The sequence below is a fragment of the Streptococcus sp. oral taxon 058 str. F0407 genome (assembly GCF_000235485.1).
Lineage (GTDB): Bacteria > Bacillota > Bacilli > Lactobacillales > Streptococcaceae > Streptococcus.
Genome location: NZ_JH378887.1, coordinates 312,886 through 368,802, shown reverse-complemented (window position 1 = coordinate 368,802; position 55,917 = coordinate 312,886). Strand labels below are relative to the sequence as shown.

Genomic DNA, 55,917 nt, shown 5'->3' with positions numbered 1-55,917 from the left:
GGAGGATGAAGCTGCAATTCATAGGTCTCTCCCTTTTGATAAAGGGTCAACAAGTCTACAGCAGATAAGATTTTAAAGGACTGGAGGAGCGTATTCATCCCGAAGTTCAAATGATTAAGAATGTTAGCAAAAAGGTGTTCCTTTTGCCCGCCATCCCAAAAGGTAATGGCATATAGATAGAGGCTCAGCGCCTCCTGACCGATAATCGGGAGGTAGCACTGCACCAGAGATGAGGTATCTTGCGACACCCGATTATTCTTTAGAAAAGAAAAACGGTCATTTGGCTTCATCTATTTTTCCTTTTTCTTTTTAGAGGACTGGGTGATCTGCTGGAGCAGACTCTCCAACTCACTCACATCCTTAAAGCTACGGTAAACACTGGCAAAACGAACATAGGTAATCTCATCAAGCTCCGCCAATTCCTCCATGACTAAAGCTCCAATATATTCACTTTGGATCTCATTCTCACTGCGACTACGGAGTTTTTGCTCGATGCGATTGACCACCATGTTGATTTCATCACTCGAAACAGGGCGTTTCTGGGCTGAGCGAATAATCCCATTAAAGATTTTATCTCTCGAAAACTGCTCTCGTGTGCCATCTTTCTTGACGACAACCAGCGTTCTTTCTTCTACTCGTTCATAGGTCGTAAAACGATGCTGACACTCATCGCACTCACGTCTTCGACGGATGGTATTTCCTTCTTCGGCTTGTCGACTATCAACAACACTAGACTTAGTAGCCCCACATTTTGGACAACGCATGCTTTTCCCTCCTTGTCGTTTTCTTTTCATTATACCATTTTTTGAGCAATTCCCAAAACAATTCTTATTTTTACTTGACAAGTTTTTTGTTTTATTGTATTATTTAATTAGAACAATAAAGGTAAAGAAAGGAGACTATGATGTCCTGGATTTTTGATAATACAAAACCCATCTATTTGCAGATTATGGAAAAAATCAAACTAGAGATTGTTTCCCATAAACTGGAACCCAACCAACAGCTCCCAACCGTGAGAGAACTGGCAATTGAGGCTGGGGTCAATCCCAATACTATACAACGTGCCCTGTCTGATCTTGAGCGTGAAGGCTTGGTCTACAGCAAGCGGACAACTGGTCGTTTTGTCACCGAGGATTTGGACCTCATCCTTCAGTCCCGCAAACAACTTTCCGAGGAGCAACTGCAACAATTCGTCTCTTGCATGCTTCAATTTGGCTACAAAAAAGAAGAACTGCCAAACGTGCTTAGCGAATACATCAAAGGAGTGTAAAATTATGACATTACTAGCATTTGAAAATGTATCCAAATCCTATGGGGCTACAGCAGCGCTTAACAATGTTTCCCTTGAGATTCCCGCTGGAAAAATCGTCGGGCTTCTCGGCCCAAACGGATCTGGAAAAACAACCTTGATCAAACTAATCAACGGACTTCTCCAACCAGACCAAGGACGTGTCCTCATTAACAGCATGGAGCCAAGTCCTGCTACCAAGGCCATTGTCTCTTATCTACCAGACACGACTTATCTGAATGAACAGATGAAAATCAAAGAAGCACTGACCTACTTTAAAACTTTCTACCAAGATTTCAATCTTGAGCGGGCTCAGCATCTTTTAGCAGATCTTGGCATTGATGAAAACAGTCGCCTCAAGAAATTATCGAAAGGGAACAAGGAAAAGGTTCAATTAATCCTCGTTATGAGCCGTGAAGCTCGTCTCTACGTGCTCGACGAACCGATTGGTGGTGTGGATCCAGCTGCCCGTGACTATATCTTAAACACCATCATCAACAACTACTCACCAACTTCAACTGTCTTGATTTCTACCCACTTGATTTCAGACATTGAGCCAATCTTGGATGAAATCATCTTCCTCAATAACGGAAAAGTTGTCCGCCAAGGAAATGTAGATGATATTCGTTACGAGTCAGGTGAGTCGATTGACCAACTCTTCCGCCAGGAATTTAAAGCCTAAGCAAAGGAGATTATTATGTTTTGGAATTTAGTTCGCTATGAATTTAAAAATGTTAACAAATGGTATCTAGCTCTCTATGGTGCTGTGCTTGCAATTTCGGTTTTGATTGGTGCATCCATTTCTGGTATTAGTCAGACCTACACTAGTTACGGTAATGACCCCTACTATCTGTTAGGCTTTCTGATCCTAGTTTTTGGGGGACTCAGCGTTACTCTCTGGATCGCAACTATCTTTCTAATCATCCGACGCTTCAAGGGAAGTGTCTACGATCGCCAGGGCTATCTGACATTGACGCTCCCCGTCTCTGAACACCAAATCATCACCGCCAAATTACTAGGTGCTCTCATTTGGTCAATCATAAGCTATATTGTATTTATCTTGAGTATCATTATTATCTTCTCACTCACCCCTGTAGTGAAAGATTTGCCACTCCTCTATCGATTTATCTCTCCTTATCTCGGTTACGGTTGGCTCTACGCCCTCTCTCTTCTGGTGGGTTCAATTACTTGGATTTTATCGATTTACCTTTGTATCTCAATTGGTCAACTATTTAACGAATATCGTGTCGCTATGGGAATTTTAGCCTATATCGTGCTTAACATCGTGATTGGCTATATTTCTATCTTCTTCCGAATGGATTATGATTTTAACCTCCTAATCAGCGTTGATCTCCTCAAAGATTTCATTCTAGCAATTATCTACTACCTCGGAACCTACTATATTTTGAAAAACAAAGTTAACTTGCAATAAAAAATGCCCAGCTAAAAAGCTGGGTTTTGATTTAACTCAATATCAAACTGGCTACAATAGGACTGACAAAGACATAGAGAATACCAGTGACACCGATAGCCAAACCGCCCATGGCTCCTGCTACAGAACCGTATCGAAAGGCGGTCCCAGTTCCAACAGCATGTCCTGTCCCTCCAAGAGAAAGTCCAACAGCCACTGGATCATCAATTTTCAACCACTTCAAAAGGGTTGGTCCGATAACACTAGTCAAGATCCCAGTCGCCACTACGACGACCAAGGTCACAGTCGTCAAACCTTGCAATTTTTCTGTAATCCCCACTGCCATGGCGGTTGTTACTGACTTAGGAAAGAGAGAAATGGCTAGGAAAAAGTCCATGCCAAAGATTTTTGCCACTATGGCGGTGAAGCTAGTATTGACAACTACTGCTAGCAGACTACCAAAGAGAATACTCCGCGCATGGTGCTTCATCAGATGAAAACTCTTATAAAGCGGAATCCCTAGAGCTACGGTCGATGGGACGATCAAGTTGTTCAGATAAACTCCACCTTGATAGTAATCTTGGTAAGAAATACCCGTCACCTTTAGAAAGATGATAATGAAAATAGCTGACAAAAGCAAGGGCGTTGTCAAAGGATGTGGGAAACGTCTGTAAATCAACATTCCCGCTAGATAAGCTAGGATAGATAATGCAATCCCAAATAGAGGATTGGATACAAATTCGCTCATTTGGCATCTCCTTTCTCATAATCTCCCTCAAACCGTCTCTTGATAAACTGAACCACTAGGGCGATGAGGATAATATTGATGACAGCTGCAAAAAAGACAATCAAAACGATAGGTAAGAGGTAGGGAGCAATCACATCAAACTTTTCCATGATTCCCACCGCTGGCGGCAAAAAGAGAATGGTCATATTGGCCAGCAAGAAATTCCCAACCATATTGACATGCCTCGTTCTCAGCCACTTGAACTGTAGGGCTATAAAAAGAATAATCAAACCGATAATACTGCCTGGGATGGGCAGATGAAAGAAACTAGAGATTCCCTCACCGATCAATGAAATCACAAAAAGAATCATTAATTGAACATATAATTTCATCCTAAACTCCTTGAAATAGAATTCTTGCATACCAGTTTACTCTTTTTTCAGGAAATTTCAAGGAAATACCGAAATTTTTCTTTCTTGCAAGGATTAGCTAAAAGTAGTATAATCATTGCATGCGCAATCATCTTGTGTTACAAAGATAATCAGTAATGACTTTGTGATTTTTTACTTTGAAAAGAAAGGAGAAAGCAATGGCCTATTTGGAAAAGTGGTTTGACTACAACCGCCGTCAAAAGGAAATGGAAGCCTTGTTAGAAGAAACTATCGCCCAGCAGAGTGAACAAAGGTTGACCTTGAAAGAGTTTTACCTGCTCTACTATCTGGATCTAGCTGATGAAAAATCCTTACGGCAGATTGATTTACCAGATAAACTCCATCTCAGCCCAAGCGCTGTTTCTCGAATGGTGGCTCGCTTGGAAGAGAAAAACTGCGGTTTGCTTAGTCGCCGATGTTGCGATCAGGATAGACGGGCTAGTTTTATCTGCCTGACTGACGAGGGACAAACAACCCTGGCTTATCTACAAAAGGCTGTCGAAGAAAGATTGGAGACGAGTCTTGATTTCATTTCATAATCAGATTTTCAAAAAAGTTGCGTGCGCAATCATTTTTCTTGACATTCCTCTTTTCAAGGAGTAAAATAAAATCAAGATCGAATAAAGGAGTTTTATATGATCGAAATTACCTATCTAGACGCCAGCAAGCAAGAAAGAACCATGACTTTCGAGTCTTATGAAGACTTTGAACGTTCCCAACAAGCCTGCCTTATCGGTGTCGCGGATTACTACACTGTCCAAAAATTAACCTACAATGGTCATGATTTGGACTACCATGGGACTTATGGAGATGTTTTCTTCTATCTCATGAAACAAGATTTAAGCCAATATAATTAAAAAGGAGAAATACAATGGCAAAAGCAATTACAGATGCAACATTTGAACAAGAAACAAAAGACGGTTTGGTCTTGGTAGACTTCTGGGCAACTTGGTGTGGCCCATGTCGTATGCAAGGTCCAATCTTGGACAAATTGTCTGAAGAACTTTCAGAAGATGTCTTGAAAATCGTTAAAATGGACGTAGATGAAAATCCAAACACAGCTCGTGCCTTTGGAATCATGTCTATCCCAACCCTTCTCTTCAAAAAAGACGGCCAAGTGGTGAAACAAGTTGCTGGAGTACACACAGCAGAACAAATCAAGGCCATCGTTGCTGAATTGAGTTAATCACGAAACACTCCCATTCAAAAAGGGAGTGCTTTTTGTTTGCATAAAAAAAGCCCTGTTTCTCAAATTGAGACCAGAACTCTTTTTCGTTTCTTATTCTTCTGTGCCAAGGCAGTTTTTCGCAACAAGAGCTGCAAGAACACCACCAACGATTGGAGCAAGGATGAAAATCCATACTTGTTGAAGGGCTGCACCACCAACCAAGACAGCTGGGGCCAAGCTACGGGCTGGGTTAACTGAAAGTCCAGTGATGTTCAATCCCACAAGGATCATCGCCATCAAAGACAAACCGATCACCAAACCAGCAATCGCGCCATTTCCTTTGCTTGCTGATGTTACAGTCATGATAACAAAGACAAACAAGAAAGTTGCGATGACTTCAAACAAGAAACCACCAAAGACAGTTACACCGTTTGCCAAGGCATTTTCACCAAGACTTGCAGTTGACATTCCTGAGTTAGACAAGAGGAAGAATACTGCAGCTGATGCAAGGAAAGCTCCAACTACTTGTCCAAGGATATAGTTTACAAGCTCAGAAGATGACAAACGTTTGTTAACAAACATAGCAATCGAAACAGCTGGGTTCAAGTGGGCACCTGAAACAGTTCCAACTGAGAAAGCTGCAACTACGATTGCCAAACCAAATGCAAAAGCAATTCCAAGGTGTCCAAGACCTTCAACACCATTTCCAAAAACAACAGCTCCTGTTCCGATGAATACAAGCATAAATGTACCGATTAATTCAGCAACAAATTTTTTCATGATAAGTCTCCTTTTTTTCAAAACTATGTACCAGTCTATCAAAAGAAGGAAAGGGTTTCAAGAAAATTGATTGGAAAATTTTTGAAAACCATGAAACGACTCGCTTGTCCTTAGTACTGAAAAGATTGAATGGCTTCTTTCAACTCATCTTGTAAACTATTTCTCTGGTCAAGTTGGACATAGACTTCCAGCAAACAGGATCTGAAGTTGGAAAATTTATGGAAATCATTTGCTTCTTTCAAGGGAAATTCGACTGTTTGCAGCCAAGCAGTGAGTAGGGACGATTCGATTTTCCCTCGTAAGATTGGTTCATAGAACGCTCTGGCTAACCGCCAATCTTCATCATTTGTAAAACGAATCTCAACACGTTTAAAGATTTTCCCAATGATTTCAAATGCTTCGGCTATATCCGACTTTGGAAAGCTAGGATGGCAGATAACTTCCGTCAAGAGATCACCACCATGCGCAAAAGCGTGAATCCAACCATACTGACTTGAAAAACCTGTCGTATCCTTTTCTTTTTTTAGGTAATACAAACCTTGAGATAGCATAGCATTTCTTATATCAGCTTTTAATCCTTTATAGAAAAGAGAGTGCTTGTTACCATCTGCAGACAAAAGATTGGCATAAATAAGCGCCCTAAAAGAACGTTTAAGAGCCGAAACTCCTCTACTATCAATCTCTTTGTATAGACCTTCACCAGAGGAGACCTCTTCTGAGATAAACCGAAACTGCTCAAGGGAAAACAACTCTTCTTGAAGTCCCCTGGCTAAACTCGTAAAAACAAGTTCATCTCGAATTTCTGGCGAGGGATCTCCCAAATGTTCAAGCAACCACTGAATTTCATCTCGGCTATAGCTTGGTTTTTCTTCTGTCACTTTTCTTTGTAATTCTTGATACATCCCTAGTACCTCTGCATTTCTAGTAGCTTATCAAAAAGTCATCCGTAGATGACTTTTTTTCTTATTCTGTTTTCGATGGACGTTTTCCTGCAGCAATTGCATCGGCCTCTATCATCTCAACAACATTAGCTTTATTAGTTTTTGGAGGCATTCTATCCTTACTGTACCAATAAACTTTCGCATTCCCATGGTTTGCAACATAGACAATTCTATCTTGCTGTTGGGCTTTGGTTTCCGCTTCACGCGCAATTCTTTTCTCTTCTTCTTTTTGAGAAATTAATGACTCAACTGCACCTATTCTATCAAGCAACTCTGTCTTTTTATCATTATTTTCAATTTGATTAACTGTTTCTTTAACAGATTTCACTTGACTCGCATCTTGGCTTTCCTCCAATTGTTTGACTAAGGTTTCGCCTTTTTCTTGCAACTCCTTTGTAGCTTTTTCTTTAGCAATTCTCTCTTCTTCTTCTGCTTTTTCTTTAGCTTTTTTCTCTTCTTCGATTCGTTTTGCTTCCTCTATACTAGATGAAGCATCGGTTGTTGAATCTACTTTAGCAGTAGATGCCACAGTCTGCTTAGTTTCTGATTGAGAAGATGAAATTTTCTTTGTGACTGTCGGAGTTTGGAGAGATGCTATAACAAGACTGACAACGAAAAGTCCTATCATTAGATTTCTTTTTCGAATATCTGGTGCTTTCTTTACAAAATACCAAATACCAACTCCACTCAAAACAAGATAGAGAGTAGGGAGAGCAATCAATAAAATAAAGCCCAACAAGACTAGACCTATTTTGATAAAACGCATTCTTTGAGGATCTTGCTCTAGCCATTTTTTGATTCTATTCATATCGTTCTCCTAAAATCTATCTATTCCCTTACTCTACCAACTCAGCACTGTATGCGATAATCTGGTCAACTGTATCAGACAAGAATTGGATAGTATCACGGAGTGGTTTATCTGTTGAGATATCGGCTCCGATAATCATGGCTGACTCAAGTGGTGTTTTGCTGCCACCTGATTTAAGGAGATTGAGCCAATCTTCAGCTCCAGTTTCTGAATGTTTCAGATGAAGGTAACCAGCAGTCGAGATGACAAGTCCGGCTGAGTAGGTATAGCTATACAAGCCCATGTAATAGTGAGCTTGGCGCATCCAAGTCAAGGCTGCATCATCGTCAATTTCAATGGCATCTCCCCAGAAGTCCGTCAAAACTTCCTTCATAATGCTGTTGAGCTTGCTTGCTCCAAAGGTTTCTCCTTCTTCAATCAATGTATAAACCTTGCGCTGGAAGGCTGCTTCCAAGAGGTGGGTAATAAAGTTATGGAAGTAGGTGTCTGTCAAACGGTGCGCAAGAGCAAAGCGTTTTTGACGCGGGTCGTCAGACTGGTGTTCCAAATAATCACTTAAAAGCAATTCATTGAAGGTTGATGGTGCTTCGACATAGTAGGTAGACATATGAGCGTTGAAGTAACTTTGGTGGTTATCTGAAAAGATAAATTGACCAGAATGCCCAATCTCATGAATCAAGGTATAGACATCGCTCAAACGGCCAGTCCAACTCATGAGAACATAAGGATGCACACGATATGGATCCGTTGCGTAACCACCTGAATCCTTGCCACTATTAGCAGCAAAGTCTACCCAGCGCTCTTCTTGGTAACGGGCAATTTCTTGAGTGTATTCTTGACCCAATGGTGCGACTGACTTCATAACCAAGTCATAGGCATCATCAATGCTCACTTCAGGATTAAGGGCGCTATCCAAGTCCAATTTCCAGTCTGCGAAGGTCATCTTTTCAAGACCATTGACCTTGGCAACATGCTTGAGGTATCTCTGAGCGACTGGCGCAAATTCCTGCATAATGAGGTCAATCTGACGATCAAACATGGCACGGTCTACTTCCTGCTCAGCTAGAAGATAGTCAAAAACTGAGGCATAGCCTTTCATATCTGCCAGTAGTTTTTCAGACTTGACTTGAGCTAGATAGGCTGCTGCAGCTGTATTTTGGTGCTTACGGAGGCCTTCTGAGAAGGAACGGAAGGATTTTTCACGAACCTCAGCGTCCTCGTGGTTTTGGTAGAAATTCTCATAGGTAACAAAGCTGTTTTTGTAGGTCTTGCCATGGGCTTCAAAGTCAGCCATTTCAAAGTCCCCAGCTCGCATCTTAGTGTAGATATCCTGTGGACTGTAGAAAACTTCACCGAGATTGGTCAAGGCCTTCTCCACATCCGCCCCAAGATAGTGGGCTTTTTTGATTTTTGCCTGACGAATGGCTGCTACCAAGTGGGGCAGTTCACCCAAACGATCCAAGACTTCCTCATCTGCTGCCACCAAGGCATCGTCAAAGAAGGTCAGGGCTACGCTAGCATCTGTTTCAAAGTCCATTCCAGCTTGGGCGATATTAGCAAAATCCTCATTGCTATAGTCTGTCGTCTGAGGCATAAAGGCATAATTGCCGATATGGCTCATCTGGATATAAATCTGCTCCAGCTCCGCAAAAGCCTTCTCGAAATCCTCAAAAGTGTGAAGATTACCCTTGTAGTCACGGCTAAATTGGTTGATGTCTTCGTGAGTCTTTTCGATGGCTCGCAAGAAATCCTCACGGTCTTGGTATAGGGCAGTTAAATCCCAAAGTTCCTTTTCGGGAAATTCTGAACGGTGTTTTTGTTCCATTTTCTTCCTCTTATTTCTCTAATTCTAATAAAACACTAAGGGCTGATAAGGCGTAAAGTGGCGCTGTTTCTGCTCGCAAAATGCGAGGTCCAAGACCTGCCAAAACAGCTCCTTTGGCTTCAAAACTTTCGATTTCTGCAGGTGAAAGACCACCTTCTGGACCAAAGATAAAGAGCAATTTAGCTCCTTTCTTGAGTTCAGTAACTGCTTGTAGGAGCGCAGCGGCTTCACCTTCCTTGGCTGACTCTTCATAGGCCACTACGATCGAGTCGAACTGGTCCAATTGTGCTAGAAATTCTGCTTTCTTCTCAAAAAGAGTGATACTTGGGACCAAATTACGCTTGCTTTGTTCTGCTGCTCCAAGGGCAATTTTTTCAAGTTTTTCAGCTTTTTTGCCCAATTTCTTGCCATCCCATTTGGCGACTGACCAGTCGGCAGGAAATGCCCAAATCTGGCTGGCACCTAGTTCTGTCACCTTTTGAGTGATGAACTCCAGCTTGTCTCCCTTGGGAAAGCCTGATGCGATAGTCACTTGGACGGGCAGTTCCACATTGTCTGCCAATTCCTCAATTAGTTCCAACTGACGAGCCTCCACATCTTGCACGCGCGCCAAATGCTTGATCCCGTCATCAAAGACCAAAACAACCTCATCGCCTTCTTTCAGGCGCATAACCTGAAACATGTGCTTGCTGGTTTCCTTGTCCTCAACGGTGACAGGAGAGACTGCACTGCCCTTGACAAAATACTGCTGCATGCTAGCCTCCTATCACACCTGAAATATCCTTGGTCTTCTTGAAAACACAGGCATTCCATTCCCCTTGAACCATGTGAGTTTCGAGGAAAAATCCAGCTGACTCAGCTGACTCGCGCACCATATCCCACTTGTCCTTGATAATGCCACTCATGATGAGGTAGCCTTCATCCTTGACCAAGCGATAAGCATCATCGGTCAGATGAATGAGAATATCCGCCAAGATATTAGCCACGATGACATCTGCCTCAATCTCCACACCCTTGAGCAAGTCTCCTGGCGCTACATGGATATTCTCCATGCCTGGATTGAGCTCAATATTTTCATGAGCAACCCGAACCGCCACATCATCAAGGTCATAGGCGAAAATTTCCTTGGCACCTAGAAGTGAGCTGGCGATAGAAAGGACACCTGAACCTGTCCCCACATCTAGCACTGTCTCGCCACCACGAAGAACCTGCTCCAAGGCAAAAAGGCTCATCTTGGTTGTTGGGTGGGTTCCTGTCCCGAAGGCCATACCAGGATCTAGCTTGATAATCTTTTCTCCCACTGTCGCCTCATAGTCTGTCCATGAGGGAACGATGGTCAAGTCATGAGTGATACGAGCGGGTTCATAGTATTTCTTCCAGTTGTCTGCCCAGTCTTCCTCAGCCAAGGCAGTCGTCCCCATCTTAACCTCTCCCAAATCCATAAAATCCGTCAAGTCTGCCAAGCGAGCCTGCAAGTCTGCCTCAACCACTGCTACATCAACCGTTTCAGGATAGTAGGCTGTCACCACGATATCTTCTTGCTGCTCGACCTCTGGAAAAATCTCGCCGAAGTGGTCGACATTTCCCACATAGTCCATACTGTCTTCGATCGCAACACCTTGCGCTCCCAGCTCAATCAAGAGATTGGAAACCAACTCCTCTCCCTCACGCTTAACTGTAACTTTTAACTCTTGCCATGTTTCCATTATTAAGATACCAAGCCCGTAAAAACACAAAGTCAAAATAGGAAACTCTCTGAAGACGTTTGTGTCTAAGAGAAGTTTATCTTTTTGGCACCGTGTTTAGGGCGGGTTCAGTTTAGAAATGTAACTGAACCATCCTTTCTATTTCTCTATCAATTTTTTCATGTAGACCATATCCATGCCTTCTTTTTCAGGCTCGATATGAGTTTGACGATAGCCGTTTTTCTCGTAAAAAGCAACCATGCCTGCATCCTGTAACACCGTACACAAATCCCATTGTGTGATGGTTGGAAATTCTTTTTCCAGTAAGCTTAAACCTTTAGATCCATACCCTTTTCCTTGATACTGGGGCAAAATCGCTGCTGTTCCCAGCCAAGCTTCTGTCAGTTCCTCGTTAGTATGAACGCGAAGAAAACCTAAAATCTCTTCCGCTTCTTTAACAAAATAGTAATAACTATTGGGACGCTCAACCAATTTCCACTTGATTCGTTCGCGATCCTCCAGATAAGGATCATACTCATCCTGGTATTTCTCATAGACTGCCTTAAAACTGGCTCTTTGTATAGAAATAATGGTTTCTAAATCTTCCGTCCCTGCTCTCTCAAGTGTTATCATAATTCTCCTCCATATAATCTCTCACTCTTTCCTGCAACTAGGGTACAACCTTATCTGAGCCAAGAAATTCGTCAATGCTCATCAATTTGTAGCCCTGTCCTTCATCTCCAAACACAATACTGTTAAACTGAGCCTTTGTCAACTGACCAACTAGAAAAACGGAATATTTGTCTGCAAAAAGCATACTTGGGTAAACCTTGCTCCAAAGCAGACAATCTTCAGTCAAATGAATCCCCAGTTCCTCAAAAACTTCACGTGCTACGCACTCAAAAGGACTTTCATCACCCTCTCGACCACCACCTGGTAACTCCCACATATTGGGCCAGGGAATGCTTGCCTTATCATCGCGTAAGATAGTCAAAAGCTTATCCCCACAAAACAAAGCAATCTTGCAACCTGTAAAATCAGAAATCTCTATTTCCATGTTAGACTCCTTCGGCTAATGCCTTTTCCAGCTCTGCTAACCAGTTTTCATAGTAACATTGCTCATCCCGTAACATCCGGCTGCTATTCATTTTCTGTCTAGCAATCTTCATAGCCTTGCGAGTTTGAGCTACATCATTCTTAACTTTAAATTGATACCATGCTTGAATCATTTGCACATCTGCCATTTTTAGAGATAAAAAGGATTTGACGCTTCGAATACTTGCATATTCCTCCGCTTTCTCATTATCACCTTCTAGCAAGGCGATTTGAAGAAGGTATAGTTGGCAAAAAGTTTCAGACAGCGAGTGTTCTGTTCTCTCTAGTAAAGATTGAAATAGCTTTTTAGCTGCCTCTAAATGACCATCCAATATGAAAACCACTCCCTGAAGAGTTTCAATACTTTCTGCAAAACTCCCTCTCGCATCCTCATCAACAGGCATGGTAAAGTCTTTCAAGTCATATTCTTGAGGAGCTAACAAGGTCTGGGCAGAATGCCTCAACACCATGTAGGCGTATTTCGTATTTTCAGGGTGTTGTCGCAATTCCCAGATTTTTGCTCCATCGGTGATACCGACTGGCAAAGCGTTGTTTAGGAAGAAAGATAAATTCAGAAAAATCCAAGTACCAGCAAAATACCAGCTTCTTGTCAAAAATCCAAACAATATCGCCAATAATATCAAGCTGAGATGGACCATCAAGCCTCCTGAAAGCATCAGGATGATTCTTTGATCACTTTCATCTTCTTTCAATCCAATGTACTGAGCACCAACATTTTTCAGAACGGCTGTTCGACTAAGATGAAACCTGCCTGACTTTTTGGTCAAAAGAAAATGTCCTAATCCAAAAGCCACCAGCCGATAGCCTGTCAAGTAGCCACAAAAAGCATGACCCAGCTCATGAAGAATAAAGATTAAATACATGCTTAGAAGAGCAAAGGAATAACCAAAAGTAAAGGCTAAAACTGCGGAATACCCCAACTCTGCAAATGCGATAGTTCCACAAGCAAAAGCTAGCATAATAAAGACAAAAGCTAGCACATAGATCAAATAAGTCCCAATTTTTTTCATAAAATCTCTAACCAACTCCTAGTATCTCGGATAAGGGTAAAATTCTACTTCTTCCAAGCCAACTTTTCCTTCTTCAAAGACTTCTTGGTTCCAGTCCATGACAAATTCTTCTGCTTCTGGGTCTTCCAAAAAGTCCATGAGTGCATCCAGCCCAACCTCGGCAGTATCTTTGAGGAAAAGGGCAAAATAGGCTAAAAATTCACGAGAAAATCCTTTCTTCGGCAGATAAGGAATGACAGTCAAATAGTCTTCTTCATTAATCGTTGATTTGGCAGGATTGTAAAAAAGCACTGCTTCTTCAAAGAGAACATCTTCTGAGGAAACCTCTCCCTCTTCATCCACCATCTCCACACCTGCAGCATTTTGCGCCTCTAATAGAAAACTCACTTCAACCGCATGATTGCGCTTATCCCAGCTAATCTCAAAGTCAAAAGGAAAGTTCTTGTCCAATTCTTCCTCTAAAACATCTAAAAATCCGTATGTTGCCATTTTGTCCTCTTTCTATGCGACTCTTTAATCGCCCCGATTGCTCGGAAATATGCTAAAATAGATACTACCATCTTACCACATATACATCAGAAAATCCATGTTAGAAAGGACTGCTATGCCAGACAATCTCGCGCTTCGCATGCGCCCCAAAACCATCGACCAGGTCATCGGTCAGAAGCATCTGGTCGGACCTGGAAAAATTATCCGTCGCATGGTGGAAACCAATCGTCTGTCCTCCATGATTCTCTACGGACCTCCAGGAATCGGCAAGACTAGTATCGCCTCTGCCATCGCTGGAACGACCAAGTATGCCTTTCGGACCTTCAATGCCACTGTTGATAGTAAAAAACGCCTCCAAGAAATCGCTGAAGAAGCCAAATTCTCTGGAGGATTAGTCCTGTTACTAGACGAGATTCATCGTCTCGATAAAACCAAGCAAGACTTTCTCCTGCCACTCTTGGAAAGTGGACTGGTCATCATGATTGGGGCTACAACGGAAAATCCCTTCTTTTCTGTCACTCCTGCCATTCGTAGCCGTGTCCAGATTTTTGAACTCGAACCCTTGTCCAATCAAGATGTCAAAGAGGCCATTCAAATCGCTCTCACTAATCCTGAACGAGGATTTGACTTCCCGGTTGAGCTAGATGAGGACGCGCTGGATTTCATCGCAACCTCTACCAATGGAGACTTGCGTTCTGCCTTTAATTCACTAGATTTGGCTGTTCTCTCTACCCCTGAGAATGATAAGGGCATCCGCCATATCACTCTTGATATCATGGAAAATAGCCTACAAAGGAGTTATATTACTATGGACAAGGATGGAGATGGACACTACGATGTCCTCTCCGCCCTGCAAAAATCCATCCGTGGCTCGGATGTGGATGCCAGTCTCCACTACGCTGCCCGCTTGATTGAAGCAGGTGACCTCCCTAGCCTAGCTCGTCGCTTGACTGTTATCGCTTATGAAGATATCGGTTTGGCCAATCCCGAGGCCCAGATTCATACCGTGACTGCTCTAGATGCTGCACAAAGGATTGGTTTTCCAGAAGCTCGCATCCTCATTGCTAATGTTGTGATTGATTTGGCCCTTTCTCCAAAATCTAACTCTGCCTATGTGGCTATGGACAAGGCTCTTGCTGACCTCAAAACATCAGGGCATTTGCCCATTCCACGCCATCTGCGAGATGGTCACTACAACGGAAGCAAGGAACTGGGGAATGCCCAAGACTATCTCTATCCTCATAACTATCCTGAAAATTGGGTCAAGCAAGACTATCTGCCAGAAAAAATCCGTGACCATCACTACTTTTCTCCAGAAGATAGTGGAAAATACGAACGGGCCCTGGCTCAACGCAAGGAAACCATTGATAAATTACGAAATTTGTGAAATCCTTTTCAAAAATTTTAATTTTCCCTTGATTTTTTTTGAAAAAGTGGTATTATATAAACATAGAAACGCTGTGGTGTACGACTTCACATTTAAGTGTTGACCGACTATTTTTTGTATTATTAGGGAAACAAAAGTCTTCTAACAGCATGTAGGCCGTCTCACACGGAAACAGCTTCAGTTAGAGCGAGTTGCCCACCTGCTTAATTGCGCGGGTTCAATACAAACCGTGAAGTTTCGGCACCAATACAGCTTTTTATTTGCCTCCTTAGCTCAGTTGGTAGAGCAGTAGACTCTTAATCTATGGGTCGCAGGTTCGAGCCCTGCAGGGGGCATCTAAATCAACAGGAAAAAGCCTTGGTTATCAAGGCTTTTTTTTGTAGTCTTAGCACTACGATAGAAAAAACGACCCTTCTGAATGAACTGCACCCCAAAACTTAAACACAAAAACTCACTTTTTGAGGGCAATACAATATAAAAACCTTAGACGATGGCACTCACGTCTAAGGTTTTTCTGATTACGATTGTTGATCTTGATACCAACTCCCCCAATCCCACATTGAATCTAGGATTGGCTTTAAGGAACGACCCAATTCAGTCAGAGAGTATTCAACACGAGGAGGTACCTCTGCGTAGACCTTTCGGTCAACAATAGACTTATTTTCTAGGTCTCGCAAGCTAGCTGTTAAAACTTTTTGACTGATGAGACCAATTGATCGTTTTAATTCTCCAAAGCGCTTCGTTCCCTCCATTAAATCACGCAGGATAAGAATATTCCATTTGCTACTAATAAGAAGCAAGGTTGTTTCTATTGGGCAAGCTGGTAAATCTTTTGGTAGTTTTTTACTAGTCATATCTTCTCCTATTTTTTAAAATATCGTTGAACTTTCTTTGAAAACAAGCAATAGTAACTTTTTGGTTACTAGGGCACTTTAAGGTGCATACTTTTCAAAAGTAACTATCGATGATATTATATATCCATAGCTTGAAAAAAGCAAGAAAAATTAAAGGAGATCATTTATATGACAATGACAAGCAGAAAATTTGATAAAGTTACTACCCATACCTATACCGCGCCAGAAGACGGCGCTCTGGTCAACACACATATTATTGAAACAGAAAATCATTTAATCGTAGTTGATACTCAAATGCTCTTACCATACGCTAAGGAAGTGAAAGCCTTTATCGATCGTTTGAACAAGCCGATTGCAAAAGTCATCATCTCACACAGTCACCCTGACCACTGGTTTGGTACCTCTGTATTTGAAGGTGAAAAAATCTACGCTATCAAAGAAGTGGTAAGTGAGCTAGATGAAATCGGTGCAGAATCAATTGAGCGTAACAGACAAGCCTTGGGTGATTTAGTCCCAACTCAAGAAGAAGCTGTTCTTCCAAACTTAATTTTAGATGAGGGAGATTTTGAGGTTGATGGTGTAACCATCCGTGTTGCAAAAGTAGCAGATACTGAAAGTAGCTTCATCACGACTTTAGAATTGGTAGACCAGGGAGTCATTATCACGCAGGATATTGTTTACAACGGCGTTCATCTCTTTGTTGCTCAACAAGAGTTAGAAAATTGGAAGGAAGTTTTAGCCAACTTAAATGGCCGTGACTGGAATCTCATATTACCAGGTCATGGTTTACCAACAAATAAGGACGTTTTTATACACATGACAGATTACCTAAACTTAGCGCAGGAAACCTTAGGCAAAGTAGAGACCTTCAGTCAATATAAAAAGGCTATGATGACTAGTTTCCCAGATTATATGGGAGAGGTACTGATTGATTTAAATGAACCATTCCTTGGTTTGAAATAGTAGAAAAAAACAAGCTTTATTAAAAGCTTGTTGGGAAAGCTGGCTATGCCAGCTTTTTTTGTTGTCTACATATTTTTCTACGCTTTCACAAGCAGTGATACCGCCTTAACATGTTGAGAAGATCGAGCTGCCAAGATTTCTAGGCGTTCTGCGATGGAAACTTGTGTCCAAGCTTGTGGGTCTAAATGGTTAAATGCTTCTTGAGCTGTAAGTGTCATAATCTATTCCTCTTTTCTTTTTATTTAGTAGGCCTCGTTGGACCTTATGCTTGTATTATATTCTTCTTTTTTCCAAGATTGAATGACAGTATCTGCCATTTGTTTGACAGTTTACGCCATATTATGACAAACTCCTAATCTCCTTCTCTTTCATTGCTATTTTCTGTTATAATAAATTGTACATCTTAACTAAAAGGAACCTAATATGACAAACCTTATCAAACACAAACGGGTAGAATTTTCAGAGCTATTTTATGACCTGGTTCTGGTCTTTGCCATTTCAAAAACAACTGCCCTCATTCACCATCTACATAACGGCATTTTGACTTGGAATTCTCTCTTTGATTTTTTCATGTCTCTTTTAGTCCTTGTCAATTCCTGGATGATTCAGACCGTTTATACCAATCGCTATGGGAAGAATTCCTTATTTAACATGGTGATTATGTTTATCAATATGGGTCTCCTGCTCTTCATTTCAAATATGATTGGCCATGATTGGCAGCTCTATTTCCACTCTTTTTGCTGGGCCGTTGGTACCCTCACCCTCACCCTCTTCTTTCAATACCTGGTGGAGTATCATCGAAAACCGACGGATCCCTCAAATCAAACGAGTTTCAAGTCTACTCGCTGGTTGCTTTGGATGACAGGGCTTCGCACTTTGGGCGTCTACCTAGCAGCTCTCCTTCCTATCAACGTAGGTATCTATATCTTCATCCTCAGTATCCTCCTTACCTTCATTATGCCCATTACCATGACTCGTAAGTCCAAGCATTTTCAAGTCAATCTCCCCCATTTAATTGAACGTATCTCTCTTCTAGTCATTATTACTTTTGGGGAGATGATTATGGGGCTAGCTAACTTCTTTACGATCGAGAATTTCTCGATTTATTCCCTTCTTTATTTCATGATCATGCTTTCTCTATTCTTGTTTTATTTTGGTCAATTCGACCATGCCATTGATGAAGCATCTGATCAAAAGGGAATTTTTCTGATTTATAGTCACTATCCTATTTTCATTGGACTCATTATGATAACTGTTTCCATGAGTTTTCTCCTTAGTCCTGAAGCCAATCATCTCTTTGTAACTAGCTTCTTTTATATCGGACTTGGCCTCTTCCAAGCAGCTGTCCTAGCAAATGGCCCCTATAACAAACACTATCTTCGCTATTCGAAAGGTTTCTACTTTGTCCAGGCTGCACTCTATCTGACCGCCTTAACTCTCTCTTTAATTTGTGCTTCTAATCCTATGATAGTAGTGACTATTGCAACCATTTTGACCCTAGCTATAGAAATTCATTTTATTCATTTCTACATGATCCAGACTAGAAAACATTCCACACCTGACTGGGATTTGTTTTAATGAGTTTATAACACAAAAAAAGCTTTGTGAACCAAGGCTTTTTTACTTTCTACCTACCCTTTTTCATGATGTATTTTCGTATAGGTTCTTCAACCATTTGAACGATTTCAAATCCTTCTTTTTGATAGAGGTGCTTAGCTCTTTGATTTGCCTCGTAGACATTTAGAGAGACAGTATCTATGTCTCCATTTTCAAAGGCCAAACTAACAAATTTCCTTAAAGCCTGGCTACCTAAGCCTTGCCCTTGTTTCTGGGGGTTGATAAAAAATCTCCCGATATGAAGATTTCTGTCTTCTAGCCTGATTTTCTGGATAAGCCCCACAAACTCTTGTCCATCAAAGATTGAAAAGATTCCTTCCAAATCTTGCAAGACTTGAATTGTCAAGGGAAAAGGAATCATTGTTCCCATCCATTGTTCTTGAAAGGATTTGCCGAGGGAGTTGGACCATTGGCATACGAATTGAGCGTTTTCTGTACTCACATTTTCTTCAAAACGAATTGTCATCTTTTTTCCTCACCATCTTATCTATGTTTCTCCATTATACCACTTCTCCTATTTTTTCCGAATAGATAAGTATGATTGATTTTTATTTTTTTCTTGTCGGGAGCATTCTCGCTTCCTTTCTAGGTTTGGTCATTGACCGTTTCCCTGAGCAATCCATTATCAGCCCAGCTAGTCACTGCGATTCCTGTCAGACTCGCTTGCGTCCGTTAGATTTGATTCCGATCCTCTCGCAGGTTTTTAATCGCTTTCGCTGTCGCTACTGCAAGGCGCGTTATCCAGTCTGGTATGCCCTCTTTGAACTAGCCTTAGGGCTCATCTTTCTGGTTTACTCTTGGGAATTGCTTTCCTTGGGGCAAGTCATCCTACTCACTGCTGGCTTGACCTTGGGCATCTATGACTTTCGCCATCAGGAATATCCTTTACTGGTCTGGCTGACTTTCTATCTACTCCTCATGGCTTTCTGTGGTTGGAATCTGATTATGGTCTTCTTCCTTGTCCTTGGAATTTTTGCTCATTTTATCGATATCCGTATAGGAGCAGGTGATTTCCTCTTTCTATCATCTTGTGCACTCGTCTTTAGTGTGACAGAGTTGCTAATCTTGATTCAGTTTGCTTCTGCGACGGGGATTCTAGCCTTTCTCCTACAAAAGAAAAAGGAAAGACTTCCCTTTGTGCCTTTCCTCTTGCTCGCTGCTTGTATGATTATTTTTGGTAAGCTAGTGCTTGTTTGATAAAGTCCTGAATCGGCTCTCCTTTGTGGAGGGCTTTTACAATTTTCGAACCAACGATAACACCATCTGACACTGCATTAAAACGTTCTACATCGGCTTGACTAGATACGCCAAATCCTGTCAATACTGGGATATCGGCTACTTGATGCAGTTGAGCCAAGTGCTTGTCCAAGTCTGCGCGGTAATTTCCTGATTTTCCTGTCACTCCATTGATAGCAACCGCATAGACAAATCCTTCTGCCCCTTTAATCAATTCTTTCTGACGCTCAATCCCTGTCGTCAAACTAACTAGGGGAATCAAAGCAATGTCTGTATCTGCCAAAAATGGCTCTATAAAATTGGCATGCTCATGGGGCAGGTCTGGGATAATCAATCCCTTAACCGCTGTATCTGCCAAATCTTTGATAAATTTCTCCACACCGTACTGAAAGAGGGGGTTGAAGTAGGTCATGATAACAAGTGGCACCTCTGTTTCAATGGTTTTCAAGGTTTCAACCAAAGCCTGGGTAGAAGTTCCGTGGGCTAGACTGCGCAAACCAGCTTCTTCGATAACAGGCCCATCTGCAACAGGGTCTGAAAAGGGAATGCCCACTTCAATGGCAGAGACACCCAAATCTTCTAAAAAGTGGATTGTTTCACCTAGTCCATCCAAACCTTTTTCGTGGTCTCCAGCCATGATATAGGGAACGAAAATTCCTTTTCCAGCTGCTTTGATAGCATTCAATTTTTCTGTTAAAGTCTTAGGCATGCGCTTCTCCCTTCTTTGCTGCGTCTGCTTCCAAGCGATCTTTGACTTGAACCACATCCTTGTCCCCACGACCTGATAGACAGACTATCATGGATTTGTCTGGACCGAGTTCTTTGGCCAATTTCACCGCAAAAGCAATAGCGTGGCTAGATTCCAAGGCTGGGATAATCCCTTCCACACGAGACAAGAGTTGGAATCCTTCCAAGGCTTCTTCGTCTGTCACAGGAACATAGCTGGCACGTTTGATATCATGGTAGTGAGAATGTTCTGGACCGATACCAGGATAGTCTAAACCTGCTGAGATAGAGAAGGCTTCAAGAATTTGACCATGAGCATCTTGGAGGATATCCATGAGGGAACCGTGAAGGACCCCTGGACGACCCTTGGTAAGGGTAGCTGCATGGTGCTCCGTATCCACACCAAGCCCTGCTGCCTCAGCCCCATACATAGCTACAGACTCATCTTCTACAAATGGATGGAAGAGCCCGATAGCATTTGAACCACCACCAACACAGGCTACTAGGGCATCTGGCAGATCTTGACCTGTCAAGTCACGGTACTGTTGCTTAGCTTCTCGTCCAATGACACTTTGGAAGTCACGAACGATTTCTGGGAAAGGATGAGGCCCCAAGGCAGAACCAAGGATATAGTGGGTATCATCGATGTTTGCCACCCATGAACGAAGGGCTGCATTGACCGCATCCTTGAGCACACGCGAACCATCTGTCACTGCCTCAACCTTAGCTCCCAAAAGCTCCATACGGAAAACATTAAGGGCTTGGCGTTTAACATCTTCCTCACCCATATAGATAGTACATTCCATGTTAAAGAGGGCTGCAGCTGTTGCAGTTGCCACACCATGCTGACCAGCACCCGTCTCAGCGATAATTTTCTTTTTACCCATGCGTTTAGCCAGAAGAACTTGTCCCAAGGCATTGTTAATCTTGTGGGCCCCTGTATGGTTGAGATCTTCCCGTTTGAGGTAAATCTTGGCTCCACCGATATGCTGGGTCAAGTTTTTTGCGTAGTAAAGGGGAGTTTCACGTCCTACATACTGGCGCAAGAGTTGGTTTAATTCTTCTTGGAAACTCGGGTCTGACTGACTTTCACGGTAAGCCTTCTCCAACTCCAAAACTGCTGTCATCAATGTTTCTGGGACAAAACGTCCGCCGAATTTTCCGTAAAATCCATCTTTATTTGGTTCCTGATATGCCATGCTTTACCCTCTCTATAAATCTTCTAATCTTTTCATGATCTTTTTGTCCATCTGTCTCCACTCCGCTTGATACATCGACTGCATAGGGAGTAAAGTGTTGAATAGCTTTTACTACATTATCTTCATTAAGCCCACCTGCGATAAAGAAGGGCTGAGCTAGTCCTGTCGTATCCAGTTGACCCCAGTCAAAGGTCTGGCCACTCCCAGCAACAGGGGCATCAAAGAGTAAATAATCTGCCTGAGAATTGGGTACATGCCCCTCTCCATCCACTTGCACAGCCTGAATGCTGGCACAAGGTAAATCCTCAAACAAATCATCTGCCACCTGACCGTGAACTTGAACCAAGTCCAAGCCAACCTTTTCAATCGCTTCTAGCAGTTCTGCCCGACTTGGTGAAACAAATACACCAACCTTTTTAACGTTGACAGGAATGAGCTTTGCCAGCTCAGCAGCCTGTTCCAAGGTCGCCTGCCTTTTACTAGGTGCGAAGACAAAACCGATGTAATCCGCCCCTGCTGATACAGCTGTCTCTACCGCTTCTTTGGTCGATAGTCCACAAATCTTAACCTTTGTCAATCTGCAACTCCTTGATTCTTTGAGCCACATCCTCTGCCTGCATAAGAGCTGTCCCTACCAAAATTCCGTTAAAGTACGGTGCAACGCGTTCCGCATCCTGTCCTGTGAAAATAGCAGATTCAGAAATGTAATAGCGATCTTCCTTAAAGTGCTGGGCCAAGTCTACACTGGTTTGTAAGTCGACCTCAAAGGTCGTCAAGTTGCGGTTATTAACCCCAATAATCTCAGCACCAAGCCTGTGGGCCACTTCTAGTTCAGCTAGATTGTGAGTTTCTACCAAGACTTCCAGACCAAGCTCTGTCGCATAGTCATAAAGTTCCTTGAGACGTTCTTCTGACAAGGCCGCGACGATGAGCAAGATAACTGTCGTACCTGCATTACGAGCGCGGATGATTTGCTTTTCGTCGATGATAAAGTCCTTGTTGAGCGTTGGAATGTTTACCTGACTAGAAATCTCACGCAAATAATCCAAATGCCCTTTAAAGAAAACTTCATCTGTCAAAACCGAAATCATCACTGCGCCGTTTGCTTCATAAGTCTGGGCCTGTTGCACAATATCCACATCGAGATTGATATCTCCCAGACTAGGGCTAGCCTTCTTGACTTCAGCGATTACCTGTAAACGGTCTTGATGTTGTTTTAAATAGTCAGCTAAGCGATAGGTCTGGCGCAAGGGTCTGATTTCCTCCAGCTCCATTTGCTCGACTTCACGCGCCTTCTGCTCTAAGATTCGTGATAAAAATTCCTGACTCATTTTTGGTACTCCTGTAACAGTCTGAGTTTTTCAAGGGCCTTGCCACTAGCAATCACTTGACGGGCCAAGGCAACTCCTTCCTTGATACTATCAACCTTACCATTGGCATAGAAACCAAGACCAGCATTTAAAACTGTCGTTTCCAAGAATGGACTTGGTTCGTTTTGAAGAACGCTGAGCAAAATTTCTGCATTTTCCTGAGCATTGCCTCCACGAATATCTTCGATAGCGTAGCGTTCCATCCCCAAATCCTCTGGAGTAAAGCTTGATAAGGTAATTTCGCTATTTTCAAGAAGAGCAATCTTGGTTGTTCCGTTCAAGCCAGCTTCATCCAGCCCTTCTGGTCCAGCAACCACGATGGCACGTTTGCGACCCATATTTTTCAAAACCTGAGCGGTACTTTCTAGTAGTTCTGGACGACTAATTCCAAGAAGCTGTGTTTCCAAGGCCATTGGGTGAATCAGTGGACCAGTCAAGTTCATGATTGTTGGAATTCCCAACTCCAAACGAGCGGGCATGATGTATTTCATAGCTGGGTGCATATTTTTAGCAAAGAGAAAGACGATGCCAGTTTTATCAAAAACCTTACCTAGTTCAGCTGGTTTGAGGTCAAGATTGATGCCCAATGCTTGAAGGACATCTGCCGAACCCGATTTAGAAGAAATCGAACGGTTACCGTGCTTGGCCATATGAATGCCGCCGCCAGCTAATACAAAGGCTGCAGTTGTGGAGATGTTAAAGCTGAAGGACTTGTCTCCACCTGTACCACAGTTGTCCATAGCATCATGGATTTCAGTTGGAATGTGTTGGGCATGGCCTCTCATGACTTGTGCAATGGCTGTGCGTTCTTCCGGTGTTTCCCCCTTCATCTTAAGGGCCAAGAGAAGAGAAGCAATCTGCGCTTCGGTTACACGTCCAGTAACGATACGTTCAATGACATCCGTCATTTCCACACCTGATAAATTTTCAAATTTTGCTAGTTTTTCAATAATCTCTTTCATCCTAGTTTCCTCACTTTACAACCTTCTCGATAAAATTCCGAATAGAAGACAAGCCGTCTGGCGTTCCGATACTCTCTGGATGGTACTGGAAGCCATAAATCGGTAGGTTTTTGTGTTGAATTCCCATAATGGCTTGGTCATCAGTCGAACGAGCTGTCACTTCAAAGTCTTCTGGCATCTCTTCAATCAAGATACTATGGTAACGCATGACCGGACGGCCATCCTCAATGCCTTGATACAAAACAGATGGCGCTTCAAAGCTGATATTGCTCTGTTTCCCATGCATGACTTTGGGAGCCAAACCTAGTTTACCGCCAAAGGCTTCAGCGATGGCTTGGTGACCCAAACAAATCCCAAGAATTGGCTTCTTGCCAGCAAAGTCACGAATCATGTCTTCCATCTTACCAGCATCAACTGGCCAACCGGGACCAGGAGAAAAGACCAGACCATCTGCTTTTTCAGCTTCTTCATACAGCTTGGGATCATCATTTCTCAAGACCTGCACTTCTGCAAAATTCCCAATGTACTGGGCCAAGTTATAGGTAAAAGAATCATAGTTGTCAATCAATAAAATCATGGTCTTAGTTCTCCAATTCTAGTCATAGATTTTGCTTTGTTAATGGTTTCTTGGTATTCGTTTTGGGCGATAGAGTCGTAGACAATCCCTGCCCCAGCCTGCACATAGGCTGTTTGATTTTTGAGAATCATGGTTCGGATGGCAATGGCGAAGTCCATATCACCTGTCGCAGACAAGTAACCGATCGCCCCTGCGTATACACCCCGTTTTTCTGTTTCCAGTTCATAGATCCGTCTCATCGCTCGAATCTTTGGTGCTCCAGAAACTGTTCCAGCAGGAAGTGTTGATTTCAAGGCATCCATGGCAGTGAGTTCTGGAAGCAAACGCCCCTTGACCACGCTGGTCAAATGCATGACGTAGCGGAAGAGCTCCACTTCCATATACTTGGTAACTTGAACGCTTGCCGTTTCAGAGATACGCCCAATATCATTGCGTCCCAAGTCTACTAACATTCGATGCTCTGCTGTTTCCTTCTCATCCGAAAGCAGGTCTGTCGCCAAAGCCTTATCCTCTTCATCCGTAGCCCCTCTTGGTCGCGTACCCGCAATCGGATTGGTTGTCACGATACCATTTTTGACAGAAACCAAACTTTCAGGACTGGCACCGATGATTTGATAATCACCAAAGTCATAGAAATAAAGGTAATTAGATGGATTGGTCACGCGGAGATTTCTGTAGAAATCAAAAGGATTTCCAGTAACCTCTGCTGAGAAGCGCTGACTGAGCACGCACTGGAACATATCACCATTACGAATCAAGTCGCGAGCGGTTTCTACCATTTGCTCAAACTTCCGAGGAGCGATATGGGGTTTGAAGTCCAGCGGAGATAGATCCAAGTCTTCAAATTCATTTGGAGCAGGAATGCGTAATTCCTCAAGCACTTGGTTCAAGGCTTCTTCCAAATCTTCTGGACTGCGCTCGCTATAGAGAGCATCCTCGATGAGATGGATTTTTTCCTTCTTGTGGTCAAAGACCATGTAACTCTCATAGACAAAGAAATGCATGTCTGGCGTCCCAATGGTATCCTCAGGGATTTGACCGATTTCCTCATAGAGCGAAATCATATCGTAACCGACAAAACCAATGGCTCCCCCACCAAAAGGGAGGTCTGAATGGTGCTGGCTCTTATGAGTCACTTCATAAAGGAAATCCAAGGGATCTCGATCAATCACTTGACCATTTTGATAAAGAACTCCATTTTCAAACTGAATCTCAAAAACTGGATTATAGGCTAAGATAGAGAAACGAGCTATTTCCTTGTCTCTCGGAATACTCTCTAAGATAACCTTGTGTTGCCCCTTTAGGCGCATATAAGCCAAGATTGGCGATAAGACATCTCCATGAATGATTCGTTCCATTGTAATTTCCCTTTCAGTTCTAATTCTAGTCCGTGGCGATTGTATGAAAAATCCCCACGCAAAATAACTTGCGTGAGGACGAAATTCGCGGTGCCACCTCAATTATAGGATTTCTCCTATCTCTCATTCCTGTCTCAGAACTTTCCTATAACAGGCTGTGCGATAAAGGGCACTCCCTTGAGAATTATGTTTTCTTCTCTTGTTTCAGATGGACCCAACCTTACAGCTTTCTCTGCTTGTTTCCAGCAACCACAAGCTCTCTGTGAGAGAAGAGACTGTAATTTTTCCATCTTTTATTTTTTAGCTTCTAGGTAGTCTGCAATCGCAGCTACATCCTTGTCTCCGCGACCAGAGACATTGATGATGATAATCTCATCTTTACTTAGTTTCGGTGCACGTTTAACTGCTTCTGCGATAGCGTGTGAGCTTTCAATCGCTGGGATAATTCCTTCAGTCTTGCTGAGAAGGAGCAGGGCTTGAACAGCTTCTTCATCCGTCGCTGCTACATATTCCACGCGACCTGAGTCTTTAAAGTAGGCGTGTTCTGGGCCAACACCTGGATAGTCCAAACCAGCTGAGATAGAGTAAACCGGAGCCAGCTCTCCATCTTCCTTAAAGACTGCATAGGTCTTCATTCCGTCAACAATTCCGACACTACCTTTTGTCATAGTAGCCGCGTGCTTGTCTGTATCAAGTCCATGCCCAGCAGCTTCGACCCCAACTAATTTGACTTCTTCATCAGCCACATACTGTGAAAAAGCACCAATGGCATTGGAACCACCACCTACACAAGCAATAACGTAGTCTGGCAAGCGACCTTCTTTTTCCAAAATTTGACGACGAGATTCTTCACTGATGACCTTTTGGAACTCGTGGACAATGGTTGGATATGGATGAGGTCCCACAGCAGATCCTAAAACATAGAAGGCTTCAAGGTCATTCATCCATGCTCCAAAGGCTGCATCAACCGCATCCTTAAGAGTTCTCGTTCCCGTTTCAACTGCGTGAACAGTTGCTCCCATCATCTCCATACGGAAAACATTGAGACGTTGACGTTCCACATCTTCTGCCCCCATGTAGACATCACAAGCCATACCAAACTTAGCTGCAGCAGCTGCAGTCGCAACACCGTGCTGACCAGCACCTGTTTCTGCGATAACTCGTTTTTTACCCATACGTTTTGCCAGAAGAATTTGCCCTAAAACGTTGTTGAGCTTGTGAGAACCAAGGTGGTTAAGGTCTTCACGTTTAAGATAAATCTTAGCGCCACCTAAGTGTTCTGTCAAGCTTTCCGCAAAATAAAGCGGTGTTTCGCGACCTGAATAATCCTTCAAGTAATGGCGAAATTCTGCCAAAAATTCTGGATCATCCTTGTACTTGTCAAATGTCACTTCCAACTCATCCAACAAAGCCTGAATCGGCTCTGGCACAAAACTACCACCAAATTGTCCAAAATAACCTTTAGTTGTCATAAAATTTTTCCTCTTTCCATATTAATCCGGCTTTTTGTTTGCTTTTAGTAATAGGCAAGGAGCTACAGATAGAACTCAATACTCTTCGAAAATCCAATTCAAACCACGTCAACGTCGCCTTGCCGTACTCAAGTACAGCCTGCGACTAGTTTCCTAGTTTGCTCTTTGATTTTCATTGAGTATAAGTTCATCAAAGCGACTTAACGTCCTAATAAAAGAAAAACAAAATGACCGAAAGAAAAAAGCCCACACACGGAATTCACTTCCATGTGAGGGCGCTGGTAACGCGGTGCCACCTCAATTATAAAGGGACTATTCCCCTTTACATCTCTGCCTTGTCTAACAACAAGTTGCACTGTAAGGTGTGCGCACCGAATTTTCATTGTTTCAAATTCATTATTAAAATCAGCCCACTTTCACTACTTCCAACCACCTGTTCACAATCACCACAGGCTCCCTGAAGATCAAATATAGTTACTTTTCTGATTTGTTGAGAATATTATATGCTATTGTCCGCTTTTTGTCAAGATTTTTTATTATTTTTTTCCAGAACCGAGGATTTCTTCGGAAATTCTCACCAAAGTCTTAACGATATAGTCTACTTCTTCATCGCTTAATTTCGTGTGAAGAGGGAGCGTAATTTCGTTTTCAAAGAAGGCATAGGCTCTTGGATAATCTGCCATATCAAAACCAAGATTCTTATAAGCTGTCAAAAGAGGAAGTGGTTTGTAGTGAACATTGCTTGCAATTCCTGCTTTAGCCAATTCTTGGATGATGAGATTGCGTTCTTCTAGGCTAGCACCTTCAACATGTGTGATGTAGAGGTGGCGACTTGATTCGACAGTATCAGTCTTGTGTGCCAATGGATGAATGCGAGAACCTGCAAATCCACGATCATAACGGTCTACGATTTCCTTACGACGGGCAAGCAAACTTGGGTAACGATCCAATTGTATCAAACCAAGGGAAGCCATGATATCCGTCATGTTGCACTTGTAGGCAGGGGTTACGATATCGTATTCCCATGATCCCAGTTGCATCTTGGCAAGAGCATCCTTGGTTTGACCATGAAGGGAAAGGATTTGGAATTCCTTGTACATTTCTTCATCGTCAATCGCTGGATTGGCTTTCCAAGTCGCACTTCCTCCCTCAGCTGTTGTAAAGTTCTTAACAGCATGGAATGAGAAGGAAGTAAAGTCAGCAATAGAACCAGCTGGTTGCCCTTTGTAAGTAGATCCCAAAGCATGGGCACTATCAGAGACAATCACGATACGGTTAAAGGCTTTTTGCCACTTGCTAGCAGCTGTAAAGAGATCACGTTTTTTCTCCACGACTTGGAACAAACGGTCATAGTCGCAAACAATCCCTGCAAGCTCAACCGGAATAATCACCTTAGTCTTTTCAGTGATGGCTTGCTCAAGAAGGTCATAGTCCATCTCAAAAGTATCTGCTTGGATATCCACCATGACAGGGGTTGCTCCTACGTGAGTGATGACACTACATGAAGCTGTATAGGTCATGGCTGGAACGATGACTTCATCACCTGGTCCCACTTCCAAAACACGTAAAATCAACTCAAGAGCCGCAGTCGCAGAGTTGAGGCAGACAGTCTTAGGGGTCTGTGTGTATTGGGACAAGCGACGCTCTAGTTCTTTTGTCTTCGGACCTGTTGTGATCCAACCAGAACGAAGGGTATCCGCTACTTCAGCAATTTCAGCTTCGGTAATATCGGGTGGTGAAAATGGAATATTGTAATTTGGCATTGATTTGCTCCTTTTGTCTGTACTCATTTTCTCATGACTACTTTATTTTAGTACCTCAAACACGGTTTGAAACATGATTTTGATGTCTCCAAGGAAACTAAACTCTCGGAGATAGGCGAGGTTATAGCGCATCTTCTCAGGAAGGACATGTTCGACATAGGCCTGATCAACCGTTAGACCTTTCTCCGTCATTTGACTGATGATGGTGTCCTCATCCTTGTAGTTGATGCTAGCTGGAGAGGTAATTCCTGCTGGCAAGAGCAAGGTCGCCATCATTTCAGGGCTATACTGCTCCGTGTAGCGTGGCACCTCAGGTCGTGTCCCAACAAAGGACATCTCGCCTTTAAGGACATTGACCAGCTGAGGTAGTTCGTCCAAACGCACACGGCGGATGAAATTTCCCACTTTGGTAATGCGGCTATCGTTAGCAGAAGTCACTAGACTTCCTTTTTTATCCGCATCCGTTACCATAGTACGGAACTTCCAAATCTTGAACGGACGATTGTACTGGGTCACGCGCTCTTGCTTGTAAATGACAGGTCCCTTGCTATCCAACTTGATCCAAATGCTCAAGATAAGAAAGACGGGAGAAGTCAAAAGTAGCAAAAACAAGGCTAGAACCCAATCCAGGCAACGCTTGAAAATCAGCGAACCCTTCCTTTTAGAGACAAGCTGGTAGTAAGACTCAACCTCGCTTGATTGCATTTCCACGGGCAAGTCTTCCCATTTCAGCATGCTGTTTCTCCTTTGTTTTCATTATACTATTTGTCAACATTTTTCATTATACCACAAAATGGAAAAGGCGGTGCAAGAAAGCTGTAATTTGGAGGAATTCTTATTAGGACATGGCTCCAGCCTGCAAGCTATACATCTTGTGATAGGTTCCTCCCAGGGCCAAGAGTTCCTCATGGGTTCCACTCTCGATGATGCGCCCCTTATCCAAAACGTAGATGCAGTTGGCGTCTTGGATGGTCGAAAGGCGGTGGGCGATAGCAATGGTCGTCCGTCCCTGCCTCATCTTAGCTAGGGAATCCTGAACCAAACTTTCTGTTTCAGAGTCAATATTGGCTGTCGCTTCATCCAAAATCAGGATTTTAGGCTGACTGGCGACTGTTCTAGCAAAGGCAAGAAGCTGGCGCTGACCAGTAGAAAAGCTCGAACCACGCTCAGACACAGGTGCATCATAACCCTGCGGAAGCTCCTGAATAAAGGAATCTGCATCGACAAAGGCAGCCGCAGCCTGGACCTCTTCATCACTGAGGTCTTGGTACATGGCGATATTGGACTTGATAGTCCCGTGATAGAGGAAGGGATCCTGCAAGACCAGACCGATGTTCTTTCTCAGCTCTTCCTGACTGTAGTCCCTAATATCCACACCATCCAAGAGAACGCGGCCTGACTGAAATTCATAAAAGCGCATGAGGACATTGATAATCGAAGATTTCCCCGAACCTGTATGACCTACAAAGGCAATAGTTTCCCCCTTCTTAACTGAAAAGGAAATATCATCCAGGATTTGGTGTTTACCATCATATGAGAAACATACATGTTCAAAACGGATATTGCCTTCTTGAACTTTGGCTTGCCCATCGTTTTGAAGAGGCTCATAGGTCCTCTCGTCGATCAGAGCAAAGACACGGCCTGCAGAAACCATAGACGTTTGAAGGGTTGAAAAGTTTTGCGTCACCTCAATCAGGGGATCAAAAAGACGGTTGATGTACTGGATAAAGGCATACATGGTTCCGGCTGTTATCCCGATAGAAAGACCACGGTAACCAAAGTAAGCCATCAAAACGGCATATCCTAGCAGTTTCAGCAAACTCATGGCAGGTCTCAAAAAGAGGGCATCCAAGGCTACAGAACGGTTGGCATAGACCAAGTGTTCTTGGTTGATTTCATCAAATTCTGCTTGCAGGCGCTTCTCTTGATTAAAGGCCTGGATAATCCTGATTCCTTCGATGTTTTCTGCTAGCTTACTATTGATATCTGACAAGAGACTTCTGGTTTTTTCGATGATTTTCACTGACTTTTTCCGATAGAGATTAACCAACAGGAAAATCAAGGGAAGAAAGAGCAAGACTAAAACTGTCAAACGAAAATCCAGCACCAACATGGTATACAGAGTTGTCAGAAAGATGAAAACTGCTGAGATAAAGCTGGATAAAATTCCCGAAAACATGTCACTGATGGTCTCGGTATCATTGGTCAAACGCGAGACGATGGAACCTGCTGGCGTCTTGTCAAAATAAGACATGCCGAGTTTCTCCATATTGGCAAAGGCATCGCGACGAATATCTCTGACAATACTGTAGGACACCCGCGCAAAGAGAAGATTGCCGACATACTGAACCAGAGTTTGCAGGATATAAAGACCATAGTAGGCTAATAAAACTGTAATAGCAAACTGATTGAGATTGCTGAGGTACTGGTCGATAAAGTGGGAAGCCACGAGGGGAATGACACTTTTAATGACCGTCGTCGCGAGGAGAAAGCTGAGTGCCAAAAAGGTCAGGAGTCCATAAGGCTTGAGATAGGACATCAAGCGCTTCAATACAGTCCATTGTTCTTGCTTATTCTGCATCTTCTTCTCCTTTCATTTCCAACTGCTGAGACTGGTAGGTTTGGGCATACCAGCCATCTAAAGCTAGCAGGTCTTCGTGCGTACCCCGTTCGATGATTTGGCCATTTTGCAGAACCAAAATCAGATCTGCATGGACAACCGCACTGAGGCGATGAGCTGTGATGATGGTTGTCTTGTCCTTACGCGTCTCCTTGAGATTGTCGATAATCGCATACTCTGTCTTGGCATCCACGGCGGACAAGGAATCATCCAGAATCAAGATATCAGGGTCTAAAATCATAGCCCGACTCATAGCCAGACGTTGCTTTTGACCACCTGATAGACTAACTCCTTTTTCACCAATCAGCGTGTCAAATCCCTGAGGCATGTCTACAATGTCTTTGTAAACTTGGGCTAGCTTAGTCGCTTCCTCGACCGCCGAAAGGGGCAAGTTAGGATTGCCAAAGCGGATATTGTCTAAGATAGAGGTCGCAAAGAGAAACTGGTCCTGAGGGACATAGCCCATGAGACTGCGAAGATCTGTCAGACGATAATCCCGAATATCATGACCGTTTAGGTAAATAGCTCCCTTATCCACATCGTACTCACGCAAGAGAAGTTTAATCAAGGAAGTTTTCCCAGAGCCTGTCTGCCCGACTAAGCCTAGGGTTTGCCCTTTTTCCAGACTAAAGTGAATATCCGTCAGTGTCTCCTCATTTTCAAAGGCAAAACTGTCAATGGCATACTCCAAACGCCCGTTTTCAATACCGTCCAGAGGAAATTCAGGATCTTGTACAGGTGATTCCTGAGATAAAAGATCCTCAATCCGTTGGTAAGAAACCTTTCCTCGCTGAGTGATATTAAAGAGGAAGCCAATGGCCATAAGAGGCCAGACCAGCATATCCAAATAACTGATAAAGGTGACTAGATTGCCAACCGTAATCTGCCCCTCCTGAACCATCAAGGAACCGACCAAAAGGGTTAAAACATAGGATGAACCAACAAATAAGAGAACCATGGGGTCAAAGAGACTATCGTATTTCATGGTTTGGAGATTCTTTTGGAAGGTCAATTCATTTACTGCTTGAAAGGACTCCAGCTCATCTGCCTGATAACCGAAAGACTTGGTCACTTTGATACCTGATACAGACTCCTGTACCTTGTTATTGAGTTCAGAAAAGGCAGCTTGAGATTCGCCAAAGGCCTTGTGGGTCTTTCTCCCTAGACGACTGGTCGCATAAGCCATGAAAGGCAAGGGAAGAATGGCAACCAGAGTCATCTGCCAAGAAATGCTAAAGAGCATGGTCAGCAAAGTCACCAAAGCCGTGATAGAGGCATCTACTGCTGACATGACTCCGCCACCTGCTAAACGGGTTAAGGAGTTGATATCATTGGTGGCGTGTGCCATCAGGTCCCCCGTCCGATAGGTCTGATAAAAGGCTGGCGACATCTTGGTAAAATGCTCAAACAAGCGAGACCGCATAATCTGCCCCAGACGATAGGAAGTTCCAAGGATATACATGCGCCAAACATAGCGCAGATAGTACATCCCAAAGGCTGCCAGTAGTAGATAAAATAGATTAAGAAGCAGGTCTTGCTGGGTTAATTGCCCCGACGTAATGGCATCAATCACCCGTCCCATGACCATGGGGGGAATGAGATTGAGAACAGAGACCAAGACCAAAGCCACAATCCCGACTAGATAACGGCGCTTTTCGAGTTTGAAAAACCACCAGAGTTTTTGAATAATGGACATAAAATCCCTTTCTAGTTACAAATGGAAACCTGAGGCAAGAACCTCAGGTTTTTCCTATTCATAGGTTACGACGGTGACGGCACCCTTGTCATACTCCGCGATAAAGATATTGGCCACATTGTCATGGCCTTGTTTGCTGAGGTTATCAAGCAACCACTCTTCACTACGGCCTATTGATTCCAAAACTTCTACTTGGACGACACCGTCTGTGACAACAGGATACTTGGGATTTTCATCACCCATTTGGACTACGATGAGTTGACCGTTTTGCTCCTGCATAGCGCGTTTGACTTGTTTCATTTGGAAAATGCCTTGGCTACGGAGCTTAAGAGCTACGTCCGCTGCAGATAAACCAACCGAACGACAGGCTTCAGGATCAATCTTTCCATTTTTGATGAGCAGCGTTGGTTTCCCATCAATTAATTGCTTGACAAAGCGGACATTGTTATTGAGCCATTTGAGAGTCAAGACCAAAATGGTCCACATGATCAAGATAACTGCATACTGAAGGATACTGATGGAACTATTGTAAATCACCCCACCGATAATACCACCCAGAACATAGTTCTGAATTTGGTCTGTCGCCGAGTTAGGTGCCAGATTTCCCTTCCCTGTCACATTGATGACAAAAACAAGTGAAAAAAGCCCCAGGGCTAGTTTGATTAAAATTTCTATATAATTGAGTGTCATTTGTTCACCTCCACCAGTTCAATCGCATCTGTCTGATACAATTCTACTTTCTCTAACAGATACTTGTCTGGCTCACTGCCATTAAGGGCACGATAATAGCGATCTCCCACCTTGAGAAGTGCTCCATCAGTAGCTGCAGATGTATTGACATAGACTTCCGACTTGTCAACTCCCAAATCTTTGGAAACAACCTCGATGAAATGAAGTGAAGTTTGAAATTTGTTGTTCGAAACTTGATTGTTTTGGTAAGTCGTGATACTAACCAAAAGGAGAGCTAGTAAGGTCAAGGCTGAAATCATGACCAACTCACGAAACTTGGTCCCCTTTTTATCATGGTATGCCTTAAAAGCAAAAAATCCTGTAACAGCTAATAAGACAATTCCAAAGCCAATCATAATGCCATTTTGCTGACTAATCTGGCTGAGTACATAATCATATGAGTAAAATTTCATTTATTTTCACTCCCTTTCATAAAATCATTCTTCATTATAAACGAAATAAGATGATTTTTCAAACCATACGTTGGGGAAATAGACCTTTTTTTGGTATAATATAGTCTATAATCTCAATGAAAAAGGTAACTTTATGAAACTCATCTCATGGAATATTGATTCCCTCAATGCAGCCCTAACGAGCGACTCTGCTCGCGCCAAACTGTCACAGGAAGTTCTCCAAACTTTGGTAGCTGAAAATGCTGATATCATCGCTATCCAAGAAACCAAACTATCTACCAAGGGTCCTACTAAAAAACACCTGGAAATTTTAGAAGAGCTCTTTCCAAGCTACGAAAACACCTGGCGTTCCTCTCAAGAACCTGCCCGCAAAGGCTATGCTGGAACCATGTTTCTTTATAAGAAAGAACTCACACCGACTATCAGCTTCCCAGAGATTGGCGCCCCATCTACCATGGACTTGGAAGGTCGCATCATCACCTTGGAATTTGATGCATTCTTCGTAACGCAAGTTTACACTCCAAACGCTGGCGATGGTTTGAAACGCTTGGAAGAGCGTCAAGTCTGGGATGTGAAATATGCTGAGTATCTAGCTGAGTTAGACAAAGAAAAACCAGTCCTTGCGACGGGTGACTACAATGTAGCCCACAAGGAAATCGACCTTGCAAACCCTGCTAGCAACCGCCGTTCACCTGGATTTACAGACGAAGAACGTGCTGGATTTACCAACCTCTTGGCAACTGGATTTACAGACACCTTCCGTCATATTCACGGCGATGTCCCAGAACGCTACACTTGGTGGGCGCAACGCAGCAAAACTTCTAAAATCAACAATACAGGCTGGAGAATCGACTACTGGCTCACCAGTAACCGCGTCGCTGACAAGGTAACCAAGTCAGACATGATTGACTCAGGAGCTCGTCAAGACCATACGCCTATTGTATTGGAAATTGAACTTTAAGGATTTTCACGATGAACTACAATGCAGTTATTCCCGAGTTTGTTGTATCGGATATCGAACAGTCCCGTTCCTTCTACTGCGATTTGCTCGGTTTTAGTGTCGAATACGAGCGACCAGAAGAAAACTTTCTCTTTCTTTCTCTTGAAGAGTGCCAGCTTATGCTAGAGGAAGGAACCCCCGAGGAACTGGCTAACCTTACCTACCCTTTTGGAAAAGGTGTCAACCTATCTTTTGGTATAAAGGATGTTCCACAACTTTATCAAAAAGTGATTGAGGCCAACTACCCTATTTACCGTCCTTTAACCAAGAGAACATTTCGTATCGGTGATCACTATATCTATCCTCACGAATTTGCAGTTTTGGATCCAGATGGCTATTTTTTAAGATTTAGCGAATAGAATAATAGAAACCTACAATACGGTATCGTGTTGTAGGTTTCTATTCGTTCGCTTTTTTCATCCAAATCCTAACAAAATATTTGATTTATAAAGCTATTTAGTGTAAAATAATGACATTAACGCTATCGCGTTTGATAATAGTACCATTTTACTTGTTTATGTCGTGAATTGGCACGACGTTTCTACAAGGTGCCGGAACACCTAACAATGAGTATGTCAGCTGAAGGTATGGTTTTTTGCCATACCTATTTGGAGGGCTTGCTTATCTGTTAAGTAGGTCCTTTTTTCTAGCCCTTTTTAGAGATGATAAAGGCGATAGAAAAACACCAAAGAGTTTAGACTTTAGGAGGTCTTATGAAATTATTAGAAGAGCGCATCCTTCAGGATGGGCATATCTTGGGTGACAACATCCTCAAGGTAGATTCCTTTCTAACCCACCAAGTTGACTTTAGCTTGATGCGAGAGATTGGTAAGGTTTTTGCGGACAAATTCGCTACTGCTGGCATTACCAAGGTTGTGACCATTGAAGCTTCTGGTATCGCTCCAGCTGTTTTTACAGCTGAAGCCTTAGGTGTTCCCATGATTTTCGCAAAGAAAGCTAAAAACATCACCATGAACGAAGGCATCTTAACTGCCGAAGTCTACTCCTTTACCAAGCAGGTGACCAGCACCGTTTCCATCGCTGGAAAATTTCTCTCACCAGAGGACAAGGTCTTGATTATCGATGATTTCCTAGCCAATGGTCAAGCTTCCAAAGGCTTGATTCACATCATCGAACAGGCCGGAGCAAAAGTCGAAGCCATCGGTATCGTGATTGAAAAATCCTTCCAGGATGGTCGTGATTTGCTCGAGAAAGCCGGCTATCCAGTCCTATCACTCGCTCGTTTGGAACGTTTTGAAAACGATCAAGTCGTATTTAAGGAGGCAGATCTCTAATGCAACAACAAGAAAAACACTCGCAGGCTGCGGTTCTAGGGCTTCAGCACTTACTAGCCATGTACTCAGGCTCTATCCTGGTTCCTATCATGATTGCGACAGCCCTTGGCTATTCAGCTGAGCAGTTGACCTACCTGATTTCTACAGATATCTTCATGTGTGGGGTGGCCACCTTCCTCCAACTCCAACTCAACAAATACTTTGGGATTGGACTACCAGTCGTTCTCGGAGTTGCCTTCCAATCCGTCGCTCCCTTGATTATGATTGGGCAAAGCCATGGCAGTGGTGCTATGTTTGGTGCCCTTATCGCATCAGGGATTTACGTGGTTTTGATTTCAGGCATCTTCTCAAAAGTGGCCAATCTTTTCCCTTCTATCGTAACTGGGGCAGTTATTACCACGATTGGGTTGACCTTGATTCCTGTCGCTATTGGAAATATGGGGAATAACGTTCCAGAGCCAACTGGTCAAAGCCTCTTGCTTGCAGCTATCACTGTTTTGATTATCCTCTTGATTAACATCTTTACCAAAGGATTTATCAAGTCCATCTCTATTTTGATTGGGTTGGTTGTCGGAACTGCCATCGCTGCTACCATGGGATTGGTGGACTTCTCGCCTGTTGCAGCAGCACCACTTGTTCATGTCCCAACTCCCCTCTACTTTGGTACACCGACTTTTGAAATCTCCTCTATTGTCATGATGTGTATCATCGCAACGGTGTCTATGGTTGAATCGACTGGTGTTTACCTAGCCTTGTCAGATATTACCAACGACCCCATCGACAGCACGCGCCTGCGCAACGGTTACCGCGCAGAAGGCTTAGCCGTACTTCTCGGAGGAATCTTTAATACCTTCCCTTACACAGGATTTTCACAAAACGTTGGTCTGGTTAAATTATCAGGTATCAAGAAACGCCTGCCAATCTACTACGCAGCTGGTTTCCTCGTTCTCCTTGGACTCCTTCCTAAGTTTGGTGCCCTTGCCCAAATCATTCCAAGCCCTGTCCTTGGTGGTGCCATGCTGGTGATGTTTGGTTTTGTTTCCCTTCAAGGTATGCAGATCCTCGCCCGCGTTGACTTTGCTAACAATGAGCACAACTTCCTTATCGCAGCAGTTTCAATCGCTGCAGGTGTCGGACTCAACAACAGCAATCTCTTTGTCAGCATGCCAACAGCCTTCCAAATGTTCTTCTCAAACGGAATCGTCGTGGCAAGCCTCCTCGCCATTGTACTCAATGCCGTACTAAATCGGAAAAAGAAATAAGAAAAAGAGGTGTGAACCTCCAGATTGAAGAAAAAGTTCATTTTGGACGATTTTCTCCAATCTTTTTCTTTATGTTTAAAACAAAGCTGCTCCTAAAAATGTTGAAACAATAGCTGTCCTAAGAAGATATACATTAAATCAGAAGCTACATTATTTCCAAAATAATTGTAAGAGTATCCACTTTCTAATAGGTTGTTCAAAAAGTTTTCAAAATCATAAAAACGCATAATATCAGGCATTCAAAAACCTTGATATTATGCGTTTTATCATGGAAAAATTTACTAAATTTTCTCCTCAAACTGAGTCATTGCCCAGCCTCTTCTATCATCTTCTTTTACCTTTTTTTACAGGCATGAGCGTAATGTCCCTCAAGCTAAAGTAGGCTAGGACAAGCATGGCGATTGTGACAAAGAATTCTGTCGGTAATTGGAAGATTTGCAAGATGGACAACATCAACAAAATCAAGAGTGCAACAACCACAAAGACCAAGATAACGATGTTGACTGTTCCTTTGATACTTTGTGGTGTCGCAAATACATAGAGTAGTAATAAGAGTATCCCTATGATTAAATAGACCATCTTTATCTCTTTCTAGCTGTTACTCAGCTGATTTTTTCTTTTTGTTTGCTTTCTCACGCTCTGCTTTGTTGAGGATTTGCTTACGCAAACGGATAGATTCAGGCGTTACTTCCATGTACTCATCGTCGTTCAAGAACTCAAGAGACTCTTCAAGGGTCAAGATACGAGGCGTCTTGATGACAGCTGTTTGGTCCTTGGTAGCAGAACGAACGTTGGTCATTTGTTTGGCCTTAGTGATGTTAACTGTCAAGTCATTTTCACGAGAGTTTTCACCGATGATCATTCCTTCATAAACCTCAGTACCTGGGTTGACAAAGATAGTTCCACGTTCTTCGATAGACATTATTGAGTAAGTTGTAGCCTTACCAGCATCGATAGAAACAAGGGCACCACGGTGACGTCCCCCAATTTCACCCGGAATCAATGGCAAGTATTGGTCAAAGGTATGGTTCATAATACCGTAACCACGAGTCATTGACAAGAACTCAGTTGAGTATCCGATCAAACCACGCGCTGGAACAAGGAAGACCAAACGAGTTTGACCATTACCAGTTGAAATCATATCCAACATTTCACCCTTACGTTCAGAAAGGCTTTGGATAACAGATCCTTGGTATTCTTCTGGAGTATCGATTTGAACACGTTCAAATGGCTCACATTTAACACCATCAATCTCTTTTACGATAACCTCTGGACGAGATACTTGAAGCTCATAGCCTTCACGACGCATGGTTTCGATCAGGATTGACAAGTGCAATTCTCCACGACCTGAAACAGTCCATTTATCTGGTGAATCCGTTGGGTCAACACGAAGGGAAACGTCTGTTTGCAATTCGGCCTGCAAGCGTTCTTCCACCTTACGAGAAGTTACCCATTTACCTTCTTTACCAGCAAATGGTGAGTTGTTGACCAAGAAGGTCATTTGAAGCGTTGGCTCATCGATGTGAAGGATTGGAAGAGGCTCAACTGCATCTGTCGGTGTAATCGTCTCACCAACAAAGATATCTTCCATACCTGAAACGGCAATCAAGTCACCTGCTTTTGCTTCTTGGATTTCACGACGTTCCAAACCAAAGAAACCAAAGAGTTTTGTAACACGGAAGTTCTTCGTTGTACCATCTAGCTTAGAAAGGGTAACTTGGTCCCCAACTTTCACACTACCACGGAAGACACGACCGATACCGATACGACCTACGAAGTCGTTGTAGTCCAAAAGTGACACTTGGAACTGCAAAGGCTCATCTGAGTTATCTACTGGAGCTGGGATGTGGTCGATGATGGTGTCAAAGATTGGCGCCATTGTTTTTTCTTGATCAGCTGGATCATCTGACAAGGAGGATGTCCCGTTGATAGCTGAAGCATACACCACTGGGAAATCAAGCTGGTCATCATCTGCGCCAAGCTCGATGAAAAGTTCCAAGACTTCGTCCACTACTTCTGCTGGACGAGCTGATGGTTTGTCGATTTTGTTAACAACCACGATTGGGACAAGATCTTGTTCCAAGGCTTTTTTCAATACGAAACGAGTCTGTGGCATGGTTCCTTCGTAAGCATCTACGACCAAGACAACACCGTCAACCATTTTCATGATACGCTCAACTTCTCCACCGAAGTCAGCGTGTCCTGGTGTGTCCATGATATTGATACGAGTTCCGTTGTAGGCAACGGCTGTATTTTTAGCAAGAATTGTAATTCCACGCTCTTTTTCGATATCGTTTGAGTCCATCGCACGCTCTGCCAACTCAGTACGAGCGTCAAGAGTTTCAGATTGTTTCAATAATTCGTCAACGAGGGTTGTTTTCCCGTGGTCAACGTGGGCGATAATCGCAATGTTACGGATATCTTCTCTTAATTTTGTCATGATTTCCTCTATAATATTTAAAATTTATTTTCTAACTGAGCAATTATACCACATTTTCAGTCAAATGACATAACTCAAGCAAGTGTAAATGTTTTCACTTCGCTTTTCTGGCAATGTCATTCCTTTTCAAAGTCAGAGACTTATGATAAGATAAGCTGGTATGCGTTTAGATAGATTATTAGCCCAAGAAAAGGTCAGTCGCAAGGCTATGAAACAAGCACTTCTGAAAAAAGAAATCCTAGTGGACGATTGTCCAGCCAGCTCCCTCGCCCAAAATGTCGACACTGGATTACAGAAATTAGTTTTTCAAGGACGGCAAATCCAAGGATATGAGCACAACTACCTCATGCTTCATAAGCCAAACGGAGTCGTTACAGCTGGCAAGGATAAGAAACTTCCAACCGTCATGGACCTAGTCCCCAAAAATATCCAGTCAGACCAACTCTACGCGATAGGCAGGCTAGACCGCGATACGACAGGACTGCTCTTTTTGACAGACAATGGACCTCTTGGTTTTCAACTCCTTCATCCTCAATATCATGTGGATAAAACTTACCAAGTCAAGGTTAATGGACTGCTCACACCAGACCATATCCAAAAGTTCAAAGATGGAATCGTCTTTTTAGATGGAACACTCTGCAAACCAGCCAAACTAGAAATTCTATCTGCAAGCCCAACAGAGAGCCATGCTTCCATCACCATCTCTGAAGGGAAATTTCATCAAGTCAAAAAAATGTTCCTCTCAGTTGGTGTAAAGGTGACCTCTCTCAAACGAGTTCAGTTCGGTGATTTCACTTTAGACCCAGAACTGGCAGAAGGTCAATTCCGTCCCTTGAATCCAGAAGAATTAGAGATGATTAAAAAATACTTAGAGAAAAGTGGATAAAACAAAAAAAGCTTTATGTTTAAAGCTTTTTTTAATCTTCTTTAACTCATATGTAAGATAATTCCAATAATCCAGTTAAGAGCAGAAAGAACAATACCTACAATAGCTATAATTCTTTCTGCTTTATAATCAAGTCCAGATTCTTTTTGACGTGTGTTAGCTTCTATTATAGCAAGAATTCCTAAAACAATGCTTAGTAATGGAAGCCAAAGACTAGCTACGATTGATAGGATACCTATATTACGTGAGGTTTTATTCTTTTCTTGCATTTTCTAAAAACTCCTTAAAATGTTTATTGATTTAGTATATGAGACCGACTCTATCAACTTTTTCCTTAATCTTAGCTAGTCTTGACCTTACCATTCCAAGAATCCAAGCCATAAGAAAGGATATAAATCTCAGAGAAACCTTGCTTTTTCAGATAAAGTGCTGCATTGGTCACTCGTTGTCCACGTTGGTTCTCGTAGAGAAGGACAGGTTTATCCTTACGAAGGGCAGCTAGGCTTGACTTCAATTGACTTGAAGGAATATTGCGCGCACCAAGGATATGTTTTCTGTGAAATTCTGCTGCATCACGGACATCGATCAACTGTCCCTTCCGAATCAGGGCTTCAAATTCTGCATTGTCTACAATCTTAGCCGCACGACGAATACGAAGGTAGTTATACCCCATCCATGCCGCCATCGCCAATACAATTCCCCAAACAATCCAAATTGTCATAAGTTCTTATCTCCATTTTTCTCTATGTAGTCTAATTCTATCTTGTGCTCTCTACGAAGAACAGCTTCCGCCTCTAGATAGTCTAGCTTATCCATCAGACCTGCATCATATATCCGAGAGAGTTCGAGCTTCATCAGTTCAATATCATACAAGCGCTTCCCCACATAGACAACAATGCCAAACTGTTTGAGAAATTGCTGCACATCATAGAATGTTTTCATAGCTTTCATTTTAGCAGATTCTAGACATTTTTTCAATACCAGTTTGGAGCTTTCCTCTCTTCCCTTCATCTTCTTTGCTCATTCTTCCGCAAGTGTGGTACAATAAAAACATGAGAATTCAACAACTACACTATATTATCAAAATCGTCGAAACTGGCTCTATGAATGAGGCAGCCAAGCAACTCTTTATCACCCAACCCAGTCTTTCTAATGCCGTTCGAGACTTGGAAAATGAAATGGGCATTGAAATCTTTATCCGCAATCCCAAGGGCATTACCTTGACCCGTGATGGGATGGAGTTTCTCTCCTACGCTCGTCAAGTTGTCGAGCAAACTCAGCTTTTGGAGGAACGCTATAAAAATCCTGTCACCCACCGCGAACTCTTTAGCGTGTCGTCTCAACACTATGCTTTTGTGGTCAATGCCTTTGTATCGCTACTTAAGAAAAGTGATATGGAGAAATACGAGCTCTTCCTTCGTGAAACTCGGACTTGGGAGATTATTGATGATGTCAAGAACTTCCGTAGCGAGGTCGGTGTCCTCTTTTTAAACAGCTACAACCGCGATGTTTTAACGAAAATGCTAGATGACAATCACCTCTTAGCCCACCACCTCTTTACCGCTCAACCCCATATCTTTGTTAGCAAGACCAACCCTCTGGCCAAAAAAGACAAGGTCAAACTGGCTGATTTGGAAGACTTCCCTTATCTGAGTTATGACCAAGGGACTCACAACTCCTTCTACTTCTCCGAAGAGATTCTCTCGCAGGAATACCACAAAAAATCTATCGTAGTCAGCGACCGTGCTACCCTCTTTAATCTCTTGATTGGTTTGGATGGTTATACCATTGCGACAGGGATTTTGAATAGCAACCTCAATGGAGACAATATCGTTTCCATTCCACTGGACATAGACGATCCCATTGAACTAGTCTATATCCAACATGAAAAAACCAGCCTATCCAAGATGGGCGAACGCTTTATCGAATACTTACTAGAAGAAGTTCAGTTTGATAGTTGATAAACCATCAGACATATTTTATAATATTTCTTAGAAAATAATGATTGGAGAATATCGTTGAAAAAGTTCATATTGGCAAGTACTGTTGTCCTTTCAATGGCAGGATTTGTCCAAGCACCTATCTACGCCGAGGAAAGCAATGCTAATCCTCCTGCTACCACCGAACAAAGCAACTCTAAGAAAGATAAGAAAGATCTTTCAACTAAAACTGAGGAGGAGGTTGCAACACTTCCAAAAGACAAGTCAAAAGAAGAAGCCTCTAAAAAAGAAAGATGGCAGGAAGAAAATAAGCAGTGGCGTTTCTACGAAAACAATCAGCCTGTCCTCAAATGGAAAAAAATTCAAGATAAGTGGTACTATTTTGACCAAGAGGGAAATCGACTCAGTGATACTATCTTTGATGGCTATGTTCTCAATAAAGACGGGATTATGGTAGAAAATAGTTGGGTGTATCTTGAAGGGAAATGGTACTACGCCAATGAGTCTGGAAAAATCATCCAGCAAAAATGGGAAAAAATCGGAGGAGTTTGGTACTACTTTGACAAAGATGGTATCATGCTCAGTCAGACAATCGTTGATGGCTACCTTCTCACTAAAAGTGGAGCCATGGCGGATAGTGGCTGGGTGAAGGTTGACCAAAATTGGTATTATGTCACACCATCTGGTAGAATCGTGCAAGACAAATGGGAAAAAGTCAACGGTTCATGGTATTATTTTGACAAAAACGGCGTGATGCTCAGCAAAACGACCGTTGGTCCTTACCTGCTCGGCAGTAGCGGGGCTATGGCGGAAAACTCCTGGGTGAAGATTGATCAAAATTGGTATTACGCTAATGAATATGGGAAATATAGCCAAGACAAATGGGAGAAAATCAAGGGAACTTGGTATGCTTTTGAACAAAATGGAGTCATGCTTTCCAATAAATGGAAAGGAAGCTACTACCTCAAATCTAGTGGAGCCATGGCTGAAAAAGAGTGGATCTTTGATAAGGCCTACAACAGTTGGTTCTATCTAAAAGCGAATGGGACCTACGCAGCTCGTGAATGGACTGGAGCCTACTATCTCAAGTCTGGTGGTTATATGGCTAAGAATGAGTGGATTTACGACGACTATTACAAGGCTCGTTACTATTTGGACGATAGCGGACATTATGTTTCAGGAACCTACAAGATAGATGGAAAGGAACATTTGTTCCAAAAATACGGCCAATGGATTTCTGAAGTCTCAACAGAAGGTGGATTTGTAAAAGGCCAATACAGTAAAACTATCTTCCTAGATCCTGGACATGGCGGTCGGGATTCCGGTGCCTTTTATTACAATGTCGCTGAAAAAGATCTCAACATACAGATTTACCGTAAACTTCGTGCTAAGTTAGAAGAACTAGGCTACAAGGTCCTCACCTCTCGTGATAGTGATATTGACGTTGACTTTGTTACCGAACGTTCTCGTATGGTTAATAAAACCAACTCTGACATCTTTATCAGTATTCACTTCAATGCTACTGGTAGCTCATACTCAAAAGCAAGCGGTATTCAAACCTACTCCTATAGTGATGAACCCGATTATCCAAGTAAGATAAATCAATACTGGCACAATCACCCTGATCGTATGAGTGAAAGCAAACGCCTTGCTGCTGCTATCCACTCCTCTCTTCTAGCAGAAACAGGGGCCAAGGATGCTGGCTTATTGGAAAGCAGCTTTGCCGTACTACGTGAAACAGCTAAACCAGCCGTCCTACTGGAACTTGGATATATGGATAATTTCACCGAAAGCCAACAAATCAGAGATAGCCACTACCAAGATAAACTGGTGGCAGGCATTGTAAAAGGTATCCAAAAATATTACGCTGGTAAATAACAATAAAGTCTCGAGAAATCTCGAGACTTTTCTATTTGTCTTCTTTTTTATCTTTATCAGGAAAGAGGTAGCCGAGTCCTACACAAGCTAGCACACCAGCACCAATTACCAAACCACTTGAGATTGGTAAAAGATCCAAAATAGCATTTGCAATGATAAAGGCAATAATCAAGCACATCAGACTAGCCTTGTAGTCTTTTTTCAAAAAGTTTTCTAGAGTGAAATAGAGGAACAATCCCACTGGAATGAGTGACCAGAGGTTGACATCCAAACTTGGCCATCCAACATAGCCAAAATACAATACTGTCGCTGCTGCTACTAAGAATACAAGTCCCAATAATTTTTTCATTTTTGTCTCCATTTTCTTTTTTAGGAACTTGAGTTGTCTGACATTGACGCTCACGTCCCTTACGAAAATCATTATAGCAGAGGATTTTTTCAAGAACAAGCCCTTTTGCCTATCTGGTCTGTATCTCAGTCTAAGTGGTTGAACATTCCTAACAAAAGAAAAGAAGCCCTAACGAGCTTCTTCATTCTGCCGATTGCAGGGATCGAACCTGTGACCTACGCGTTACGAGTGCGTTGCTCTACCAACTGAGCTAAATCGGCGATTACCCTTATAGTATAGCACTCTGAAAATAGATGTCAAGAAATTTTCATCACCATTAGAAAAAGCCTGTCCTGAGACAAGGCTTTGAGTTTCTTCCTCTTACGAACCCGCACTTTCGTAGGCATCCAAGCCTCTGCCCCATAGTTTCAAAGAAATCATAAAGAAGACAAGAGAAATCAGAATCAAACCACCAATGTTAAAGAGGCCATCCTTGTCCTGCAAGAAATAGCTGGCAGGATAATAGGCTGTAAAAGCAAAGGGAACAATAAAGCTAATCAACCAACGAAGAAGCGAATTGTAAATGGAAATCGGGTACTTAGCAAAGTCATTAAACATATAGAAAATGTAAATCATGGCTCCCGACTGCTTGGTCCAAAAAGCGATACTAGCTGTCGCAATTTTCAAGGAAGTATAGATCAAGGTCGCAAAAGGAATACAGACTAGGAAAAGCAGGAATTTGGGAAGAGTCCAAGCTATGCTAGTCACTGTTGTTCCCAGTAGGATGCCACCGACCAAAAGTTCGCCCAGGGCATCAATCTGAAAGGTCTCGACTAGGATGTGAAAGAGAGGATTGATAGGACGAGTCAGATACTTATCAAATTCTCCCTTTCGCACCAAGCGTTGCCCCAGTGCCCAGAGATTGTCAAAAAAGAGATGGTCCAATCCCTTGGGAATTAAGGAAAAGCCATAGATAAAAGCAATTTCTTGAAAAGTCCACCCTTCTAAGGATGGAATATGTTGAAAGATGACATTAAGAAACAAGAGGTTCAAGCCTTGAGTCAGAAAGACTCCCAAGACACCAACCACAAAATCAACCTTGTATTCCATGATTTGCTTGATGTATTGTCTGATAAAAATCAGATGCATGCGTTGATATTTTTTCATACTAACCTCCTTGAATGGTGATGAAGGACTGGACTCGTTTCCAAATCAACTGAGACAAGCCCACCATCACTATGAGCCAGAAGAACTGTAGCAAGATAGCTTGAAGAATCTGACTGGCATCGTATTTTCCAACAATAATCATAACTGGAGTATAAATCAAGGATGAAAAAGGCAAGAAGGACAGAATGTCTGAAACGATTTTAGGAAAGAAAGCCAAGGGAATCAAACTTCCAGACATAAAGGCCACTATGGAAGTCTTGAGTAGATTGGAACCCCAAAGATTTTTAAATACAAAGGCTGAAAATCCAAAGCAGATATTAAAGAAAAAGTTGATCAGGTAGGCTAGGGTTAAGCTAAAGAGATAAAGGATGGTTAATCCCAGTACTTCTATAACCCCTTGCCCAGATAAGATTTTCATCAAAACAATGACACTTAAAAATGGCAGTCCAACAGAGATAAAAATCAACCACTTGGAACCAAGTTCTGTGAAAAGGTAAGAAGCCGCAAAATGCACCGGTCTCAACAAGCGCATGATGATAGAGCCATCCTTGACCTCCTCCCCAATCATAAAAGAACTATCAGACCTGGTCAAAAGATTGGTCACAAAACTCATGATGATGTAGAGGGTGATATCTGCCATACTAAAGCCCTGAATCAAAGACTCTTGCGAGGAATCAAAGACTGCTTTCCAGAGATAAAAAGCGACAAAAGCCCCCATAACATCACCAATCCGATAGAGAATAAAGTTGACTCGATAGGTAATCAACTCCTGAATCCCTGCATTGATAAAGGGTTTATAACGTCTCCACAATTTGACCATCTTAGAGCTCCTTTCGATAGAAGCGACGGATAATATCCTCAATATCCGTATCCACCATCTTCAAATCGCGGATTTCAAAATCAGACAGGGTTTGCTTGATAATATCAGCCGACTGGTAGCGGGAACTATCGAATTCAATATTGAGGATGTTTCCTTGTCTATCAATGGTCATGTCAGGTAAGCCTTCATAGTGAGAGATGAGATGACTTTGACCTGGTAGCAGTTCAAAGGAGAGAGTCTTCATCTTGCCAAAAGTGTCCTTGAGCTGGCTCACCGTTCCATCAAAAATCTCCTGCCCCTTGTCAATCATAAAAATTCGATCACAAAGTTGCTCAATATCACTCAGGTCGTGAGTGGTCAAGAGAATGGTTGTTTCTTCCTCCTGATTGATCTGAGTGATAGCCCGGCGAATATTGTCCTTGACCGAAACGTCCAACCCAATGGTCGGCTCATCTAAAAAGAGAACCTTGGGATTGTGAAGCAAGGAAGCTGCAATGTCCGCCCGCATTCGTTGACCCAACGAAAGAGTTCGCACCGGATCCTTGATAAATTCCTTCAAATCCAAGACTTCATTCAAAAAATCCATGCGCTTATGGAAAAGCGAGTCTGGCACATCGTAAATCTCTTTTAAGACCGTGTAGGTTTCTTGTAGAGCCAAATCCCACCATAGCTGGGTGCGTTGTCCAAAAACTACTCCAATATCCTTGACATAATCTTGGCGATTATCCTGAGGAATCTTGCCATTGATCCGACAATAACCCGATGTCGGCTTTAAGATCCCGGTCAACATTTTGATGGTTGTCGACTTCCCAGCACCATTTGCCCCGATAAAGCCTAAAATCTGCCCTTTTGGAACTTCAAAGGTCAAATCCTTGACCGCTTCAAAGGTCTGCTTTTCAGGATGAATAAAGGAGCGCAAAGCTCCCTTCAAACCAGGTTCCTTAACCGTCTTCACAAAATTTTTCTGAAGATGTTCCACTTCTATCATTGCCATATCTCATGCCATCCTTTTCTTCGATTAATATTTCAAGCTATTTTTCCTATCCAAACTAATACTCAATGAAAATCAAAGTGCAAATTAGTAAACTAGCCACAGGTTGCTCAAAGCACAGCTTTGAGGTTGTAGATTGAACTGACGAAGTCAGTAACATATATAAGGCAAGGAGAAGCTGACGTGATTGGAATTTGATTTTCGAAGAGTATAAGAAAAATAAAATTTCATCTCCTTACTATACTACCACTTTTACCTCTAAAGGAACATAGACATTTAAATCAAATTAAAGAAAAAGTCCATTTTTAATTGTTAATAAGGTTATCTACATTCTGATTTAAAATTTATTTTATTTTTCGTACTATATTCAGTTTAAACTCTATCTCTTTGTAAAACTTAGTTTGAAACGGTTTCATTTCAAATGATTTTAAAATTGGTTATATCAACATGCAAAGGTTCTATATCACTTTTATTTCAAATCATTGAATGAGTCTGATTAAAATTGAATAAATGAGACAGTTGCTGATACGATAGAATAAATCTTATATCTCTTCGTAATTAAATTGTTTTCAAAAAATCAAATGTTAATTGAGGATCATTATCTTGAACAATTGCGTCAATAACCTCATCTATTTTATTCTTTATCAACTTCATTGATTTATCTAGCTCATAAATACCAGCTTTAGAATTAAATTCTTCATCTATTTGGTAAAATGTAGCCATATCAAATTCTTTGTTATAATGAGCTTCAGGATTATGGTACAAGTTACTTACTGTATCCTGTACTATTTCGCTAAGATTTGGGAAATAGATCTCATCCCAATATTTTTGAGCTAAACTACCTCCATTACCACCTACAGCAAATAAATCAATTACTCCTTTACTTCTTAGAAAATCGAGAAAACATTTTATAAATATCGCTTGTTTTAGGTTTTGTTCTCTCTTCTTTCTGATAGTAATACCATGGATATTTGTAATTACCTTTTCTTTTTCATCGATTATTACTATTGACCTTCCCTTTTCAAACCCTTCTGCACCAAAAATCAACTCCCCCTTTTTAAGTATTTTTAGCTTATTTGAATTTCCCAGATATTCCACTTTATTTACTGTCCCATATTTTGATAAAAACTTAGGTAACATCAATTCATAAAAATTCGATCTATATCTCTTTGAGTAGATACTTCTTCCTATATTCGATATTTGTAAATTTTGTCCTCTTGATAACTCATACCCTAATTCTTTAAGAGTTGAGTAGCCATATTTATAATTTTTAATTTTAAAGTTTATTTCCTTAAAATAAGGTCCATATAAATTAGTGTCTAACCTATTTTTCTTTTTTAATTCACTAATAGTTGGTTGGCTGAAGGTAAATACTTCGTCCTTTTGATTGCTAGCAATTTCATTCTCTATACTATGCAAAATCTTCTCATGTTTTATTTTTATAAGCTTTTCTTTTTTAATAACAGACTTAACAAGCGTTTCTATATAATCAATGATTTTTTCTCTATTTTTCTTTGGAAATATAATGGAACATTCTAAAAACAAGGTTTTAGCATGCCTAATAGTGGCACCTTTGGGAACAAGTAAATCTAACTGTTCTCTAAAAGCGGAATGTTTAATAAATGCAAAAATATAGTATTTATCTTTCTCAATAGGAAGTTTATACATAGCACTTGATATCATCATTTTGGGGTAATCATCATCTAAAATAGTAATCTCACCTATATTACTATCTTTTGATAAAATTAAATCTCCCTTTTTTAAATTCATTTCTTTAAAACTCGACGGTTTAATCCTTAATAGAGACTCTTTGTTAAAATCTGGTAAATAGTTAAAATCTTGAAGAGCTTTCGTTCTTAAAAAAGTGTATGGAGATTGATCTACATAGTTGTCTGATCCAACATCACTACCTTTAAATTCATTACTTAAAGAACATGATAATAACTCCTTAAGAAAAATACCATTTGTATTTTTAAAATTAACTTTTTCGTATAGTGATGACGAAAGGATAAAGTCGTCTTTATTGATATCAGAGAATTTTATAAACTCAGGAGTAATCGTATATCTTTTCTGCATTTTACTTTTCCTTTACGAAAATATCTTGTAAATCCTTTTCTTGGCTCAAACACCATTCTTTAAATTCTGAAATTGTTGATGTGAAATCCTCATCTACAATTGCATTACCTTCATTATCAATTTCCACCTTAAATGTTTTGGGATTAATTTTAAAAGAACGAGAAAACCTCTTTACCCTGTTAGATGTAACAACTTCGTACCCTACTTTCTTTATCGGTTTAAAGAACACCTGATAATCTTGTTTCTTTAGTTGTTCTAATCTATCTTCTGAAGGCTTATAAGCTACAATAATCGTTGTATTTACCCCTGTTTCAGCAAATACATTTGCAGGCAAATCAAAGATTGCTACAATTCTCATCTTTTTCATCAGCCACTCTCTAGCCAGCCTATGTGTATCTATACTTGCAATCGAATTTGAGAGTACAATTCCCATCCTACCTTGTTCAGCCAATATTCTATAGGCATTTTCTAAAAATAGAACCCCTAAATCAATTTTGGAAGTTGCTTTTTTCTTTCCTTTATTGTCTGTACTATATAAATTCCACATTTCATAACATTCCAACATTTCAACTTCTTTTTTATCAGTTGGTTTAAAGGCTCTATTATCACCAAATGGAGGATTAGTCAGGACAACATCAAACTTCTTTAATTTTGTATTATCTGGTCGATCATCCCAATTTCCACTCTTATTCATTGAAGGAATTAAATCTATAATATTTCCCGAAACGTCAAACTTTGATAATAGAGAGCCATTCCCAGATTTTGCTACAATCTTAGCATTGCCATCTCCATTTAACAACATGTTTAATGTTGCTAACATTACCATTTGTTCATCAATATCCATTCCAAATATATTATTGTCATCAAGTTTGCTATTAGAATTTACATAAGATACTGATAGAAAGTCTGCAATACCTACAGTCGGATCAATAACTGACTCATCTTTTCTAGGATTCACTATTTTTACTAAAAAATCAATGAGTGGTAAAGGTGTCACAAATTGTGCATTCTGTTGCTTTGCAAACGGAGCAGCAAACTGATAGAAAACTAATTGGTATAAATCTGTTTTATGAGATTTAATAAATGTATAATTTTGAAATTGACGTACAATTTCTATTAAAATTTTTATGTGGGACTCTTCCTTAAAATCTATAGCGTTGTCTTTAAGGATTCTATAGTATTGTCCTTCTGCTTTTTCTTTCAAAGAAGAAATTCTTTTAATAAAGTTTTGAATACCAGAATCAGATAAAAACTTATAATCTGCCTCACTAGTGGTTATATAAAAGTCCAAGAATTCTTTCGAATTCTTCTCATTTGCCTTTTCATCAAATATTTTTAGAGTTAGGATTTGTATTAATATTTCAAATCCTTTCTGATTTACCAACCCCACTTTATCCATCATTTTTAAAATACTACTCATCGAATTATTTATTTGAATTGATTGGATACCCGAGATTACTTCTAAATCTTCGATTTTCTGTCTAGTTATATCTATTTTTTTACTGTGACCTTTTGATATCAAAGTCTTGAAATCAGGAAGGTTGATATATGGATCAGGCACAAGTAAAGATAATTCTGAAGTTTTACTTGCTAAGCCTTTTACATTATATTCATCACTATATCTTACAAATGATTTTTCTTGCTTCTTGAATAGAAACAGTCTTTCTGTATCATAGAGAACACCAAAACAAAGATCTTTTCTGCTTTCATTCATGTAAGATTTAAGTTGTTTATCCCAAACTTCCGCAACATTTTTAGCATCCTCTTTTTTAAATTCTAAAGCAACTAATAAATGCTCTTTAAGCCATTCTAGACTATCCAAATCGTTATTCTGCCAATATTTCTGATAGTGATTAAACCATTCAATATCATCAAAAATCGCTGCGTCTAATTTGATAGGTGCGGAGTCTTTGTTTCCTTTTGGAAACTGAACTTCAGTTCCGATAAAGTCTTTTGCATACATTCCTGAATTAACAATGGAATACAAAAACTGCCACTTATAATACTGTTCATTTCTACTTCTATCTTTTTTTCTCAATTCAACAACTTTATTATATTTTAAATGTTCTGGTAAGAATGACAAAAGTTTCTGAAACTCCATATTTTTTATCAAATTCTTCTTTATATTTCCCAAATAAACTCATTTTTTGTCCTCACAACATTTTAATTTAATACTATTATACATTATTTTCCGAATTAACTTCTAAATAACTAAACAAATTTCCTGTGGAATCTATTTTTCTACTTATTAAGAGTTAAGAGAAAATAATGGTTCCGTCCATCTTTTGCATTCTCCTTATTTAGTCTGAATCGGACTGACTGATTGGGCAAATAAGAACAAATCAATCATTTTAAACCTTCCAGTCCGCCAGTAGAATGACCTCCAATTAGTTTACTTCTCGCAATCCTTCTTGATACTGACTCACTCTTGAAAAGCATTCATAAACCAGACTACAACAAGAAGCCTCTGAATTATAGTGTTCTAAATAATTTCTTAAACTCATCTGAAAATGGAAAGTTAAATAAAAACGGTAAACCAAGACGAGTAGGAATTGATATTGATAATAAAATAAGTTTCAATAAGCATATTTCAACTCACATTTTTCGTCACACACATATCAGCTTTTCAGCTGAGCAAGGAATCCCACTCGGAGCAATTCAAGATTGTGTTGGATATACACGAGGAAGTCGTAGCACCGATATCTATTTGCACGTTACGCAAAAAACAAAAGATCTAATCCTTCCCGTATTAGATTCGTTAACAAAATAAGTGTGGCAAATTTGTGACAAAACAAAGAAAAAAGGGTTATCCAAATCGGATAAACCCTGTTATATCAAGCTTTTACAAGCTTATTACGCTTTACCTTCTGAACCGAATACGTCGATACGTTCTTCAACTGATGCTTGGATAGCTTTTACACCGTCAGCCAAGAATTTACGTGGGTCGAAAAGTTTCTTCTTGTCGTATTCTGCTTCGTTTGCTTCGTAGTCACGAGCAAATTTACGAGTTGCGTTAGCGAATGCGATTTGGCATTCAGTGTTAACGTTAACTTTCGCAACACCAAGTTTGATAGCTGCTTGGATTTGGTCATCAGGAATACCTGAACCACCGTGCAATACGATTGGGAAGCCTGGAAGAGCTTCTGTCAATTTCTTCAAGTGGTCAAGGTCAAGACCTTCCCAGTTTGCTGGGTAAGGACCGTGGATGTTACCGATACCAGCTGCCAAGAAGTCAATACCAGTTGCAACCATTGCTTTAGCGTCTTCGATTGGAGCCAATTCACCTTTACCAATGATACCGTCTTCTTCACCACCGATAGTACCAACTTCAGCTTCTACTGAGATACCTTTAGCGTGTGCTTTTTCAACAACGTCTTTAGCCAATTTAAGGTTTTCTTCAACTGGAAGGTGTGAACCGTCAAACATGATTGAAGTGTAACCAACTTCGATACACTCAAGTGCATCTTCGTAGTGACCGTGGTCAAGGTGGATAGCTACTGGTACAGTGATACCCATTGACTCAACAAGGTTAGCGATTAAGTTGCGAGCAACTTTGTAACCACCCATGTATTTAGCAGCACCCATTGAAGTTTGGATCAAAACTGGAGCTTTTTTAGCTTCTGCTGCGCGCAAAATAGCTTGAGTCCACTCAAGGTTGTTTGTGTTAAATCCACCAACTGCATAACCATGGTCACGAGCTGCTTGGACAAATTTTTCTGCTGAAACGATTGCCATTTGTCAGGCCTCCTATATATTTTTTGGGACATCCCATTTACATTGTTCATTTTATCACTTTTTGACAAAAAAAGCTAGTTTTTCCCATACTTTAGATTGAATTTCTTACAATTAAAGCAATGTAAACCTTTTCTTTCCCCTAGTCTTGCACGACTTTAGGATAAGACATGAAGAAGGTCAAACGATCATCTTGCATCTCAAAATGATAAGGTAATTTCTCATGTTCTAAAAGACTCTTGACCACAAAGAGTCCCATTCCTGAACCCTTGGCCTTGCGACTAGCATTGCCAGAAAAAGACTGGGCCAGTTTTTCTTGTTCTTCAGGACTACAGCTATTCTCTATAAAGAGTTCTCCTTCTCTTTCTCCAATGCGGACCAGGCCACCTGGAGTGGAGTGCTTGATAGCATTACTGATGAGATTCGATAGGATCAACTTCATCACAGATGGATTTATATAAGCCTGCTGATGGATCAGGCTAATGTCTATCTGAACTTTTCTTTCCTTGGCTAGTAAAGTATAATCCTTAACCAGAGTTTGCGTCATCTGGACTAGGTCAATGGTCTCCTTCTCCTCTCGCAATTCCTGAACGGAAGAAAGAGAAAGTATCTGGAGAACGTGGTGACTGAGGTCGTCCACAATCCCCAAGGCTACTCCAAGATAATGGTCTCTATCCTTGTAACGACCAATATTTTCTTTCATATTTTCGATTAGGATTTTGAGACTAGCCAGAGGTGTTTTCAATTCATGAGAAGCTCCTCGTAGGAACTCAACCTTCATCTTTTCCAGCTGGAGAATGGCTTCATTCTTGTCATGCAAGTCCGCAATAACTGTCAAAAGGTGCTGGTAAAGGCTATTGATTTGTTCCTTGAGATCACCAATTTCATCCTTAGAATCTACACGCAATCGCACTTGGGCATCCAAATCCATCATCCGACGGGTCACCCGCTTGATTTCCAAAATCGGGGCAACAATAGTCCGAGCGTAGATGTAGGCTACCAAGAGGGAAATCAGAAACGATGCCAGCAAGGTATAGGGAAGAAATTGGAGGCTGATTTGCTCTGCTTCCTTTTGCAAATCCATCGAAGCTAGAAATTGCAGAGTCATGGTGCTACCATCTTGGGTTGTCACCTCACGCTCCTCGATAAAGAGAGAGGTGGTCTGGCGGTCTGTGTCCAGAGGAAGGTTGTCCTTGACTTCTAACTTGTCCTCGGTCATATCTCCCTTGACGGCTCCCTTGATATCACTAGTCTGGGAATACAAGTCTAACACTTGCTCAATACTCTGCTTATCCTTTCCCTCTAGGGACTGGGCAATGGCTGTCGCTTTCTGACCAATGGTTTCCTGACGATGACTCAGATAAGTTGACGGAAAAAGAAAATAAATAGCTAGATGAAGGCAAATAACCAGAACACTAAAAATCGAGAAGGTATAGATAAATATCTTTGTGAATAAACCTGTTCGTTTCATTTTCGCTCCA

At 41.6% G+C, this 55,917-nt stretch carries 62 protein-coding genes, 2 tRNA genes, 1 riboswitch and 2 other annotated features (2 of these 67 cut by a window edge); of the genes, 18 read left to right on the top strand and 46 right to left on the bottom strand.

Annotated features, from left to right (window positions below):
- Together HMPREF9184_RS03415 and nrdR are read right to left on the bottom strand one after the other, a co-directional pair.
- Nucleotides 1-290, bottom strand: the beginning of a protein-coding gene (locus HMPREF9184_RS03415) for a DnaD domain protein (RefSeq protein WP_000803915.1). It extends 874 nt beyond the left edge of the window; only the first 290 of its 1,164 coding nucleotides appear in the window; its start codon is at nt 288-290; its stop codon lies off the left edge, out of view.
- Entirely contained in the window at nt 291-764 is a 474-nt protein-coding gene (nrdR, locus tag HMPREF9184_RS03410; protein WP_001203677.1) for a transcriptional regulator NrdR, read from the bottom strand.
- Nucleotides 765-904: 140 nt separating this feature from the next.
- Between nrdR and HMPREF9184_RS03405 the strand changes: the two genes are divergently transcribed.
- From HMPREF9184_RS03405 to HMPREF9184_RS03395, 3 genes are read left to right on the top strand one after another with little or no spacing between them, the layout of a single operon-like run.
- Nucleotides 905-1,270, top strand: a complete 366-nt coding sequence (locus HMPREF9184_RS03405; RefSeq protein ID WP_000118414.1) for a GntR family transcriptional regulator — start codon at nt 905-907, stop codon at nt 1,268-1,270.
- 4 nt (nt 1,271-1,274) lie between these two features.
- On the top strand, nt 1,275-1,970 hold the full coding sequence (locus tag HMPREF9184_RS03400; protein ID WP_000173164.1) for an ABC transporter ATP-binding protein: 696 nt from the start codon (nt 1,275-1,277) through the stop codon (nt 1,968-1,970).
- 15 nt (nt 1,971-1,985) lie between these two features.
- Nucleotides 1,986-2,720, top strand: coding sequence for a hypothetical protein (locus HMPREF9184_RS03395; RefSeq protein ID WP_000498777.1), 735 nt, complete (start codon nt 1,986-1,988; stop codon nt 2,718-2,720).
- A gap of 31 nt (nt 2,721-2,751) precedes the next feature.
- On the opposite strand, the gene HMPREF9184_RS03390 is transcribed toward HMPREF9184_RS03395, so the two are convergent.
- Entirely contained in the window at nt 2,752-3,447 is a 696-nt protein-coding gene (locus tag HMPREF9184_RS03390) for an LrgB family protein (protein ID WP_001288930.1), read from the bottom strand.
- A complete protein-coding gene (locus tag HMPREF9184_RS03385) occupies nt 3,444-3,818 on the bottom strand; it encodes a CidA/LrgA family protein (protein ID WP_000781320.1) in 375 nt (124 codons plus the stop codon). Before HMPREF9184_RS03385 ends, HMPREF9184_RS03390 begins: the two co-directional genes overlap by 4 nt.
- A gap of 197 nt (nt 3,819-4,015) precedes the next feature.
- Here HMPREF9184_RS03385 and HMPREF9184_RS03380 point away from each other — a divergent pair, with 197 nt between their 5' ends.
- The 3 genes from HMPREF9184_RS03380 (at nt 4,016) to trxA (ending at nt 5,043) form a co-directional block, all read left to right on the top strand.
- Nucleotides 4,016-4,396 carry a MarR family winged helix-turn-helix transcriptional regulator gene (locus HMPREF9184_RS03380; RefSeq protein WP_000323731.1) on the top strand — a complete coding sequence of 127 codons (381 nt, stop codon included), beginning with the start codon at nt 4,016-4,018 and terminating at the stop codon, nt 4,394-4,396.
- A 96-nt stretch (nt 4,397-4,492) separates the two neighbouring features.
- Nucleotides 4,493-4,714 (top strand): DUF4649 family protein, encoded by a 222-nt coding sequence (locus HMPREF9184_RS03375; protein WP_000570259.1) that lies wholly within the window; start codon nt 4,493-4,495, stop codon nt 4,712-4,714.
- Between the two features lie 14 nt (nt 4,715-4,728).
- On the top strand, nt 4,729-5,043 hold the full coding sequence (gene trxA, locus HMPREF9184_RS03370; protein WP_001029581.1) for a thioredoxin: 315 nt from the start codon (nt 4,729-4,731) through the stop codon (nt 5,041-5,043).
- 93 nt (nt 5,044-5,136) lie between these two features.
- Here trxA and HMPREF9184_RS03365 read toward each other — a convergent pair whose 3' ends face one another.
- From HMPREF9184_RS03365 to HMPREF9184_RS03320, 10 genes are all read right to left on the bottom strand, one after another.
- The gene (locus tag HMPREF9184_RS03365; RefSeq protein ID WP_000714831.1) at nt 5,137-5,805 is read right to left on the bottom strand and encodes an MIP/aquaporin family protein; all 669 of its coding nucleotides are present in this window, start codon (nt 5,803-5,805) and stop codon (nt 5,137-5,139) included.
- Between the two features lie 110 nt (nt 5,806-5,915).
- Nucleotides 5,916-6,707, bottom strand: coding sequence for a DUF2785 domain-containing protein (locus HMPREF9184_RS03360; protein ID WP_000284174.1), 792 nt, complete (start codon nt 6,705-6,707; stop codon nt 5,916-5,918).
- A gap of 61 nt (nt 6,708-6,768) precedes the next feature.
- The gene (locus HMPREF9184_RS03355) at nt 6,769-7,554 is read right to left on the bottom strand and encodes a hypothetical protein (protein WP_001079820.1); all 786 of its coding nucleotides are present in this window, start codon (nt 7,552-7,554) and stop codon (nt 6,769-6,771) included.
- 28 nt (nt 7,555-7,582) lie between these two features.
- Nucleotides 7,583-9,379 carry an oligoendopeptidase F gene (gene pepF / locus HMPREF9184_RS03350; protein WP_000435591.1) on the bottom strand — a complete coding sequence of 599 codons (1,797 nt, stop codon included), beginning with the start codon at nt 9,377-9,379 and terminating at the stop codon, nt 7,583-7,585.
- Between the two features lie 10 nt (nt 9,380-9,389).
- Nucleotides 9,390-10,133 (bottom strand): 16S rRNA (uracil(1498)-N(3))-methyltransferase, encoded by a 744-nt coding sequence (locus tag HMPREF9184_RS03345; RefSeq protein ID WP_001188231.1) that lies wholly within the window; start codon nt 10,131-10,133, stop codon nt 9,390-9,392.
- Nucleotide 10,134: 1 nt separating this feature from the next.
- A complete protein-coding gene (gene prmA, locus HMPREF9184_RS03340; protein ID WP_000451136.1) occupies nt 10,135-11,085 on the bottom strand; it encodes a 50S ribosomal protein L11 methyltransferase in 951 nt (316 codons plus the stop codon).
- 138 nt (nt 11,086-11,223) lie between these two features.
- Entirely contained in the window at nt 11,224-11,697 is a 474-nt protein-coding gene (locus tag HMPREF9184_RS03335) for a GNAT family N-acetyltransferase (protein WP_000631201.1), read from the bottom strand.
- Between the two features lie 37 nt (nt 11,698-11,734).
- Nucleotides 11,735-12,121: an NUDIX hydrolase gene (locus HMPREF9184_RS03330; protein WP_000401991.1), complete on the bottom strand. Its 387-nt coding sequence runs from the start codon at nt 12,119-12,121 to the stop codon at nt 11,735-11,737.
- Nucleotide 12,122: 1 nt separating this feature from the next.
- Nucleotides 12,123-13,190 (bottom strand): site-2 protease family protein, encoded by a 1,068-nt coding sequence (locus HMPREF9184_RS03325; RefSeq protein ID WP_000719698.1) that lies wholly within the window; start codon nt 13,188-13,190, stop codon nt 12,123-12,125.
- Nucleotides 13,191-13,208: 18 nt separating this feature from the next.
- On the bottom strand, nt 13,209-13,679 hold the full coding sequence (locus HMPREF9184_RS03320; protein ID WP_000257112.1) for a DUF3013 family protein: 471 nt from the start codon (nt 13,677-13,679) through the stop codon (nt 13,209-13,211).
- Nucleotides 13,680-13,794: 115 nt separating this feature from the next.
- Here HMPREF9184_RS03320 and HMPREF9184_RS03315 point away from each other — a divergent pair, with 115 nt between their 5' ends.
- Both HMPREF9184_RS03315 and HMPREF9184_RS03310 read left to right on the top strand, forming a co-directional pair.
- The gene (locus HMPREF9184_RS03315; protein ID WP_001113239.1) at nt 13,795-15,066 is read left to right on the top strand and encodes a replication-associated recombination protein A; all 1,272 of its coding nucleotides are present in this window, start codon (nt 13,795-13,797) and stop codon (nt 15,064-15,066) included.
- A 262-nt stretch (nt 15,067-15,328) separates the two neighbouring features.
- Nucleotides 15,329-15,401 (top strand) — tRNA-Lys (locus tag HMPREF9184_RS03310).
- 183 nt (nt 15,402-15,584) lie between these two features.
- Here the strand turns inward: HMPREF9184_RS03310 and HMPREF9184_RS03305 are convergent.
- On the bottom strand, nt 15,585-15,920 hold the full coding sequence (locus HMPREF9184_RS03305) for a winged helix-turn-helix transcriptional regulator (RefSeq protein WP_000202092.1): 336 nt from the start codon (nt 15,918-15,920) through the stop codon (nt 15,585-15,587).
- Between the two features lie 168 nt (nt 15,921-16,088).
- On the opposite strand from HMPREF9184_RS03305, the gene HMPREF9184_RS03300 reads away from it, so the two are divergent.
- Nucleotides 16,089-16,883: an MBL fold metallo-hydrolase gene (locus tag HMPREF9184_RS03300; protein ID WP_000178968.1), complete on the top strand. Its 795-nt coding sequence runs from the start codon at nt 16,089-16,091 to the stop codon at nt 16,881-16,883.
- A gap of 77 nt (nt 16,884-16,960) precedes the next feature.
- On the opposite strand, the gene HMPREF9184_RS09635 is transcribed toward HMPREF9184_RS03300, so the two are convergent.
- Nucleotides 16,961-17,101 carry a hypothetical protein gene (locus HMPREF9184_RS09635; RefSeq protein WP_009755170.1) on the bottom strand — a complete coding sequence of 47 codons (141 nt, stop codon included), beginning with the start codon at nt 17,099-17,101 and terminating at the stop codon, nt 16,961-16,963.
- 205 nt (nt 17,102-17,306) lie between these two features.
- Here HMPREF9184_RS09635 and HMPREF9184_RS03295 point away from each other — a divergent pair, with 205 nt between their 5' ends.
- Nucleotides 17,307-18,461 carry a low temperature requirement protein A gene (locus HMPREF9184_RS03295; protein ID WP_000182992.1) on the top strand — a complete coding sequence of 385 codons (1,155 nt, stop codon included), beginning with the start codon at nt 17,307-17,309 and terminating at the stop codon, nt 18,459-18,461.
- 49 nt (nt 18,462-18,510) lie between these two features.
- Here the strand turns inward: HMPREF9184_RS03295 and HMPREF9184_RS03290 are convergent, their stop codons facing one another.
- Nucleotides 18,511-18,966, bottom strand: a complete 456-nt coding sequence (locus HMPREF9184_RS03290; protein WP_000155445.1) for a GNAT family N-acetyltransferase — start codon at nt 18,964-18,966, stop codon at nt 18,511-18,513.
- Nucleotides 18,967-19,037: 71 nt separating this feature from the next.
- Between HMPREF9184_RS03290 and HMPREF9184_RS03285 the strand changes: the two genes are divergently transcribed.
- Entirely contained in the window at nt 19,038-19,697 is a 660-nt protein-coding gene (locus HMPREF9184_RS03285) for a prepilin peptidase (RefSeq protein ID WP_000564999.1), read from the top strand.
- Here HMPREF9184_RS03285 and trpA read toward each other — a convergent pair.
- The 14 genes from trpA to HMPREF9184_RS03210 form a co-directional block, all read right to left on the bottom strand.
- Entirely contained in the window at nt 19,669-20,445 is a 777-nt protein-coding gene (gene trpA / locus HMPREF9184_RS03280; protein ID WP_001127012.1) for a tryptophan synthase subunit alpha, read from the bottom strand. The two genes, HMPREF9184_RS03285 and trpA, sit on opposite strands and share 29 nt — an antisense overlap.
- Entirely contained in the window at nt 20,438-21,661 is a 1,224-nt protein-coding gene (gene trpB / locus HMPREF9184_RS03275; RefSeq protein ID WP_000331303.1) for a tryptophan synthase subunit beta, read from the bottom strand. Before trpB (HMPREF9184_RS03275) ends, trpA begins: the two co-directional genes overlap by 8 nt.
- Nucleotides 21,639-22,238, bottom strand: a complete 600-nt coding sequence (locus HMPREF9184_RS03270; RefSeq protein WP_000169874.1) for a phosphoribosylanthranilate isomerase — start codon at nt 22,236-22,238, stop codon at nt 21,639-21,641. The genes trpB (HMPREF9184_RS03275) and HMPREF9184_RS03270 overlap by 23 nt, the downstream gene beginning before the upstream one ends.
- Complete coding sequence (gene trpC, locus HMPREF9184_RS03265) at nt 22,225-22,992, bottom strand: indole-3-glycerol phosphate synthase TrpC (protein ID WP_000076571.1); 768 nt, start codon at nt 22,990-22,992, stop codon at nt 22,225-22,227. The genes HMPREF9184_RS03270 and trpC overlap by 14 nt, the downstream gene beginning before the upstream one ends.
- Complete coding sequence (trpD, locus tag HMPREF9184_RS03260; protein ID WP_000658693.1) at nt 22,989-23,993, bottom strand: anthranilate phosphoribosyltransferase; 1,005 nt, start codon at nt 23,991-23,993, stop codon at nt 22,989-22,991. The genes trpC and trpD overlap by 4 nt, the downstream gene beginning before the upstream one ends.
- Before the next feature lie 10 nt (nt 23,994-24,003).
- A complete protein-coding gene (locus HMPREF9184_RS03255) occupies nt 24,004-24,570 on the bottom strand; it encodes an aminodeoxychorismate/anthranilate synthase component II (RefSeq protein ID WP_000601893.1) in 567 nt (188 codons plus the stop codon).
- Nucleotides 24,567-25,928 (bottom strand): anthranilate synthase component I, encoded by a 1,362-nt coding sequence (gene trpE, locus HMPREF9184_RS03250; protein WP_000439601.1) that lies wholly within the window; start codon nt 25,926-25,928, stop codon nt 24,567-24,569. Before trpE ends, HMPREF9184_RS03255 begins: the two co-directional genes overlap by 4 nt.
- Before the next feature lie 71 nt (nt 25,929-25,999).
- Nucleotides 26,000-26,225, bottom strand: a binding site (T-box leader).
- Nucleotides 26,222-27,400 carry a tryptophan synthase subunit beta gene (gene trpB, locus HMPREF9184_RS03240; RefSeq protein ID WP_000208449.1) on the bottom strand — a complete coding sequence of 393 codons (1,179 nt, stop codon included), beginning with the start codon at nt 27,398-27,400 and terminating at the stop codon, nt 26,222-26,224. Its footprint overlaps the feature before it by 4 nt.
- Nucleotides 27,401-27,668: 268 nt before the next feature.
- Nucleotides 27,669-27,894: a binding site (T-box leader), on the bottom strand.
- Nucleotides 27,895-27,936: 42 nt separating this feature from the next.
- Nucleotides 27,937-29,163: a DegT/DnrJ/EryC1/StrS family aminotransferase gene (locus tag HMPREF9184_RS03235; protein ID WP_001134518.1), complete on the bottom strand. Its 1,227-nt coding sequence runs from the start codon at nt 29,161-29,163 to the stop codon at nt 27,937-27,939.
- A gap of 42 nt (nt 29,164-29,205) precedes the next feature.
- Complete coding sequence (locus HMPREF9184_RS03230) at nt 29,206-29,898, bottom strand: sugar transferase (protein ID WP_000922222.1); 693 nt, start codon at nt 29,896-29,898, stop codon at nt 29,206-29,208.
- A 103-nt stretch (nt 29,899-30,001) separates the two neighbouring features.
- Nucleotides 30,002-31,744: an ABC transporter ATP-binding protein gene (locus tag HMPREF9184_RS03225; RefSeq protein ID WP_001180163.1), complete on the bottom strand. Its 1,743-nt coding sequence runs from the start codon at nt 31,742-31,744 to the stop codon at nt 30,002-30,004.
- Entirely contained in the window at nt 31,734-33,479 is a 1,746-nt protein-coding gene (locus tag HMPREF9184_RS03220; RefSeq protein ID WP_000022599.1) for an ABC transporter ATP-binding protein, read from the bottom strand. Before HMPREF9184_RS03220 ends, HMPREF9184_RS03225 begins: the two co-directional genes overlap by 11 nt.
- Nucleotides 33,480-33,533: 54 nt before the next feature.
- Nucleotides 33,534-34,169 (bottom strand): DUF421 domain-containing protein, encoded by a 636-nt coding sequence (locus tag HMPREF9184_RS03215; protein WP_000174436.1) that lies wholly within the window; start codon nt 34,167-34,169, stop codon nt 33,534-33,536.
- Nucleotides 34,166-34,621: a DUF3290 family protein gene (locus HMPREF9184_RS03210; RefSeq protein ID WP_000675339.1), complete on the bottom strand. Its 456-nt coding sequence runs from the start codon at nt 34,619-34,621 to the stop codon at nt 34,166-34,168. Before HMPREF9184_RS03210 ends, HMPREF9184_RS03215 begins: the two co-directional genes overlap by 4 nt.
- Before the next feature lie 133 nt (nt 34,622-34,754).
- On the opposite strand from HMPREF9184_RS03210, the gene HMPREF9184_RS03205 reads away from it, so the two are divergent.
- The 4 genes from HMPREF9184_RS03205 (at nt 34,755) to HMPREF9184_RS03190 (ending at nt 38,178) form a co-directional block, all read left to right on the top strand.
- Nucleotides 34,755-35,582, top strand: coding sequence for an exodeoxyribonuclease III (locus HMPREF9184_RS03205; RefSeq protein WP_000767475.1), 828 nt, complete (start codon nt 34,755-34,757; stop codon nt 35,580-35,582).
- A gap of 11 nt (nt 35,583-35,593) precedes the next feature.
- Entirely contained in the window at nt 35,594-35,980 is a 387-nt protein-coding gene (locus HMPREF9184_RS03200; RefSeq protein ID WP_001108698.1) for a bleomycin resistance protein, read from the top strand.
- Between the two features lie 132 nt (nt 35,981-36,112).
- Nucleotides 36,113-36,208, top strand: a riboswitch (purine riboswitch).
- 126 nt (nt 36,209-36,334) lie between these two features.
- Nucleotides 36,335-36,916 (top strand): xanthine phosphoribosyltransferase, encoded by a 582-nt coding sequence (locus HMPREF9184_RS03195; RefSeq protein WP_000770429.1) that lies wholly within the window; start codon nt 36,335-36,337, stop codon nt 36,914-36,916.
- On the top strand, nt 36,916-38,178 hold the full coding sequence (locus tag HMPREF9184_RS03190) for a nucleobase:cation symporter-2 family protein (RefSeq protein ID WP_001187277.1): 1,263 nt from the start codon (nt 36,916-36,918) through the stop codon (nt 38,176-38,178). Before HMPREF9184_RS03195 ends, HMPREF9184_RS03190 begins: the two co-directional genes overlap by 1 nt.
- Nucleotides 38,179-38,502: 324 nt before the next feature.
- Here HMPREF9184_RS03190 and HMPREF9184_RS03180 read toward each other — a convergent pair whose 3' ends face one another.
- Nucleotides 38,503-38,757 carry a DUF3165 family protein gene (locus HMPREF9184_RS03180; protein ID WP_000262667.1) on the bottom strand — a complete coding sequence of 85 codons (255 nt, stop codon included), beginning with the start codon at nt 38,755-38,757 and terminating at the stop codon, nt 38,503-38,505.
- A gap of 19 nt (nt 38,758-38,776) precedes the next feature.
- Nucleotides 38,777-40,618 (bottom strand): translational GTPase TypA, encoded by a 1,842-nt coding sequence (gene typA / locus HMPREF9184_RS03175; RefSeq protein ID WP_000164119.1) that lies wholly within the window; start codon nt 40,616-40,618, stop codon nt 38,777-38,779.
- A gap of 160 nt (nt 40,619-40,778) precedes the next feature.
- Between typA and HMPREF9184_RS03170 the strand changes: the two genes are divergently transcribed.
- Entirely contained in the window at nt 40,779-41,504 is a 726-nt protein-coding gene (locus HMPREF9184_RS03170) for a pseudouridine synthase (RefSeq protein WP_001235078.1), read from the top strand.
- Between the two features lie 41 nt (nt 41,505-41,545).
- On the opposite strand, the gene HMPREF9184_RS03165 is transcribed toward HMPREF9184_RS03170, so the two are convergent.
- From HMPREF9184_RS03165 to HMPREF9184_RS03155, 3 genes are all read right to left on the bottom strand, one after another.
- The gene (locus HMPREF9184_RS03165) at nt 41,546-41,773 is read right to left on the bottom strand and encodes a hypothetical protein (RefSeq protein WP_001156610.1); all 228 of its coding nucleotides are present in this window, start codon (nt 41,771-41,773) and stop codon (nt 41,546-41,548) included.
- A gap of 71 nt (nt 41,774-41,844) precedes the next feature.
- On the bottom strand, nt 41,845-42,225 hold the full coding sequence (locus HMPREF9184_RS03160) for a rhodanese-like domain-containing protein (protein ID WP_000158119.1): 381 nt from the start codon (nt 42,223-42,225) through the stop codon (nt 41,845-41,847).
- Nucleotides 42,222-42,515 (bottom strand): YqgQ family protein, encoded by a 294-nt coding sequence (locus HMPREF9184_RS03155; RefSeq protein WP_000678348.1) that lies wholly within the window; start codon nt 42,513-42,515, stop codon nt 42,222-42,224. The genes HMPREF9184_RS03160 and HMPREF9184_RS03155 overlap by 4 nt, the downstream gene beginning before the upstream one ends.
- Nucleotides 42,516-42,556: 41 nt before the next feature.
- On the opposite strand from HMPREF9184_RS03155, the gene HMPREF9184_RS03150 reads away from it, so the two are divergent.
- Together HMPREF9184_RS03150 and HMPREF9184_RS03145 are read left to right on the top strand one after the other, a co-directional pair.
- Nucleotides 42,557-43,465: a LysR family transcriptional regulator gene (locus HMPREF9184_RS03150; RefSeq protein ID WP_001222595.1), complete on the top strand. Its 909-nt coding sequence runs from the start codon at nt 42,557-42,559 to the stop codon at nt 43,463-43,465.
- 57 nt (nt 43,466-43,522) lie between these two features.
- The gene (locus tag HMPREF9184_RS03145) at nt 43,523-45,322 is read left to right on the top strand and encodes an N-acetylmuramoyl-L-alanine amidase (protein WP_000713516.1); all 1,800 of its coding nucleotides are present in this window, start codon (nt 43,523-43,525) and stop codon (nt 45,320-45,322) included.
- A 31-nt stretch (nt 45,323-45,353) separates the two neighbouring features.
- On the opposite strand, the gene HMPREF9184_RS03140 is transcribed toward HMPREF9184_RS03145, so the two are convergent.
- From HMPREF9184_RS03140 to vncR, 10 genes are all read right to left on the bottom strand, one after another.
- The gene (locus HMPREF9184_RS03140; protein ID WP_000734666.1) at nt 45,354-45,671 is read right to left on the bottom strand and encodes a hypothetical protein; all 318 of its coding nucleotides are present in this window, start codon (nt 45,669-45,671) and stop codon (nt 45,354-45,356) included.
- Nucleotides 45,672-45,858: 187 nt separating this feature from the next.
- Nucleotides 45,859-45,931, bottom strand: a tRNA-Thr gene (locus tag HMPREF9184_RS03135).
- A gap of 100 nt (nt 45,932-46,031) precedes the next feature.
- Complete coding sequence (locus HMPREF9184_RS03130) at nt 46,032-46,817, bottom strand: ABC transporter permease (RefSeq protein ID WP_000760740.1); 786 nt, start codon at nt 46,815-46,817, stop codon at nt 46,032-46,034.
- Nucleotide 46,818: 1 nt separating this feature from the next.
- Nucleotides 46,819-47,637: an ABC transporter permease gene (locus tag HMPREF9184_RS03125; protein ID WP_000240150.1), complete on the bottom strand. Its 819-nt coding sequence runs from the start codon at nt 47,635-47,637 to the stop codon at nt 46,819-46,821.
- Nucleotide 47,638: 1 nt separating this feature from the next.
- Nucleotides 47,639-48,631, bottom strand: coding sequence for an ABC transporter ATP-binding protein (locus tag HMPREF9184_RS03120; protein ID WP_009755165.1), 993 nt, complete (start codon nt 48,629-48,631; stop codon nt 47,639-47,641).
- A gap of 555 nt (nt 48,632-49,186) precedes the next feature.
- Nucleotides 49,187-50,704, bottom strand: a complete 1,518-nt coding sequence (locus HMPREF9184_RS03115; RefSeq protein WP_001172305.1) for a hypothetical protein — start codon at nt 50,702-50,704, stop codon at nt 49,187-49,189.
- A 1-nt stretch (nt 50,705) separates the two neighbouring features.
- Complete coding sequence (locus HMPREF9184_RS03110; RefSeq protein ID WP_000526849.1) at nt 50,706-52,838, bottom strand: HsdM family class I SAM-dependent methyltransferase; 2,133 nt, start codon at nt 52,836-52,838, stop codon at nt 50,706-50,708.
- A gap of 719 nt (nt 52,839-53,557) precedes the next feature.
- Entirely contained in the window at nt 53,558-54,439 is an 882-nt protein-coding gene (locus tag HMPREF9184_RS03105) for a class II fructose-bisphosphate aldolase (RefSeq protein ID WP_001018985.1), read from the bottom strand.
- A 139-nt stretch (nt 54,440-54,578) separates the two neighbouring features.
- Nucleotides 54,579-55,907, bottom strand: a complete 1,329-nt coding sequence (gene vncS / locus HMPREF9184_RS03100) for a sensor histidine kinase VncS (RefSeq protein WP_000831363.1) — start codon at nt 55,905-55,907, stop codon at nt 54,579-54,581.
- Nucleotides 55,904-55,917: the end of a response regulator transcription factor VncR gene (gene vncR, locus HMPREF9184_RS03095; protein WP_000697948.1), read on the bottom strand. 643 nt of this gene lie beyond the right edge of the window; 14 of the gene's 657 nt are visible here — the last part of the coding sequence; the start codon falls outside the window, past its right edge — the gene reads right to left on this strand; the stop codon is at nt 55,904-55,906. Before vncR ends, vncS begins: the two co-directional genes overlap by 4 nt.

Coding starts and splice junctions, on each gene's coding strand:
- HMPREF9184_RS03165 (WP_001156610.1), bottom strand. CDS start 41,773: ATGCAAGAAAAGAATAAAACCTCACGTAATATAGGTATCCTATCAATC.
- HMPREF9184_RS03305 (WP_000202092.1), bottom strand. CDS start 15,920: ATGACTAGTAAAAAACTACCAAAAGATTTACCAGCTTGCCCAATAGAA.
- HMPREF9184_RS03140 (WP_000734666.1), bottom strand. CDS start 45,671: ATGAAAAAATTATTGGGACTTGTATTCTTAGTAGCAGCAGCGACAGTA.
- HMPREF9184_RS03395 (WP_000498777.1), top strand. CDS start 1,986: ATGTTTTGGAATTTAGTTCGCTATGAATTTAAAAATGTTAACAAATGG.
- HMPREF9184_RS03335 (WP_000631201.1), bottom strand. CDS start 11,697: ATGATAACACTTGAGAGAGCAGGGACGGAAGATTTAGAAACCATTATT.
- trpA (WP_001127012.1), bottom strand. CDS start 20,445: ATGCCTAAGACTTTAACAGAAAAATTGAATGCTATCAAAGCAGCTGGA.
- HMPREF9184_RS03115 (WP_001172305.1), bottom strand. CDS start 50,704: ATGCAGAAAAGATATACGATTACTCCTGAGTTTATAAAATTCTCTGAT.
- HMPREF9184_RS03105 (WP_001018985.1), bottom strand. CDS start 54,439: ATGGCAATCGTTTCAGCAGAAAAATTTGTCCAAGCAGCTCGTGACCAT.
- HMPREF9184_RS03405 (WP_000118414.1), top strand. CDS start 905: ATGTCCTGGATTTTTGATAATACAAAACCCATCTATTTGCAGATTATG.
- HMPREF9184_RS03360 (WP_000284174.1), bottom strand. CDS start 6,707: ATGTATCAAGAATTACAAAGAAAAGTGACAGAAGAAAAACCAAGCTAT.
- HMPREF9184_RS03125 (WP_000240150.1), bottom strand. CDS start 47,637: ATGGTCAAATTGTGGAGACGTTATAAACCCTTTATCAATGCAGGGATT.
- HMPREF9184_RS03375 (WP_000570259.1), top strand. CDS start 4,493: ATGATCGAAATTACCTATCTAGACGCCAGCAAGCAAGAAAGAACCATG.
- HMPREF9184_RS03235 (WP_001134518.1), bottom strand. CDS start 29,163: ATGCCAAATTACAATATTCCATTTTCACCACCCGATATTACCGAAGCT.
- HMPREF9184_RS03130 (WP_000760740.1), bottom strand. CDS start 46,817: ATGAAAAAATATCAACGCATGCATCTGATTTTTATCAGACAATACATC.
- HMPREF9184_RS03325 (WP_000719698.1), bottom strand. CDS start 13,190: ATGAAAAAAATTGGGACTTATTTGATCTATGTGCTAGCTTTTGTCTTT.
- HMPREF9184_RS03205 (WP_000767475.1), top strand. CDS start 34,755: ATGAAACTCATCTCATGGAATATTGATTCCCTCAATGCAGCCCTAACG.
- HMPREF9184_RS03295 (WP_000182992.1), top strand. CDS start 17,307: ATGACAAACCTTATCAAACACAAACGGGTAGAATTTTCAGAGCTATTT.
- HMPREF9184_RS03355 (WP_001079820.1), bottom strand. CDS start 7,554: ATGAATAGAATCAAAAAATGGCTAGAGCAAGATCCTCAAAGAATGCGT.
- HMPREF9184_RS03220 (WP_000022599.1), bottom strand. CDS start 33,479: ATGTCCATTATTCAAAAACTCTGGTGGTTTTTCAAACTCGAAAAGCGC.
- pepF (WP_000435591.1), bottom strand. CDS start 9,379: ATGGAACAAAAACACCGTTCAGAATTTCCCGAAAAGGAACTTTGGGAT.
- HMPREF9184_RS03290 (WP_000155445.1), bottom strand. CDS start 18,966: ATGACAATTCGTTTTGAAGAAAATGTGAGTACAGAAAACGCTCAATTC.
- vncS (WP_000831363.1), bottom strand. CDS start 55,907: ATGAAACGAACAGGTTTATTCACAAAGATATTTATCTATACCTTCTCG.
- HMPREF9184_RS03380 (WP_000323731.1), top strand. CDS start 4,016: ATGGCCTATTTGGAAAAGTGGTTTGACTACAACCGCCGTCAAAAGGAA.
- HMPREF9184_RS03210 (WP_000675339.1), bottom strand. CDS start 34,621: ATGAAATTTTACTCATATGATTATGTACTCAGCCAGATTAGTCAGCAA.
- HMPREF9184_RS03320 (WP_000257112.1), bottom strand. CDS start 13,679: ATGGCAACATACGGATTTTTAGATGTTTTAGAGGAAGAATTGGACAAG.
- HMPREF9184_RS03365 (WP_000714831.1), bottom strand. CDS start 5,805: ATGAAAAAATTTGTTGCTGAATTAATCGGTACATTTATGCTTGTATTC.
- trpC (WP_000076571.1), bottom strand. CDS start 22,992: ATGAGTCAGGAATTTTTATCACGAATCTTAGAGCAGAAGGCGCGTGAA.
- trpD (WP_000658693.1), bottom strand. CDS start 23,993: ATGAAAGAGATTATTGAAAAACTAGCAAAATTTGAAAATTTATCAGGT.
- HMPREF9184_RS03345 (WP_001188231.1), bottom strand. CDS start 10,133: ATGCAGCAGTATTTTGTCAAGGGCAGTGCAGTCTCTCCTGTCACCGTT.
- HMPREF9184_RS03180 (WP_000262667.1), bottom strand. CDS start 38,757: ATGGTCTATTTAATCATAGGGATACTCTTATTACTACTCTATGTATTT.
- HMPREF9184_RS03285 (WP_000564999.1), top strand. CDS start 19,038: ATGATTGATTTTTATTTTTTTCTTGTCGGGAGCATTCTCGCTTCCTTT.
- HMPREF9184_RS03160 (WP_000158119.1), bottom strand. CDS start 42,225: ATGACAATTTGGATTGTTTGGGGAATTGTATTGGCGATGGCGGCATGG.
- HMPREF9184_RS03150 (WP_001222595.1), top strand. CDS start 42,557: ATGAGAATTCAACAACTACACTATATTATCAAAATCGTCGAAACTGGC.
- prmA (WP_000451136.1), bottom strand. CDS start 11,085: ATGGAAACATGGCAAGAGTTAAAAGTTACAGTTAAGCGTGAGGGAGAG.
- HMPREF9184_RS03190 (WP_001187277.1), top strand. CDS start 36,916: ATGCAACAACAAGAAAAACACTCGCAGGCTGCGGTTCTAGGGCTTCAG.
- HMPREF9184_RS03230 (WP_000922222.1), bottom strand. CDS start 29,898: ATGCTGAAATGGGAAGACTTGCCCGTGGAAATGCAATCAAGCGAGGTT.
- HMPREF9184_RS03170 (WP_001235078.1), top strand. CDS start 40,779: ATGCGTTTAGATAGATTATTAGCCCAAGAAAAGGTCAGTCGCAAGGCT.
- HMPREF9184_RS03120 (WP_009755165.1), bottom strand. CDS start 48,631: ATGGCAATGATAGAAGTGGAACATCTTCAGAAAAATTTTGTGAAGACG.
- HMPREF9184_RS03300 (WP_000178968.1), top strand. CDS start 16,089: ATGACAATGACAAGCAGAAAATTTGATAAAGTTACTACCCATACCTAT.
- HMPREF9184_RS03215 (WP_000174436.1), bottom strand. CDS start 34,169: ATGACACTCAATTATATAGAAATTTTAATCAAACTAGCCCTGGGGCTT.
- trxA (WP_001029581.1), top strand. CDS start 4,729: ATGGCAAAAGCAATTACAGATGCAACATTTGAACAAGAAACAAAAGAC.
- HMPREF9184_RS03385 (WP_000781320.1), bottom strand. CDS start 3,818: ATGAAATTATATGTTCAATTAATGATTCTTTTTGTGATTTCATTGATC.
- HMPREF9184_RS03200 (WP_001108698.1), top strand. CDS start 35,594: ATGAACTACAATGCAGTTATTCCCGAGTTTGTTGTATCGGATATCGAA.
- trpB (WP_000208449.1), bottom strand. CDS start 27,400: ATGACAACTAAAGGTTATTTTGGACAATTTGGTGGTAGTTTTGTGCCA.
- HMPREF9184_RS03155 (WP_000678348.1), bottom strand. CDS start 42,515: ATGAAGGGAAGAGAGGAAAGCTCCAAACTGGTATTGAAAAAATGTCTA.
- HMPREF9184_RS03315 (WP_001113239.1), top strand. CDS start 13,795: ATGCCAGACAATCTCGCGCTTCGCATGCGCCCCAAAACCATCGACCAG.
- HMPREF9184_RS03195 (WP_000770429.1), top strand. CDS start 36,335: ATGAAATTATTAGAAGAGCGCATCCTTCAGGATGGGCATATCTTGGGT.
- nrdR (WP_001203677.1), bottom strand. CDS start 764: ATGCGTTGTCCAAAATGTGGGGCTACTAAGTCTAGTGTTGTTGATAGT.
- HMPREF9184_RS03330 (WP_000401991.1), bottom strand. CDS start 12,121: ATGGAAATAGAGATTTCTGATTTTACAGGTTGCAAGATTGCTTTGTTT.
- HMPREF9184_RS03225 (WP_001180163.1), bottom strand. CDS start 31,744: ATGCAGAATAAGCAAGAACAATGGACTGTATTGAAGCGCTTGATGTCC.
- typA (WP_000164119.1), bottom strand. CDS start 40,618: ATGACAAAATTAAGAGAAGATATCCGTAACATTGCGATTATCGCCCAC.
- HMPREF9184_RS09635 (WP_009755170.1), bottom strand. CDS start 17,101: ATGACACTTACAGCTCAAGAAGCATTTAACCATTTAGACCCACAAGCT.
- HMPREF9184_RS03400 (WP_000173164.1), top strand. CDS start 1,275: ATGACATTACTAGCATTTGAAAATGTATCCAAATCCTATGGGGCTACA.
- HMPREF9184_RS03390 (WP_001288930.1), bottom strand. CDS start 3,447: ATGAGCGAATTTGTATCCAATCCTCTATTTGGGATTGCATTATCTATC.
- trpB (WP_000331303.1), bottom strand. CDS start 21,661: ATGGCATATCAGGAACCAAATAAAGATGGATTTTACGGAAAATTCGGC.
- trpE (WP_000439601.1), bottom strand. CDS start 25,928: ATGGAACGAATCATTCATGGAGATGTCTTATCGCCAATCTTGGCTTAT.
- HMPREF9184_RS03255 (WP_000601893.1), bottom strand. CDS start 24,570: ATGATTTTATTGATTGACAACTATGATTCTTTTACCTATAACTTGGCC.